57 protein-coding genes, 3 tRNA genes and 1 pseudogene are annotated in these 53,968 nt (G+C 67.5%); 29 read left to right on the forward strand and 32 right to left on the reverse strand.

The genetic code is table 11. The annotated features are described in order from the left end of the window. Nucleotides 1–489: 489 nt before the first annotated feature. From ACFQEY_RS15160 to ACFQEY_RS15170, 3 genes are all read right to left on the reverse strand, one after another. Nucleotides 490–1,155: a thymidine kinase gene (locus ACFQEY_RS15160; RefSeq protein WP_379770149.1), complete on the reverse strand. Its 666-nt coding sequence runs from the start codon at nt 1,153–1,155 to the stop codon at nt 490–492. A gap of 122 nt (nt 1,156–1,277) precedes the next feature. Beyond that, nucleotides 1,278–2,348, reverse strand: a complete 1,071-nt coding sequence (locus ACFQEY_RS15165; RefSeq protein WP_379770151.1) for an amidohydrolase family protein — start codon at nt 2,346–2,348, stop codon at nt 1,278–1,280. 186 nt (nt 2,349–2,534) lie between these two features. Then, entirely contained in the window at nt 2,535–3,797 is a 1,263-nt protein-coding gene (locus ACFQEY_RS15170) for an HD domain-containing protein (protein ID WP_379770153.1), read from the reverse strand. A 181-nt stretch (nt 3,798–3,978) separates the two neighbouring features. Between ACFQEY_RS15170 and ACFQEY_RS15175 the strand changes: the two genes are divergently transcribed. Then, nucleotides 3,979–4,383 (forward strand): universal stress protein, encoded by a 405-nt coding sequence (locus ACFQEY_RS15175; protein WP_379770155.1) that lies wholly within the window; start codon nt 3,979–3,981, stop codon nt 4,381–4,383. Nucleotides 4,384–4,450: 67 nt separating this feature from the next. Here ACFQEY_RS15175 and ACFQEY_RS15180 read toward each other — a convergent pair whose 3' ends face one another. The 3 genes from ACFQEY_RS15180 to ACFQEY_RS15190 form a co-directional block, all read right to left on the reverse strand. Further along, entirely contained in the window at nt 4,451–5,707 is a 1,257-nt protein-coding gene (locus tag ACFQEY_RS15180; RefSeq protein ID WP_379770157.1) for an HD domain-containing protein, read from the reverse strand. A 110-nt stretch (nt 5,708–5,817) separates the two neighbouring features. Continuing rightward, on the reverse strand, nt 5,818–6,387 hold the full coding sequence (locus ACFQEY_RS15185; protein WP_379770159.1) for a helix-turn-helix domain-containing protein: 570 nt from the start codon (nt 6,385–6,387) through the stop codon (nt 5,818–5,820). A 163-nt stretch (nt 6,388–6,550) separates the two neighbouring features. Further along, nucleotides 6,551–7,870, reverse strand: a complete 1,320-nt coding sequence (locus ACFQEY_RS15190) for a phosphoribosylamine--glycine ligase (protein WP_379770162.1) — start codon at nt 7,868–7,870, stop codon at nt 6,551–6,553. A 146-nt stretch (nt 7,871–8,016) separates the two neighbouring features. Between ACFQEY_RS15190 and ACFQEY_RS15195 the strand changes: the two genes are divergently transcribed. From ACFQEY_RS15195 to katG, 3 genes are all read left to right on the forward strand, one after another. Then, on the forward strand, nt 8,017–8,277 hold the full coding sequence (locus ACFQEY_RS15195) for a DUF2249 domain-containing protein (RefSeq protein ID WP_379770164.1): 261 nt from the start codon (nt 8,017–8,019) through the stop codon (nt 8,275–8,277). A 373-nt stretch (nt 8,278–8,650) separates the two neighbouring features. Beyond that, nucleotides 8,651–8,794, forward strand: coding sequence for a hypothetical protein (locus tag ACFQEY_RS15200; protein WP_379770166.1), 144 nt, complete (start codon nt 8,651–8,653; stop codon nt 8,792–8,794). Continuing rightward, nucleotides 8,794–10,935, forward strand: coding sequence for a catalase/peroxidase HPI (gene katG, locus ACFQEY_RS15205; RefSeq protein WP_379770169.1), 2,142 nt, complete (start codon nt 8,794–8,796; stop codon nt 10,933–10,935). The genes ACFQEY_RS15200 and katG overlap by 1 nt, the downstream gene beginning before the upstream one ends. 351 nt (nt 10,936–11,286) lie before the next feature. Here the strand turns inward: katG and ACFQEY_RS15210 are convergent, their stop codons facing one another. The 3 genes from ACFQEY_RS15210 to ACFQEY_RS15220 all read right to left on the reverse strand — a co-directional run bounded on the left by ACFQEY_RS15210 (nt 11,287) and on the right by ACFQEY_RS15220 (nt 13,762). Then, nucleotides 11,287–12,234, reverse strand: a complete 948-nt coding sequence (locus ACFQEY_RS15210) for a D-2-hydroxyacid dehydrogenase (protein ID WP_379770171.1) — start codon at nt 12,232–12,234, stop codon at nt 11,287–11,289. A gap of 95 nt (nt 12,235–12,329) precedes the next feature. Next, nucleotides 12,330–13,559, reverse strand: a complete 1,230-nt coding sequence (locus ACFQEY_RS15215) for a cystathionine gamma-synthase (protein WP_379770174.1) — start codon at nt 13,557–13,559, stop codon at nt 12,330–12,332. A gap of 92 nt (nt 13,560–13,651) precedes the next feature. Next, nucleotides 13,652–13,762, reverse strand: a tRNA-Glu gene (locus ACFQEY_RS15220). 326 nt (nt 13,763–14,088) lie between these two features. On the opposite strand from ACFQEY_RS15220, the gene ACFQEY_RS15225 reads away from it, so the two are divergent. From ACFQEY_RS15225 to ACFQEY_RS15250, 6 genes are all read left to right on the forward strand, one after another. Beyond that, nucleotides 14,089–15,087 carry a PhoU domain-containing protein gene (locus tag ACFQEY_RS15225; protein ID WP_379770176.1) on the forward strand — a complete coding sequence of 333 codons (999 nt, stop codon included), beginning with the start codon at nt 14,089–14,091 and terminating at the stop codon, nt 15,085–15,087. Nucleotides 15,088–15,126: 39 nt separating this feature from the next. Continuing rightward, nucleotides 15,127–15,510, forward strand: a complete 384-nt coding sequence (locus ACFQEY_RS15230) for a hypothetical protein (RefSeq protein ID WP_379770178.1) — start codon at nt 15,127–15,129, stop codon at nt 15,508–15,510. Between the two features lie 50 nt (nt 15,511–15,560). Continuing rightward, nucleotides 15,561–15,842, forward strand: coding sequence for a ubiquitin-like small modifier protein 1 (locus tag ACFQEY_RS15235; protein ID WP_379770180.1), 282 nt, complete (start codon nt 15,561–15,563; stop codon nt 15,840–15,842). Next, complete coding sequence (locus ACFQEY_RS15240) at nt 15,839–16,147, forward strand: MoaD-like domain-containing protein (protein ID WP_379770183.1); 309 nt, start codon at nt 15,839–15,841, stop codon at nt 16,145–16,147. Before ACFQEY_RS15235 ends, ACFQEY_RS15240 begins: the two co-directional genes overlap by 4 nt. After that, nucleotides 16,147–16,578, forward strand: a complete 432-nt coding sequence (locus ACFQEY_RS15245; protein WP_379770185.1) for a DUF8048 family protein — start codon at nt 16,147–16,149, stop codon at nt 16,576–16,578. The genes ACFQEY_RS15240 and ACFQEY_RS15245 overlap by 1 nt, the downstream gene beginning before the upstream one ends. A 119-nt stretch (nt 16,579–16,697) precedes the next feature. Further along, nucleotides 16,698–17,414, forward strand: a complete 717-nt coding sequence (locus tag ACFQEY_RS15250; RefSeq protein ID WP_379770188.1) for a fumarylacetoacetate hydrolase family protein — start codon at nt 16,698–16,700, stop codon at nt 17,412–17,414. Between the two features lie 42 nt (nt 17,415–17,456). Here the strand turns inward: ACFQEY_RS15250 and ACFQEY_RS15255 are convergent, their stop codons facing one another. Then, nucleotides 17,457–18,350: a tetrahydrofolate dehydrogenase/cyclohydrolase catalytic domain-containing protein gene (locus tag ACFQEY_RS15255; protein WP_379770190.1), complete on the reverse strand. Its 894-nt coding sequence runs from the start codon at nt 18,348–18,350 to the stop codon at nt 17,457–17,459. A gap of 358 nt (nt 18,351–18,708) precedes the next feature. Between ACFQEY_RS15255 and ACFQEY_RS15260 the strand changes: the two genes are divergently transcribed. Next, nucleotides 18,709–19,305 carry a hypothetical protein gene (locus ACFQEY_RS15260; RefSeq protein WP_379770193.1) on the forward strand — a complete coding sequence of 199 codons (597 nt, stop codon included), beginning with the start codon at nt 18,709–18,711 and terminating at the stop codon, nt 19,303–19,305. Nucleotide 19,306: 1 nt separating this feature from the next. Here ACFQEY_RS15260 and ACFQEY_RS15265 read toward each other — a convergent pair whose 3' ends face one another. Both ACFQEY_RS15265 and ACFQEY_RS15270 read right to left on the reverse strand, forming a co-directional pair. After that, nucleotides 19,307–20,053, reverse strand: a complete 747-nt coding sequence (locus ACFQEY_RS15265; protein WP_379770195.1) for a hypothetical protein — start codon at nt 20,051–20,053, stop codon at nt 19,307–19,309. A 99-nt stretch (nt 20,054–20,152) separates the two neighbouring features. Further along, nucleotides 20,153–20,824: an HAD family hydrolase gene (locus tag ACFQEY_RS15270; protein ID WP_379770197.1), complete on the reverse strand. Its 672-nt coding sequence runs from the start codon at nt 20,822–20,824 to the stop codon at nt 20,153–20,155. Nucleotides 20,825–20,961: 137 nt separating this feature from the next. On the opposite strand from ACFQEY_RS15270, the gene ACFQEY_RS15275 reads away from it, so the two are divergent. Then, nucleotides 20,962–22,101, forward strand: coding sequence for a CBS domain-containing protein (locus ACFQEY_RS15275; protein WP_379770199.1), 1,140 nt, complete (start codon nt 20,962–20,964; stop codon nt 22,099–22,101). Nucleotides 22,102–22,225: 124 nt separating this feature from the next. Here the strand turns inward: ACFQEY_RS15275 and radB are convergent, their stop codons facing one another. Together radB and ACFQEY_RS15285 are read right to left on the reverse strand one after the other, a co-directional pair. Continuing rightward, nucleotides 22,226–22,933: a DNA repair and recombination protein RadB gene (gene radB, locus ACFQEY_RS15280; protein WP_379770201.1), complete on the reverse strand. Its 708-nt coding sequence runs from the start codon at nt 22,931–22,933 to the stop codon at nt 22,226–22,228. A 230-nt stretch (nt 22,934–23,163) separates the two neighbouring features. Beyond that, nucleotides 23,164–23,370, reverse strand: coding sequence for a cold-shock protein (locus ACFQEY_RS15285; RefSeq protein ID WP_008000225.1), 207 nt, complete (start codon nt 23,368–23,370; stop codon nt 23,164–23,166). A gap of 273 nt (nt 23,371–23,643) precedes the next feature. On the opposite strand from ACFQEY_RS15285, the gene ACFQEY_RS15290 reads away from it, so the two are divergent. The 5 genes from ACFQEY_RS15290 (at nt 23,644) to ACFQEY_RS15310 (ending at nt 27,299) form a co-directional block, all read left to right on the forward strand. After that, nucleotides 23,644–24,339: an SCO family protein gene (locus ACFQEY_RS15290; RefSeq protein ID WP_379770203.1), complete on the forward strand. Its 696-nt coding sequence runs from the start codon at nt 23,644–23,646 to the stop codon at nt 24,337–24,339. Then, on the forward strand, nt 24,336–24,917 hold the full coding sequence (locus ACFQEY_RS15295; RefSeq protein WP_379770205.1) for a TlpA family protein disulfide reductase: 582 nt from the start codon (nt 24,336–24,338) through the stop codon (nt 24,915–24,917). Before ACFQEY_RS15290 ends, ACFQEY_RS15295 begins: the two co-directional genes overlap by 4 nt. Before the next feature lie 36 nt (nt 24,918–24,953). Further along, a complete protein-coding gene (locus ACFQEY_RS15300; RefSeq protein WP_379770207.1) occupies nt 24,954–25,619 on the forward strand; it encodes a cytochrome c biogenesis CcdA family protein in 666 nt (221 codons plus the stop codon). A gap of 762 nt (nt 25,620–26,381) precedes the next feature. After that, complete coding sequence (locus ACFQEY_RS15305) at nt 26,382–26,732, forward strand: 4a-hydroxytetrahydrobiopterin dehydratase (protein WP_379770210.1); 351 nt, start codon at nt 26,382–26,384, stop codon at nt 26,730–26,732. A gap of 84 nt (nt 26,733–26,816) precedes the next feature. Continuing rightward, nucleotides 26,817–27,299: a hypothetical protein gene (locus tag ACFQEY_RS15310; protein ID WP_379770213.1), complete on the forward strand. Its 483-nt coding sequence runs from the start codon at nt 26,817–26,819 to the stop codon at nt 27,297–27,299. Between the two features lie 36 nt (nt 27,300–27,335). Here ACFQEY_RS15310 and ACFQEY_RS15315 read toward each other — a convergent pair whose 3' ends face one another. The 6 genes from ACFQEY_RS15315 to ACFQEY_RS15340 all read right to left on the reverse strand — a co-directional run bounded on the left by ACFQEY_RS15315 (nt 27,336) and on the right by ACFQEY_RS15340 (nt 31,794). Beyond that, complete coding sequence (locus ACFQEY_RS15315; protein WP_379770216.1) at nt 27,336–28,229, reverse strand: ATPase; 894 nt, start codon at nt 28,227–28,229, stop codon at nt 27,336–27,338. Next, nucleotides 28,226–28,531, reverse strand: coding sequence for a DUF5827 family protein (locus ACFQEY_RS15320; RefSeq protein WP_379770218.1), 306 nt, complete (start codon nt 28,529–28,531; stop codon nt 28,226–28,228). Before ACFQEY_RS15320 ends, ACFQEY_RS15315 begins: the two co-directional genes overlap by 4 nt. A 167-nt stretch (nt 28,532–28,698) precedes the next feature. Further along, a complete protein-coding gene (gene sod / locus ACFQEY_RS15325; RefSeq protein ID WP_379770221.1) occupies nt 28,699–29,298 on the reverse strand; it encodes a superoxide dismutase in 600 nt (199 codons plus the stop codon). An 862-nt stretch (nt 29,299–30,160) separates the two neighbouring features. Continuing rightward, nucleotides 30,161–30,234: transfer RNA gene (locus ACFQEY_RS15330), tRNA-Thr, on the reverse strand. Between the two features lie 129 nt (nt 30,235–30,363). Then, entirely contained in the window at nt 30,364–30,972 is a 609-nt protein-coding gene (locus ACFQEY_RS15335) for a GNAT family N-acetyltransferase (protein ID WP_379770223.1), read from the reverse strand. Between the two features lie 171 nt (nt 30,973–31,143). Then, nucleotides 31,144–31,794, reverse strand: coding sequence for a CBS domain-containing protein (locus ACFQEY_RS15340; protein WP_379770225.1), 651 nt, complete (start codon nt 31,792–31,794; stop codon nt 31,144–31,146). Nucleotides 31,795–32,046: 252 nt separating this feature from the next. On the opposite strand from ACFQEY_RS15340, the gene udk reads away from it, so the two are divergent. Then, entirely contained in the window at nt 32,047–32,745 is a 699-nt protein-coding gene (gene udk, locus ACFQEY_RS15345) for a uridine kinase (RefSeq protein ID WP_379770228.1), read from the forward strand. Between the two features lie 597 nt (nt 32,746–33,342). Here the strand turns inward: udk and ACFQEY_RS15350 are convergent. Next, nucleotides 33,343–34,761, reverse strand: a complete 1,419-nt coding sequence (locus ACFQEY_RS15350; protein WP_379770231.1) for a DEAD/DEAH box helicase — start codon at nt 34,759–34,761, stop codon at nt 33,343–33,345. 156 nt (nt 34,762–34,917) lie between these two features. On the opposite strand from ACFQEY_RS15350, the gene ACFQEY_RS15355 reads away from it, so the two are divergent. Then, a complete protein-coding gene (locus ACFQEY_RS15355; RefSeq protein ID WP_379770941.1) occupies nt 34,918–35,289 on the forward strand; it encodes a hypothetical protein in 372 nt (123 codons plus the stop codon). Between the two features lie 44 nt (nt 35,290–35,333). Here the strand turns inward: ACFQEY_RS15355 and ACFQEY_RS15360 are convergent, their stop codons facing one another. Next, nucleotides 35,334–35,783 carry a universal stress protein gene (locus tag ACFQEY_RS15360; RefSeq protein ID WP_379770233.1) on the reverse strand — a complete coding sequence of 150 codons (450 nt, stop codon included), beginning with the start codon at nt 35,781–35,783 and terminating at the stop codon, nt 35,334–35,336. A 106-nt stretch (nt 35,784–35,889) separates the two neighbouring features. On the opposite strand from ACFQEY_RS15360, the gene ACFQEY_RS15365 reads away from it, so the two are divergent. Beyond that, nucleotides 35,890–37,461 carry an amidohydrolase gene (locus tag ACFQEY_RS15365; RefSeq protein WP_379770236.1) on the forward strand — a complete coding sequence of 524 codons (1,572 nt, stop codon included), beginning with the start codon at nt 35,890–35,892 and terminating at the stop codon, nt 37,459–37,461. A gap of 119 nt (nt 37,462–37,580) precedes the next feature. Beyond that, the gene (locus tag ACFQEY_RS15370; protein WP_379770238.1) at nt 37,581–37,832 is read left to right on the forward strand and encodes a SelT/SelW/SelH family protein; all 252 of its coding nucleotides are present in this window, start codon (nt 37,581–37,583) and stop codon (nt 37,830–37,832) included. Nucleotides 37,833–37,834: 2 nt separating this feature from the next. Here the strand turns inward: ACFQEY_RS15370 and speB are convergent, their stop codons facing one another. The 4 genes from speB to ACFQEY_RS15390 all read right to left on the reverse strand — a co-directional run bounded on the left by speB (nt 37,835) and on the right by ACFQEY_RS15390 (nt 40,683). After that, nucleotides 37,835–38,707 (reverse strand): agmatinase, encoded by an 873-nt coding sequence (speB, locus tag ACFQEY_RS15375; protein WP_379770241.1) that lies wholly within the window; start codon nt 38,705–38,707, stop codon nt 37,835–37,837. A gap of 7 nt (nt 38,708–38,714) precedes the next feature. Next, a complete protein-coding gene (locus tag ACFQEY_RS15380; RefSeq protein WP_379770243.1) occupies nt 38,715–39,092 on the reverse strand; it encodes a translation initiation factor IF-5A in 378 nt (125 codons plus the stop codon). 156 nt (nt 39,093–39,248) lie between these two features. Further along, entirely contained in the window at nt 39,249–39,533 is a 285-nt protein-coding gene (locus tag ACFQEY_RS15385; RefSeq protein WP_379770245.1) for a hypothetical protein, read from the reverse strand. A gap of 1 nt (nt 39,534) precedes the next feature. Beyond that, nucleotides 39,535–40,683 carry an aminotransferase class I/II-fold pyridoxal phosphate-dependent enzyme gene (locus ACFQEY_RS15390; RefSeq protein ID WP_379770247.1) on the reverse strand — a complete coding sequence of 383 codons (1,149 nt, stop codon included), beginning with the start codon at nt 40,681–40,683 and terminating at the stop codon, nt 39,535–39,537. A 207-nt stretch (nt 40,684–40,890) separates the two neighbouring features. Between ACFQEY_RS15390 and pyrF the strand changes: the two genes are divergently transcribed. Beyond that, nucleotides 40,891–41,721: an orotidine-5'-phosphate decarboxylase gene (gene pyrF, locus ACFQEY_RS15395; protein WP_379770249.1), complete on the forward strand. Its 831-nt coding sequence runs from the start codon at nt 40,891–40,893 to the stop codon at nt 41,719–41,721. 70 nt (nt 41,722–41,791) lie between these two features. On the opposite strand, the gene ACFQEY_RS15400 is transcribed toward pyrF, so the two are convergent. After that, nucleotides 41,792–41,935 (reverse strand): hypothetical protein, encoded by a 144-nt coding sequence (locus ACFQEY_RS15400; RefSeq protein WP_379770251.1) that lies wholly within the window; start codon nt 41,933–41,935, stop codon nt 41,792–41,794. Between the two features lie 50 nt (nt 41,936–41,985). Between ACFQEY_RS15400 and trmY the strand changes: the two genes are divergently transcribed. The 5 genes and pseudogenes from trmY to ACFQEY_RS15420 all read left to right on the forward strand — a co-directional run bounded on the left by trmY (nt 41,986) and on the right by ACFQEY_RS15420 (nt 45,552). Next, a complete protein-coding gene (gene trmY, locus ACFQEY_RS15405; protein WP_379770253.1) occupies nt 41,986–42,600 on the forward strand; it encodes a tRNA (pseudouridine(54)-N(1))-methyltransferase TrmY in 615 nt (204 codons plus the stop codon). A gap of 29 nt (nt 42,601–42,629) precedes the next feature. Further along, nucleotides 42,630–42,800, forward strand: a pseudogene (locus tag ACFQEY_RS18815) (CHY zinc finger protein); the annotation flags it as partial. A 670-nt stretch (nt 42,801–43,470) separates the two neighbouring features. After that, nucleotides 43,471–43,543 (forward strand) — tRNA-Pro (locus tag ACFQEY_RS15410). Nucleotides 43,544–43,762: 219 nt separating this feature from the next. Then, complete coding sequence (locus ACFQEY_RS15415; RefSeq protein WP_379770255.1) at nt 43,763–45,259, forward strand: lamin tail domain-containing protein; 1,497 nt, start codon at nt 43,763–43,765, stop codon at nt 45,257–45,259. Beyond that, entirely contained in the window at nt 45,256–45,552 is a 297-nt protein-coding gene (locus ACFQEY_RS15420; RefSeq protein WP_379770257.1) for a DUF3006 family protein, read from the forward strand. The genes ACFQEY_RS15415 and ACFQEY_RS15420 overlap by 4 nt, the downstream gene beginning before the upstream one ends. Before the next feature lie 136 nt (nt 45,553–45,688). Here ACFQEY_RS15420 and ACFQEY_RS15425 read toward each other — a convergent pair whose 3' ends face one another. Next, entirely contained in the window at nt 45,689–45,922 is a 234-nt protein-coding gene (locus ACFQEY_RS15425) for a DUF1328 domain-containing protein (protein ID WP_379770258.1), read from the reverse strand. 137 nt (nt 45,923–46,059) lie between these two features. On the opposite strand from ACFQEY_RS15425, the gene ACFQEY_RS15430 reads away from it, so the two are divergent. Beyond that, the gene (locus ACFQEY_RS15430) at nt 46,060–46,764 is read left to right on the forward strand and encodes a TVP38/TMEM64 family protein (RefSeq protein ID WP_379770260.1); all 705 of its coding nucleotides are present in this window, start codon (nt 46,060–46,062) and stop codon (nt 46,762–46,764) included. A gap of 73 nt (nt 46,765–46,837) precedes the next feature. Here the strand turns inward: ACFQEY_RS15430 and ACFQEY_RS15435 are convergent, their stop codons facing one another. Beyond that, a complete protein-coding gene (locus ACFQEY_RS15435; RefSeq protein ID WP_379770262.1) occupies nt 46,838–47,260 on the reverse strand; it encodes a GtrA family protein in 423 nt (140 codons plus the stop codon). Then, nucleotides 47,260–48,876: a sulfatase-like hydrolase/transferase gene (locus ACFQEY_RS15440; protein WP_379770265.1), complete on the reverse strand. Its 1,617-nt coding sequence runs from the start codon at nt 48,874–48,876 to the stop codon at nt 47,260–47,262. The genes ACFQEY_RS15435 and ACFQEY_RS15440 overlap by 1 nt, the downstream gene beginning before the upstream one ends. A 251-nt stretch (nt 48,877–49,127) precedes the next feature. On the opposite strand from ACFQEY_RS15440, the gene ACFQEY_RS15445 reads away from it, so the two are divergent. After that, a complete protein-coding gene (locus tag ACFQEY_RS15445; RefSeq protein WP_379770268.1) occupies nt 49,128–50,174 on the forward strand; it encodes an alpha/beta fold hydrolase in 1,047 nt (348 codons plus the stop codon). Nucleotides 50,175–50,300: 126 nt separating this feature from the next. On the opposite strand, the gene ACFQEY_RS15450 is transcribed toward ACFQEY_RS15445, so the two are convergent. Then, complete coding sequence (locus ACFQEY_RS15450) at nt 50,301–52,511, reverse strand: hypothetical protein (RefSeq protein ID WP_379770271.1); 2,211 nt, start codon at nt 52,509–52,511, stop codon at nt 50,301–50,303. 119 nt (nt 52,512–52,630) lie between these two features. Continuing rightward, nucleotides 52,631–53,533 (reverse strand): Vms1/Ankzf1 family peptidyl-tRNA hydrolase, encoded by a 903-nt coding sequence (locus tag ACFQEY_RS15455; protein ID WP_379770274.1) that lies wholly within the window; start codon nt 53,531–53,533, stop codon nt 52,631–52,633. Nucleotides 53,534–53,968: the final 435 nt, after the last annotated feature.

A 53,968-nucleotide genomic window follows, 5' to 3' on the forward strand; every position in this document is an offset into this window, starting at 1 on the left:
GGCGAGGCTGGGGAGGCGTGAGGTGCGGTTGCGGTACTGTGCAGGATGGGACTCAAAGGGGCAGCCGCGAGGCGGGCGCAGGCGACGTAAGCACCGTAACGAGGGAGCGCGAGCGACCGAGTGAGGAGCGCAACGAGCGTGCGCCCGCCTCGCGGCTGGGGCTTTGGAAGTGTTCATCGCACCGTCACCGATCACTTATAAATACTCAACGCCAGAAACACAGCAATTCACCGCGTCAGCAACGATATATAAACAGCCGACAGCAACACCACTCATTCACGTATAAACGATCACCCCAACACACTGCGATCCTTACTCCCGGTGGCGTTCACCACTGTTCCTGTACTAAGCGAAATCGGGTCCAGAAATGTCTCTCGATGAGGATTTCAACGGAGCCCAGTAATTGGATTTCACCGCACCAGCGACGGTTTATAATCGATCAACGCCGGATCAAAGCCGACCGATCTCGCACCTCGGACGTGACCTCTCTCAGTCGTCCTCTGCGTCGATCGCCTCCGCACGGCCCTCGTCCGCGTCGCCCCGGTTCGGTCGACCGCCGTCGGATCGCTCGTCGGTTCGGAGCACGTGGCAGTCGCGGCACCGGGCCTCGTAGGACTCCTCGGCACCGACGAGGATCGTCGGATCGTCGACGTGGGCCGGCTCGCCCTCGATGAGCCGTTGGTTCCGGGAGGCGGGCTCACCGCAGACGGAACAGATAGCCTGCAGTTTGTCGACGTACTCGGCGGTCGCCATGAGTTGCGGAAGCGGTTCGAACGGCTCGCCGCGGAACGTCTGATCGGTTCCGGAGGCGATCACACGGGAGCCGCGGTCCGCCAAGGCCTCGCACACCTCGACGAGCGCGACGGAGAAGAAATTCGCCTCGTCGATAGCGACGACTTCCGGAAAGGGTTCGTCGTCGAGGATGTCGAAGGGACCGTCGCCCTCGTTGGCGACGACGGTGGCGTCCCACTGGCGGCCGGTGTGAGACCCGATCGTCGTCTCGCCGTACCGGTCGTCGACGGCCGGCTTGTAGACCGCAACGGACTGTCCGGCGATCTCGGATCGCCGGAGCCGCCTGAGTAGTTCCTCCGTTTTCCCGGAAAACATCGAACCGGAGATGACCTCGATCCATCCGGATCGAGTGATAGCGTGCATGTACTGAGGGGAACGAGCCAGCGACTAAATCGTTTCTCTCCGACGGCGATGCTGCCGGCGGTCGGCCGAACCGGGGCGACACGGACGGTATCCCGACCGGGTCACCGCCGATCGCGACACGACTACGTCACCGCCGATCGCGACACGACTACGTCACCGCCGATCACGACTCGCGAAACGTCGGCCGCGCCAGCGCGCCGCACGATCGCCCGCACGAGGTCCCGAGCGCCCGCAAGGTTGTCCGAGTCACCGTCGAGAACGAGGAGATCAGCGTCCCGTCCTTCCGCCACAACCCCCCGGTTCAGTCCCGCGATGCGCGCGCCGTTGACGGTCGCCATCCGCAGCACCTCGCGGGCGGGGAGGTCGGAGAGCTTCGCTGCGAACTCCATCTCGCGGAACATCGACGGTGAGTCGAGCATGACGTTGTCGGTGCCGAGCGCGACCGTCGTCCGCTCTGCCAGTTCGCGAATCGGCGGCACGCCGACGTTCGTCACGAGGTTCGAACGGGGGCAGACGACGACGGGGGTGCCGCGGTCCGCCAGCCGTTCGAGGTGGATCTCAGCCGCGTGGACCATGTGGACGAGGAAATCCGGGTCGAGGTCCATCGCGGGGTTGATGTCGTCGGCGTCGCGCTCGCCGGCGTGGATCCCGAACAGCTTCCCGGCCGCCCTCGTCTCGGCGCGCACGGCGTCGAAGTCCGCGTCGCGAGCCCCCGAGGCACCGTACCCGTCCGCGACCGAGAGCACGTCGGGGTCGTCGCGACCGAACACGACCGAGTCGATCGCGCGCTCGCCGGCGTCGACACCCTCGCCCGTGATCGCATCTCGCAGCGCGGCGACCCCCTCGACGCCGCCCTCGCGGAACTCGAGGAACGTCCCGGTTCCGGTCGACTCCATGTACCGGAGGCTGCGAGCCATCGCGGCGACCTTCTCCTCGCGGCTCGTCGACCGGAGGAGCCGGTGTTTGAGCCCGTCCGGCGGGGCGACGAGCTCGTCGAGCGAAAGCCCCTCTCCCGCCTCCTTGGCGATGGAGTCGCCGATGTGCGTGTGCGCGTTGACGAACGCGGGGAGGATCACGGCGTCCCCGTCGACTTCGCGCTCTTCGATCCGAACGATCTCGCCGTCGGCGACGACGATCCGTCCCTCGACGGGCTCGAAGTCGTCGCCGCGGAGGATCGTCCCTTCGAGGTGCATACGTGGCCGTCGCCGGGACGGGATTAAAACGTCACGGGAGCGGGCGAGGCGCGAGCGAGGCCGACCGTGGAGGCCGACCATGGTGGTCGTCCGGGTGACTGTCCGGGGCGATGGTCCGGAATGGTCGTCCGGAATGGTCGTCCGGAGTGGTCGTCCGGAGAGATCGTCCGAGACGCACACCTCCCGTCAGAACTCGTCGAGCGTCGTCGGCAGCGCGGCGCGGGCCTCGGTCACGAGCCCGTCGGGGTCGAGCCCGAGCACGTCGGCCGCGGCGCGCCCGACACGATCGGTCGCCGGTTCGGGGGCGTACACGCCGAGTCGCCACTGGTTGCGCTGGGCGGTTCGGAGCGCCGAGACGAGCGGAGACTGTCGTTCCAGCCGGCGGACCTCGCCGTTGACGGTGACGCGCGCGGTCGACTCGCGCATCGACGGCTCCGGCGGCACGTCGAGCACGACGTGCTCGCGATCGACGCCCGCCTCCTCGGCGATCTCGCGTTCGAGCGCCACCTCGGTCGGACGGTCCGCCTCGTGGATTCGGTCGGGAACGTCTCCGTACTCCGCCCACACCGCCAGTTTGTAGAGATCGCGCTCGTCGTACCGCCGGGAGAGTTCTGCGGTCTCCCGGCAGTCGCGGATCGCGGCGAGGAAGTCGTGGTCGTCCATCCGACGGAGATCGGTCGCGGTCGTCGCCGTCGCGTCGAGCAGGTCGCTCGCGGCCCGCCGAAGCATCGCCTTGGAGATGCGCGCGACGTGGTGGGTGTAGACGACCGGGTTCATCAGCGCACGCGCCAGCAGCAGGCTCTCCGCGGTCTGGACGTTCCCCTCGTCCAGGACGAGTGTCGGGCCCTCGCGCCCTTCCTCCTCAGTATCCGCGTCCTCGCCGCCGGCGTCGACGAACGTCAGTTCTCGGACGAAGCGCTCGGTGTCGATGGTGCCGTACGGGACGCCGGTGTGGTAGGCGTCTCGCACGAGGTAGTCCATGCGGTCGACGTCGAGCTCCCCCGAGACGAGCTGGCCGTACGTTCCCTCGCCGGCGACGAGTCCAGCGATGCGTTCTGGGTCGAGATCGTGACCGCGAAGGACCTCACCGACCGCGCCGGCCGCGAGCAACTCCTCCACGTCGTCGTGGTACTTCCCGGTCCGTCTGTGCGTGAGCGATTCGAGGTTGTGGCTGAACGGTCCGTGCCCCACGTCGTGGAGCATCGCCGCGGCCTCGATCCGGTCCGCGCGCCGCCCCTCGATCCCGAGGTGATCGAGCGCCCGGCTGGCGAGGTGGTAGACGCCGAGGCTGTGCTCGAATCGGGTGTGGTTCGCCGAGGGGTAGACCAACTGAACCGTTCCGAGCTGTTTGACGTGTCTGAGCCGCTGGACGGCGGGCGTGTCGAGGAGGTCCGCGGCGACACCGTCGATTTCGATGTGGTCGTGAACGGTGTCCTTGACCGTGATCATGCGTCGGCGTTCGGTGGCATGGAATAAAAGAGCGTGCGTGTTCCGGACGAAACGCTCGCGCGTCGCCCACTTCGCACCGGCGAGCACGGGTCGCCGGACGCCGAGCAGCGCTGGTCGCGGCACACTACACGTGACGCGTGTTGTGGTACACTTTATCAGTCTCGTGTGTGAACACGCGGACATGTACGATGTGCTCATCGGAATCGACAACGCGGAGGACGGGCGTGCTCTCGCGCAGGCCGAGGCGATAGCCGACCTACCGATCGAACCGGGGCAGGTCACCGCGCACCTGTGTCACGTCTTTCGGGAGAACCCCGAAGGGGCCTCCGTCCATCAGTTGGCGTCGGTCCGACGGGCGCGAAAGACGTTGGAGGAGGCGGGCGTGAACTGCGTCCACTACGAGGCGAGCGGTCGACCGGCCGACGAGCTGCTCTCAGCCGCGAAAGAGGTCGGAGCCGAGGCGATCTGCGTCTCCGGACGGAAGCGGCGTCCGACCGGGAAGGCCGTCTTCGGAAGCGTGACGCAGGACGTGATCCTCGGGGCGGACGTGCCGGTGCTCGCGGTTCCGGCCCCGTCTGCCGACTGAGACGAGGCGCGCGTGGCCGACTGGCCGGTCAGGCTGTCCGGTCAGGCCGTCCGATATGGTCGTCCGATCAGGCCGTTCGGCCGTCGATGCGAAGGCCCAGAACGTCTCTCGCGGCCCGGTGGACGTCGTCGACGCGGTCCGCCGGGCAGTAGACGCCGAGCTGCCAGCGACGGCGCTCCGCGCTCCGCAGCCCGGAGACCAGTTCCGAGGCGTCCTCCAGCCGTTGTGGAACGCCGTCGACGACGACGGTGGAGCCGGCCTCTTTGAGCCCCGGCCGCGACGGCACGTCGACGACCACCTCCTCCCCGTCGAGCCCGGTCGCGTCGGCGATCTCGCGCTCCGCCGCTCGCTCCTCCTCGTGACCGGCGTCGACGGTACCGGCCGGAACAGCATCGAGTCCGACCCACACCGCCCGCTTGTACAGGTCTCGGCGCTCGATGCGCCGCCCGAGCGCCGGAACCGTCTTTCGGAGCTCGACGAGGAGGTCGTGGTCGGCCATCCGCCGGAACGCCGCGGCGTCGGTCCCGGTCCGATCGAGGTACCGCTCGCAGGCGCGTTCAAGCATCGCGCCGGCGACCCGCGAGACGTGGTGTCGGTAGACGACCGCGTTCATCAGGGACCGGGCGACGAGTAGGCTCTCTGCGGTCGGGACGTTCCCCTCGGCGAGCACCAGTTCCGCGTCTCCGGGGTCCACCGGAGGGGCTCCGCTCGTCCCGTTCGTTCCACTCATTCCGCCCGCCCCGCTCGCCCCTCCGCCCCCGGCGAGACGGAGCTCGTTGACGAGCCGACCGGTGTCGACCGTGCCGTACGGGACGCCGGTGTGGTGTGCGTCGCGGACGAGGTAGTCCATGCGGTCGACGTCGAGCTCTCCCGAGACGAGGGCTCCGAGTCCCCCCTCGCCCGCGATCAGCGAGGCGACGCGTTCGGGGTCCAGCCCGTTGCGTTCGAGGACCTGACAGACCTCGCGGTTCGCGTCGGTGAGCAGCCACGCGATGTCGTCGTGGTCGCGGCCCGTCGCGCGCCGGATAATCCCCTCCGTCTGGTGGCCGTAGGGGCCGTGACCGACGTCGTGGAGCATCGCCGCGGCGCGCGCGTGCGAGGCGGTGTCCTCGTCGAGCCCGAGCCCCTCGATCGCTCCGCGCGCGAGGTGGTAGACGCCGAGGCTGTGCTCGAAGCGTGTGTGGTTCGCCGACGGGTACACCAACCGCACGGTGGACAGCTGTTTGATGTGACGCAACCGCTGAAAGGCGGGCGTGTCGACCAGCTCAGTCGCGACGTCTCCGAGCCGAACGTGGCCGTGAACGCTGTCCTTGATCGCCTTCATCGTCGGACCGACGGCCGCCGTTGAATTGGTCGTTTCGGCTTACCGGCGACACCCCCGATCGTCTCGGCACGTCACCTCCATCGTCCCCGCCATCGTCCCTGCCCCACCAGCTACTCGTCGACGATCTCGACGCCGAGGCGCTCTTCGACCGCGCGGACGACGGAGCCGCCGACGCCGGCCGTCGCGGCCCGGCCGTCCTCGATCGCGAACAGGTCGTCCTCGTCGACGTCGAGCTCCTCGGCCAGCTCCTCGACCGTGAGCCCGGCATCCCGGCGCGCGGCGGCTACGTCGTCGCCGTAGCCCGAGACGAGGTACGGGAGCCGATCGGACTCGTAGTTGGCCCCGCCCTCTTCCCAGTGTTTAGAATCGCCGGTCGCGGAGTCGTACATCTTCGCCTGCTTCCGGGCGATCTCCTTTTTCCGACTTTCCGTCGCCGTCGACTCGGAGCTGACCCCGCCCGAACTTCCTCCCGAACTCCCGCCGCTGCTGCCGCCGGAGCCCGAACCGCCGCGTCCGCTCGGGGCGTTCCCGGCGTCGTCGTGCGGACGACAGTTCGAACACACCAGCAGCTTCGCGCCGGCGACGGTCGCCCGCTTCAAGTTCGTGGTCTCGCGCCCGCAGAGCTCGCAGGCGTCGCCGTCGTCACCGCCGCCGCCACCGCCCGTCGAGTACTTCGCCATACCGCGAGTAGTGGGCCCGGACCGTTAAAAAGTCGTGGAGGCGCGGTCGTCGATTCGTCGCGGGAGCGCGGTACGTCACGCAAGGGAGTGCGGTACGTCACGCAAGGGAGTGCGGTACGTCACGCAAGAGAGCGCGTTTCGTCGCCGGCGGGACCGAACGCCGTCACTCGCCGTGCGGTCCCAGGTACCCCCACGCCTGCAAGCGGTCGCCGTCGCCGTCGATCCACCGCTCGCCGATGTCGTCGCGGTAGTACATGTTCGGCATCACGATGTCGTCGATTCGGTCATACGCCTGCTCGCGTGCGGCCTGCATCGTGTCGCCCTTGCCGGTCACGACGATCGGCATCCCGTTGTCGCCGGCGACGCGCCACTGGCCGTCGACCTTCTTCGCGTCTTCGAGGTGGATCCCGTCGCGGCTATCCGTCTCGAAGACGACGGCGGCGTTCCGGGAGTTCTCGTCGTACGTCTTCTCGTCGTCGAACGGGAACGGCGGAAGGACGATTCGAACGCCGATCTGGTAGCCGTTGTGAACCTCCGGTTGGGGGTCGTTGCCGTGGGCGAGATCGTAGAAGAACTCGCCGGTGGACGACTCGATCGACTCCTCCTGCAGCGCGATCGTCGGATAGCCGAACCGCGGCGTGAACTCCAGCGGATAGATGCCGGTCTCGTTCACGATGCAGTTGAGGTCGATGCTTCCGACGTAGCCTTCCTCTGCGAGCCAGTCTTCGAGCTTGCCGAACGTCTCTTCGAACAGTCTGTTCTGACCCGCCCAGAACATCGACGTCCCCATCTCGCCGGTCGAGGGGCCGATGTTCCCCGGGAATAATTTCTTGTGTTCGAAATTGAAATTGACCTGATCAATGAACTCGTTGCCGTTGAAAAAGCCGCAGATGGCGACTTCGACGCCCTCGACCTTCCGCTGGAGCTGGAAGCCCTTCATCCGGTGCCCCCACGCCTTCTTGTACGCCTTCAGGACGTCAACGACGTCGCTTCCGTCGTCCTCGTTTCCGACGTACAGGAGTCGCTTGACGTTCTGGACCTCGCCGAGCGGTTTGATGACGTACGGGGCGGGGTTCTCTTTGACGTGGCGGATCCCCTCGTCGAAGTCGTTGAAGATGTGGTGTTCGACGGTGTTCACGCCCTGTTCTTCGAGAATCTCCATCGCGTAACCACGATCCTCTTCGAGGTGATCGGTGTTCGGCGTCCCGCCCACGACGGCGTTGCCTCGCTCCCGAAGGTCCGCCGCGAGCTGTCCCGTGCCGATATCGGCACCGACCCAGATGTCGTCGAAGACGATCACGTCAGCCCAGTCGACCTCCGCCTCCCAGTCGTCGGTCTTCGGGACGAATCCGTCGCCGATCTCTCGATCTCTCTCGGCCTCGATGTGGTACTTCACGTCATGGCCCTCCCGGTGGACCTGCCACGCGAGGTCGGTGATCAACGCCGCGTCCGCAGAGACGAACAGGAACCGTTTGGACTCCATATTGATGCGTCGGCGGCCGGGGACTTGAGTATGCGTGGCGGTTGCGGCCGTCGATTGCGGCCGTCGTTGCGGTCGGGTTGTTGGCGGGTACCGACGGCGAACACGTTCGGGGGAACAGCCACCCGCGCGTCGCTCGTTCGGTCGGTATGAACGCCGACCGACCAGACGCAGAGCGACAGTTGGACGTCCGGGAGATCGACGGTGAGCCGTTCGGAGACATCATGGATGCGATCGCCGATCTCCCGGCAGATGAGTCGCTCTTGCTTATAAATAGCTTCGAGCCTGAGCCGCTGTACGGAGTCCTCGAAGCACGGGGGTTCCGGTACGAAACGACCGCGGGCGACAGGGACGGTGCGGACCGCTCGAACGACCCGGGCGTTTGGTACGTCGAGATACGCCGGAAGTGAGTCGACCGCGTTCGGTATCCTCCCCCTCGACGTTGCCGTCTCCGACGGTACGCCACAATTTCGACAACCGATGTCGGGCGATCGTCGACGACGACCGCAACTGCCACGGCGATTTCGCTATCGCGGTGACCGCACCGCAACAAGCACTGTGACCGCACCGCCGCGGCGACCGCAACCGCCACTGTGACCGTACCGCCACGGCGACCGCAACCACATACCCGCGGCGAGAGCGGTCACGTCGTCTCACCAGTCCGGTTTCTATTCCTCCGAACGAATCTTTATAAATAATAAATCGTGGTTGCCGTTGTCGAATACTGAGGGCGGAAAGTGGTCAGCTTTTTATTCGAGTGACTAAAAAGAATCGGCGAAGCGAATGTCACACGACACCAACGACGAGACGGGAGTTGCCGGCTTCGACGGGTCGGATATCCCCGCTCCGACGACGGATTCCGGCACTTTCGTCCTCGACCACGAGATCAGCGCGACGACAGACGCGACATCGGAGGCTGCCCGATAATGCCGGGGTCCAACAAGGATTGGTGGCCGAACCAGTTGAACCTTGATATCCTCGACGAACACGCCCGAAACGCCGGGCCGATGGACGAGGAGTTCGATTACGCAGCGGCGTTCGAAGAGCTCGACCTCGACGCCGTGAAAGCTGACATCGAGGACGTAATGACGACATCACGGGACTGGTGGCCGGCCGACTACGGCCACTACGGGCCGCTCTTTATCCGGATGGCGTGGCACAGCGCCGGCACGTACCGGACGCACGACGGTCGCGGCGGCGCGGCGGGCGGGCGACAGCGACTTCCGCCCCTCAACAGCTGGCCGGACAACGTCAACCTCGATAAGGCGCGGCGGCTGCTCTGGCCGGTCAAACAGAAGTACGGTCGCAAGCTCTCGTGGGCGGACCTGATCGTCCTCACGGGGAACGTCGCCCTCGAGTCGATGGGCTTCGAGACGTTCGGCTTCGCCGGCGGTCGCGAGGACGACTTCAAGCCCGACGACGCCGTCGACTGGGGTCCCGAAGAGGACTGGGAGATGACCTCGGCGGAGCGCTTCGACGAGGAGGGAAGCCTCGATGAGGCACTCGGGAACACCGTCATGGGCCTCATCTACGTGAATCCGGAGGGCCCGAACGGCGAGCCGGATCTGGACGGATCCGCGGCGAACATCCGCGACACGTTCAGCCACATGGCGATGGACGACAAGGAGACGGTCGCGCTCATCGCCGGCGGTCACACCTTCGGAAAGGTCCACGGTGCCGACTCTGGCGACAACCTCGGACCGGAGCCCGAGGACGCCCCCATCGACCTCCAGGGCCTCGGCTGGGACAACGAGCACGGCGAGGGCAAGGGCCCCGACGCGATCACCAGCGGAATCGAAGGGCCGTGGAACGCCACGCCGACCTCCTGGGACCTGAGCTACGTCAACAACCTGCTCAGCTACGAGTGGGAGCCGGAGAGAGGTCCCGGCGGTGCGTGGCAGTGGACCACGAAGAACGACGAACTCGACGACGCCGCACCCGGCGTGCAGGACCCCTCGGACAAGGAGGACGTGATGATGCTCACGACGGACGTCGCGCTGAAACACGACCCGGACTTCCGGGCGGTCTTAGAGGAGTTCCGCGACGATCCCGACGAGTTCCAGCAGTCGTTCGCGAAGGCGTGGTACAAGCTCATCCACCGCGACATGGGCCCGCCGGAGCGGTTCCTCGGTCCCGAGGTCCCCGAGGAGACGATGATCTGGCAGGACCCGCTTCCGGAGGCCGACTACGACGTCGTCGGCGAGGCGGAGATCGCCGACCTGGAGGAGCTGATCGGGGAGTCCGACCTCTCGATCGCCGAGCGGGTCAGGACCGCGTGGGCGTCCGCGTCGACGTTCCGCCACAGCGACAAGCGCGGGGGCGCGAACGGCGCGCGGGTCCGACTCGAACCCCAGCGGAGCTGGGAGGTCAACAACCCCGATCAGCTGGAGTCCGTACTGGAGACCTACGAGGAGATTCAGGCCGAGTTCAACGACTCGCGCGCTGACGACACCCGGGTGTCGCTCGCCGACCTCATCGTTCTCGGCGGCATCCTCGCCGTCGAGCGGGCCGCCGCGGACGCCGGCCACGACGTCGACGTCCCGTTCGAGCCGGGACGCGTCGACGCCACGCAGGAACAGACCGACGAGGAGTCCTTCGAGGTGCTCGAACCGGATGCGGACGGCTTCCGCAACTACCTCGGTGAGGGCCTCCCGCACGAGCCGGAGCGAGAGATGGTCGACAAGGCAGAGCTGCTTCGGCTGAGCGTCCCCGAGATGGCGGTGCTCGTCGGCGGAATGCGCGTCCTCGACGCGAACTACGACGACTCCGATCACGGCGTGTTCACCGATGAGCCTGAGACGCTGACGAACGACTTCTTCGTCAACCTGCTCGACTTCGACCGCGACTGGGAGCCCGTCGACGAAGACGAGGAGCTCTTCGAACTCCGCGACCGCGAGACCGGTGAGGTCGACTGGACGGCGACCCGGTTCGACCTGATCTTCGGCTCGAACTCCCGACTCCGCGCCGTCTCCGAGGTCTATGGCGCTGCCGACGGCGAGGAGAAGTTCGTTCGGGACTTCGCCGACGCGTGGAGCAAGGTCATGTCGCTCGACCGCTTCGACCTCTAGTCGGCCTGTTAGTCGGTCGATCGCATCTTTTTCGCGGGTCCGGTTTATAAGTGGTTGACGACGGATCGACGGTGAACACTTCCAAAGCCCCAGTCGCCGGCGGCTTCAAGAGGGACGAAGGGTCCTCCCTGCTTGCGTCGGCGGAGTTCGTCCTCGCGCCTGCCCCTTTGAGTCCCACCCGACCGCACCGCCCAGCACCTCACGCCTCCCCAGCCTCGGCGGACGGCCCAACGCGGGCAAAGCCGCGCCGGACCGCCACCTCCCTCGCGGACTCCTCGCGCCCTAATGGGCGCTCGGAGGCGCGCCACCGCACCGTCAGTTGCTTATATATGAACCCTCCCGGCTGTCCGCTCACACGACTCGGTTTTTGAGGTCGTCGCCGGCGTCGAGCCGGTCCATGTTCTCCGCGAGGATGTCGGCGACGCGCTCGTAGTAGTACGGGGTGTGACCGGCGTTGTGCGGGGTGATCGTGACGTTGCTGAGCCCCCACAGCGGGTGGTCCTCTGGCAGCGGTTCCGGGTCGGTCACGTCGAGCGCCGCGCCGCGGATTCGGCTGTTCCGGAGGTCCGAGACGAGCGCATCGGTGTCGACGACCGGGCCGCGAGCAATGTTGACGAGGACGGCGTCCGAGCGCATGGTCCGAAGCGCCTCGGCGTCGACGAGCCCGCGCGTCGTCTCGGTGAGGGGGCACGCAAGCACGACGTACTCGGCGTCGGCGATCGCCTCGTGAAAGTCGTCGAAGCCGTACACATCGTCGGTGGGACCGCCCTTCTCCGGGGAGTAGCGGACGCCGACCGTGTCGACGTCGAACGGCTCCAACCGGTCGACGATCGTCTCCCCTATCGCACCGAGGCCGACGATCGCCACCGTCGAGCCGTACACCTCGGTCGTCTCGTAGTTCCGCCACTCGCGGCGTGCCTGCTGGCGGTGGGCGCGGTCCCACTGCCGGGCGTGGGTGATCATCGCGCCGAGGACGTACTCAGAGATGTTCGGCCCGTGGACGCCCGAGGCGTTCGTCACGGCGACACCCCTGTCTGCGAGGGCCTCACCCGGGAGGTGGCCCGTCCCCGCGAACACGCACGCGAACAGTTCGAGGTTCTCGGCGGCCGCCAACTGCTCTTCGTCGATGTCGAGCCCGACGGCGACGCGGGCCGTCTCGAGTAGCTTGCGCTCCTCCTCGGGCGTCTGCGCCCGAGCTACCTCGGCGTCGGGGAGCCGTTCGCGAACCGCAGCGGCGAGGTCTCGACCGTCCGAACCGTGGATCGTCTGGCGCAACACGACGACGTCTGGATCGCTCATGGCGATGGACTCGCCGCGACACATAAAAAGAGTGCCCGTTCGGCGAAGGGTGCCGACTTCCGGAGCCGAGCGCGCCAGCCGGCGGCGCGGTCCGGCTACTCTGTCGACGCCGCCTCGAACGCCCGTCGGAGGTCCGCCTTCATGTCGTCGACGTGTTCGATTCCGACGGACACTCGAATGAGGCCGTCGGTGAGCCCGGCATCGAGCCGCTCCTCGCGGGGGATCGCCGCGTGGGTCATCGCGGCGGGCTGCTCGATGAGGCTCTCGACGCCGCCGAGCGACTCCGCGAGCGTGAACACCTCGGTCTCGGTGACGACGGTCGACGCCTGATCGAGCGTGCCGTCGAATTCGAACGAGAGCATCCCGCCGAACGCGTCCATCTGCTCCGCCGCGAGATCGTGGTCCGGGTGCGACTCCAAGCCGGGATAGTACACCCGGCTCACGTCGTCGCGGCCCTCCAGCCACTCGGCCAGTTCCATCGCGTTCTCGCAGTGGCGGTCCATCCGCACGGGGAGCGTCTTGGTCCCGCGGAGGACGAGAAAGTCGTCGAAGGGTCCCGGCGTCGCGCCGACCGAGTTCTGGTAGAACCCGAGCCGTTCGTCGAGGTCCGCGTCGTCGACGACGAGCGCCCCGCCGATCGTGTCCGAGTGACCGCCGAGGTACTTCGTGAGCGACTGGCAAACGATGTCAGCGCCGCGTTCGAGCGGACGCTGGAGGTACGGCGTCGCGAACGTGTTGTCGACCGCACACAGCGCGTCGTTGTCGTGAGCGATCTCGGCGAGCGCGCCGATGTCGTTGACGTTCATCAAGGGGTTCGTCGGCGTTTCGACCCACACCAGTTCGGTCGCGGGACGCATCGCGTCTCGGACCGCGTCGTGATCGGTCGTGTCGACGAACGTCGTCTCGAGGTCGTACTGCTCGTACACCTGCGTCAGGATCCGGTGGGTTCCCCCGTACACGTCGTTTCCGGCGACGACGTGGTCGCCCGCCTCCAGCAGGTTGAGAACGGTGTTGATAGCCCCCATACCCGAGGAGAAGCAGCGCGCGTGGTTTCCCGACTCCAGCGAGGCCAAGTTGGCTTCGAGGTCGCTCCGAGTCGGATTCCCGGTCCGGCTGTACTCGTAGCCGCGGTGCTCGCCCGGTCCGTCCTGTTCGTACGTGGAGTTCGCGTGAATCGGCGTCATCAGCGCGCCGGTCACGGGGTCCGGGTCTTGTCCCGCGCGAATCGCGCGAGTCTCGAACCGGTGGTCGTCGCCACCCCCGTGGTTTCTCCCGTTGTCGCTGGTTCCTCCGCTCTCATCGGTCCCGTCGGATCGGTTGCTCATGGGTCACTCTCGTCGCCGAGAGTCGTGATACTTCCCCTTTCGAACGAAGTGAAAAGCGAGCGCAGCTGCTCACGGTTCGGGTCTGTGAGAAGTGCTCGGTCAGGGATTTGAACCCTGGTCGTCGGCTGTCTTCCAAACCGGCGCACCGTCGCGCCGCGTCTGCCGAAAGGCCAACATGATTGGCCGGACTACACCAACCGAGCGCAATTTCGGCTTGTGTCGCATCCGATTTAACTCTTCTCAACTCCCCGCCCTGTGGGAATCGTCGTCAGGGTGACCTGCGAGCGGAACCGTCGTCGGATCGGAGACGAAGCGACCTCCGGAGACGTTGACTGGTGACGACTGCCAAGGGTCTGACCCAATTAATATATATCAGTATATAGATCTGGTACTGAAAGCAACCACACTCACGACTGGATCTCCATTCGCGGTTATTTTCGTCAAAAACCCGCCCGTTCGCTCTTATCCGCCGTATAGTTGAATATATATTTTGAACAGATTTATAGTACGTACGGTGGTTACGGGAGATATGGAGACGAGGAAGGTGCAAGTCACCGGCGGTTCGACGTACACGGTCTCGATTCCGAAGACGTGGGCCACTGAAAACGACGTCGAGGCCGGAACGGAGATCCAGTTCCACCCCGACGGCGACTCGCTGTTCCTCACGCCCCGATCGGAGGAGGAGCGAACTCGCGGGACGCTCGACATCACCGACCTGACGGGGCAGGCGCTCACTCGTGCGGTGACGACGATGTACGTCAGCGGGTTCGACACCATCGAGCTGGCGGCCTCGGACATCACCACCGAGCAGCGGTCGATGGTCCGCGAGGCGGTCCAGAGCCTCGTCGGGCTGGAGGTGTTAGAGGAGACTCGCGACCGAATCGTCGTCCAGGACCTGCTCGACTCCTCGGAGCTGTCCATCCACAACGCGGTCACCCGAATGCGGCTGATCTCGCTGTCGATGCTGGAGGACGCGATCGCCGCGCTCTCGGAGCGGAACCACGAACTCGCGCGCGACGTGATCGGCCGCGACGACGACCTCGACCGGCTGTGGCTCGTCGTCTCACGGATCTTCCGAGCGACGTTGCGGACCCCCAAGGCGGCCGAGGAGCTCGGTCTCCCCCGCGAGGAGTGTTTCGACTATCACTCCAGCGCCAGACAGCTGGAGCGGATCGGCGACCACGCGACGAAGATCGCCCACCTGACGCTCAGCATCGAAGATCCGCTCCCCGACGACGTCGTCGAGGCGGTCCAGGAACTCCACGCCGACGCCGTCGAGGTGATCGATACCGCGATGGACGCGCTGTTCGACGACGACACCGACGAAGCGACGCGGCTCGCGAACGAGGCGCGAACCGGCGTCAGAGCGATCGACGAGCGCGTCCGCGCCATCGACGAGCTCCTCCGCGACCTCGATCCGGCCCGCGCACAGCTGCTCGGACTCGTCGTCGACTCCGTACTCCGGTCGGCCGACTACGGCGGCAACGTGGCCGAGACCGCGCTCCAGAAGGCGGCACCGACGCCGTGAGTCGGGTGGTTTTTCAGCGTCCCGACCCGACTCCGAGGTATGCCACAGATCGAACTCGGCGTGCCGAAGGGCGTCGTCGAGTCGCTGCCGGAGAACGACGAAACCGCGGAACGCGACATGCGCCGAGCGATTGCCGGGATCCAGTCGCGATTGAACGAGGCGATAGACGGTACCGATCCCGCGGAGGCGGCCGAGGTCGTCGCCGACGCGGTCGAGCGCATGGAAGAGCAGGCGAGCACGTACCACGAGTTCGTTCCCGAACTACGCGCGTGGGGACAGTCGCCGATCTACGCGATCGCGTGGCGGAACCTCTACGTTGAGCTGATCGGCCAGCTGTACGAACACGAGTGGCTCGGCGAGGATCTGGACCGCGAGCGGAACTTCCGGCTCGTCGAGGACGGGATTCGCCTCTCGGATCTGTAGCGCTCTCCGCCGTCGCCCGTTTTTAAGCCGCCGGGGGTCGATGGACGGATATGGAACTGGAACTTCGGTTCTTCGCGACGTTTCGCGAGGCCGCCGGCGGGAAGACCGTCGAAGCGGAGTTCGACGACGGCTCGACCGTCGGCGACGTCCTGCGGGACCTGGAGGCCGAGTACGAGGGGATGACCGGCCGCCTCATCGTCGACGGCGGGCTCGCTCCGCAGATCAACGTCTTGAAGAACGGCCGCGAGGTGCTCCACCTCGACGGGCTCGACACGACCCTCGCGGACGGCGATCGCCTTTCGGTGTTTCCGCCGGTTGCGGGTGGTTCATGAGCGACGACCTCACGCCCGCCGAAGAGGGATGGGTGCGCGAGGAGGTCGCCTACCGAGGGATTTCCCGCCGGCTCGCCGCCCACTACCTCGTCAACCTCGGCGGCGAACTCGTCGGGACGGATGACCCCGCGGAAGCGACTCGCGTGAACGGGGACGGGTGGCGCGCCACGCTCAGCGCGGAGACGGTGACGGCCGCGGCCGCGATCACGCTCACCGAGGTGACGGCGTCGTTTACGGGCGACCCGGAGGTGCTGGCGGAACTGCTCCCGAAGTACCGACAGAAGGCGATGCGCGCCGGCGGCTGATGCCCGGCGACGAGGGAGCGGAAGGGCCGAAGGAGGTGGAGGAGTCGGCCGGGAGTTATCCGATCGAGGGAACCGCGCTCGTGAAGACGGCCGCCCTGGCGAGCGTCCCGGCCGAACGCCTTCCGACGCTGTTGGCTCGGGTGCAGGCCGATCTCGGTCCTCGAATCGACGAGTACCACCGCAGATACGAGCGGATCGCGGCCGATTCCGGGCGCGAGACGTTCCTCGTCGAGCCGGACCACTGGGAAGGCGTCGGCAATCGCCTCGGGCTCTCCGATCGCGAGCGGGACGCGGTCACGCGCGCCCACGAGACCGCGGTCGAGCGCGTCGGCGCGGACGAGGGACGGCGCGAGGAGTTCGAAGCCGCCCTGGAGATCCGGTCTGGAGTCGTCGTCGGGACAGCGGAACGAAAGGGAGACGGGGACAACTGAGCGGCCGGCTCGAATCCGCTGGCGAGCAGACCTCGACCGCACCGACTTCGACCGAACCGCACCGACTTCGACTGACCCGCACCGACGCCTTTTCGGCCCCGCACGTGGACGTGCAGACAATGCGACTCGCTCGCCTGCTCACTCCCGACGGACCGGTTTCTGGACGCTACGAGGACGGGACAATCGTCGCCGAGGACGGCCGCTACGAGGTCGGCCGGGACGGACGCCTGCTCCCCCCGTGTGAGCCCAGCGCGCTGTACTGCGTCGGTCGCAATTACGTCGAGACGCTCGACCAGATGGAGTACGAGCGCCCCGAGGAGCCGGACTTCTTCATCAAGCCCCCCGCGAGCCTGCTCGCGCACGGCGAAGAGATCCGGTATCCGGAGTGGACCGACGAGCTGACCTACGCCGGCGAGCTCGTCGCAGTGATCGACGAGCGCTGTCGGGACCTCGAACCCGCGGACGTGCCGGACGTCGTTCGCGGCTACTCGATCTTGAACGACGTCGACGCTCTCGACCAGCAGGGCCGGACCGCGCGCAAGGCCTTCGACGGCTCCGCGCCGCTCGGGCCGTGGATCGAGACCGACGTGGACCCGACGAATCTCGACATCTCTACGACCGTCGGCGGGGAACAGCGCCAGGACGCGAACACCGAGCTGATGCTGTTCGGGCCCCGCGAGATCGTCTCGTACCTCTCGAAGCGGTTCACCTTCGAGCCGGGCGACGTCGTCGCGTTCGGGAGCCCGGCGAATCCGGGGCTCGTGGAACCCGGGGAGTCCGTCGAGATCACCTACGAGGGCGTCGGCACGCTATCGAATCGGGTCGTCCAGAACTAGAGGCAGGAGCGGAACGCGACCGTACTATCCTCCGCCGACCCTTCAGTCGAGGTCGACCTCGACGTCGTGGCGGATCCCGGCCGCCTTCACCGTATTGTAAAGGAGCATCGCGCGCGTCATCGGCCCGACGCCCCCGGGGACCGGCGTGATCGCGCCGGCGGTCTCGCTGGCGGAGTCGTAATCGACGTCCCCCACGAGCGCGTACCCCTTCTCCGTGTCCGCGTCGACGCGATTGATCCCCACGTCGATCACGGTCGCGCCCGGTTTGAGCATCGATCCGTCGATGAATTCGGGGATCCCGGCGGCAGCGACGACGAGGTCGGCGTCGGCGAGCTTTCCGTCCAGATCTTCCGTCCGCGAGTGACAGACGGTGGTGGTCGCGTTGCCGACCGGTCCCTTCTGGATCAGGAGGTTCGCCATCGGTTTCCCGACGATGTCCGACCGGCCGATGACGACCGCGTCGGCACCCTCGGTCTCCACGTCGTAGGCTTCGAGGAGCTTCTGGACGCCGTGGGGCGTACAGGGTTTAAATCGGGCATCGCCCGCGACGAGCCGGCCGACGTTTTCGGGGTGGAACCCGTCGACGTCCTTTTCCGGATCGATCTGCCGGAGGACGCTCCGTTTGTCGACGTGATCGGGGACGGGGAGCTGCACGAGGATACCGTGGACGTCGTCGCGCTCGTTGAGGTCGTCTATCGTCTCGTACAGCTCTTCTGCGGGCGCGTCGGCGTCGATCTCGACGTGGATCCCCTCAATACCGACCTCCTCGCAGTCGCGCTGTTTCATCGAGACGTACGTCTCGCTCGCGGGATCGTCGCTCATCAACACGGTGGCGAGCCCGGGCGTCACGCCGGCGGATTCGAGCGTCTCGACGCGCTCGGCGACCTCAGCGCGCACGTCGGCGGCGACGGCGCTCCCGTCGATGATCTCGGTCATACCCGACCGAGGGCGAGCCGATATAAAAGTGACGCGGGATCATGCGTATGTGGACAGAACGAACTTGCGATGTATGCGCGAGTGTGGATCGAATCCGCCGCGTCGGAAGTGGATCAATGGCACGCTCGACGACCGAATCAACGACCGCGTCAGCGGCTCGGTGGGATAAAAGCGCGCGGCTTCGGGGGTAGGGACCGATCGTATCACAAATTTAAATAGTCCGCCTCGCGCGGATCCGGTATCCCTCCATGGAGCTCGCCTCACCGCTTCTCGCCCCATCGCTTTTCGCCCCACTCGCCTCATCGCTTCCCCCGTCACCCACACCCTTCGTCCCCCCGCGGACAGCCGAACTCTCGCGATGAGGCGGGTCGGTGCGTGGTCGTTCACGACGGTCCGCGGGCGGGTTCACGTCGCCCCCGACGAGCTTCGGGTCCATCGAAAGGTGACTCGCGTCGCCCGCAGCGTTCCGCGGGCGCTCGCGGCGGGACGGTTTCCGCGGGTGGTCCGGAGCGTCGGCTGGACCGGGATCCTCGCCGTCATGACGCTCGCCAGCGCCGCCCCGGGACTGATCTTCGACGACGTGGGCACCGGATCCCTGTTTCTGCCGGCACTCAGCGTGCTCACGGCGATCGGCGGCGTCGCCGTCGCCGTCGCCAGAAACCGCCGCACGGCGATCCCGCTCGACGACGTCGACCACGTGGCGTTCGAGGACGGGGCGCTGGTTATCGTACACGCTGACGGCGACGATGGGGACGGCGACGAAGGGGAGAAAGGAGAGAAAACCGGCGACGGCGGCGGTCGGGACCGAACGCGCGTCCGTCCGCTCGACGACGATGAGCGCGCCGACGCAGCGCTCGCCCTCCGGCTGCGCGGTGTCGATCTCCGCGGCGTCGAGGACGACGACGCCGTCTCCCGAACCGTCGTGGACGTGCCGAAGACGGAACTCGTCGCGTGACTCAGCGGACGTGGGCGCTCTCGCGGGCGACGACCTCGTACCCCTGCGCCGCGAGCGCGTCGGCGTAGTAGCGCTCGGCGACCAACCCCTGCGGGATTCGCCGGAGATCGAACCGCCGGGTCGGTTCGAGTTCGACATCGACGACCGTGCCGCCCGGTCGGACCGCTGAGTGCCGGTCGGAGTTTCCTTCCACCCGGTCCGCGTCCGCCGCCGCCGCGTCGCGGATCGTCACCGTGTACGCGCCCCAGGGCCGACCCTCCGCAGAGGCTTCCAGTTCGATGACGGCGAACGGATCGTCGTCGACGGCCTGATCGCCGTTCTCGGCCGTCCCCTCGACGACGTCGACGTCGAGATCGATCGCGGTCGATCGGAGCCCGAATAGGTACGAGAACTCGTAGGTCGCGCCGTCCCCGTCGTCGGGACGGATCTCGTCAGCGACGCCCCACTGGAAGGCGAGGATCGGCGGCGTCGCGCTCACGAAGGCCGAAACCACGTCCTCGGGTGACAACTCGGTGCGGAGCCGCGTCGTTCCGCGTCGGCGAAACAGCGGGATCCGGGCCACGATGACGAGCGCGACCCCGAGCGCCGGCCACAGCGAGAGCGCGGCGTAAGCGACGAGAAACGCACCCGCGGCGGCGAGGGCGATGAGCCACGCAGCCCTGCGCTCGATGCGATGGTACCGGCGCACGAGGGGAGCCACGCTCGTTCGGCGATCCGGTTGATCGGCGTCCGTGGAGGGCGAGGACATGCACGGCGCGTCGCCCGCGCGAGAAATGACCGTTGCGGTCGACGGTCGAACCGAGGACAGTTGCGGTCGAACCGAGGACAGTTGCGGTCGGCAGGAGATTCAGTCATCGACGGACGTCCGCCCGCAGATGCTCACGAGGTCGTGAAGGTCGTCGATCTCGTATGTGGGCTGACAGGAGAGATCGACGGAGCGACGGTGCGGTCGCCGAACGAACGCGGAGTCGATGCCGGCGTTGTCGGCGGCGCGGACGTCCGACTCGTTGTCGCCGACGAAAACGGCCGTGCCGGCGTCGAGGTCTTCGAGGGCGCGTTCGATGTAGTACGGAGAGGGCTTCTTCCGGGAAAGGCTGGCAATCGACGGCTCCCGTCCGTACGCGACCTCGAACTGTCCGGCGAGCCCGAAGTGGTCGAGGACGGCGTCGACGGTGGCCTGCTGGTTCGATGAGACGACGCCGAGGGAGGCGTCGAGGTACCGGAGCGCGTCCACGTCGTCGTAGGGGGTCTTCTGCCCCTTCCGCGCGGCGTCGACCTGCGCCGCCGAGGCGGTCTCGTCGCGGACTCGCCAGAACTCGGTCGGGTCGATCCCGTACCGGTCGCAGATGTCGGTCAGTGTCGCTGGATCGACACCCACGGCGACGTCGTCCACGTGCGCGAGGTCAGGATCTTCGACGCCGAGGCTCACGAACGCGTCCCAGGCGGCCTCCCGAAGCGTGTCGAACGCGGTCCGCCCGACGAGAACCCCGTCCTTATCGAAGACGACGGCGTCGTACACGGCACCACTTCCGTCGGTGACCGGCAAAAAGGTTTCACCGGGACAGCGCTCGGTTCGTCGAGCCGGATCGGACTCCCGCCGACAACGAGGCCTCCCGCACTTTCAATACCCGGCCCGTCGAACGTTCAGAGTGGACCATGAACATCGTTGATATCGCAGTGCCGGAATACGTCGAGGTGAACGCCGACGAGCGGCTCGCCAAGGTCCGTTCTATCTTCGAGCGGGAGAACCCAAAGGGGATCGTCGTCGTGGACGACGGCGAGTACGCCGGCGTGGTCGGGGAAAAACAGCTCATGCGCTCGCGCATGGAGGACGACACCAAGGTCACGGCCGTGATGAAGCCGGCACCGTCAGTGGACCGCCACGAGGACGTCCGCGAGACGGCACGGCTCCTCGTCGAGGGAGACGTCAAGATCGCGCCGGTCTACGAGGGCGAGAAGCTCTACGGTATCGTCACGGTCGACCAGATCCTCGAGGCCGTCATCGACAGTCTCGACGCGATCACCGTCGCCCAGATCGCGACGGAGGACGTGATCGGGATCAGTCAGAAGGACAGCGTCGGCCGCGCGATCAACCGCCTCCGCGAGAACGGGATCTCTCGGTTGCCAGCCCTCGACGAGGACGGTCAGCTCGTCGGCGTCGTCACCACCAACGACATCGTCGAGTTCGTCGTCCGCGACCAGGAGCGACAGGGCAGCGGCGACCGGGCCGGCGACATCGACCGGATGCTCGACATCCCCGTCTACGACATCATGTCGAGCCCCGTGGTCACCGCGACTGCCGACGAGACGGTTCAGGCCGTCGTCGAGCGGATGTTCGACAACGACGTCTCCGGTCTGGTCGTCACGCCGGGCGACACCGACACCGTCGCCGGAATGGTGACGAAGACCGACGTGTTGCGGGCGCTCACGTTCACCGAGGAGGACTCGATGGACGTGCAGATCACCAACGTCGACCTCCTGGACACGACCAACCGCGAGCACATCGTCGAGTCCATCGAGCAGGTCGTCGACAAGTACGCCGACATGCAGGTCATCCACGCGCACGTCCGATTCCACGCGCACAAGGAGAAGCTCCGCGGTACGCCCCTTATCCAGTGTCAGATCCGTCTCCGGACCAACGAGGGACAGGTCGGCGGCTCCGGCGAGGGCTACGGAGCCGAGCACGCGTTCCACGTCGCACTCGACAAGCTGGAGCGCAACGTCCTGGAGATCAAGGGCGTCAACGCGGACGAGGAGTACCGCGGCCAGCTCCTCCGCAAGCTCGGCGAACTGTGAGCCGATAGGCGGACCGCCGCGGAGCCGCTCGCCGCCGGCCGTCCACGATCGCTCGATGATCGAGGCAGTTCGCCTCGATTTCTCTGTTTCTCCGCGCGCTACGTCCGCATCGAATCGGTTTCGGCTACCCGTCCGCGCCTTCGGCGAGCCCGTCGGCGACGATCCGGAAGGCGGCCGTGTCGCCCGCGGGGGCCGAGCGGTGCTTCTCCAGCGTCGCCCGTCGGTTCCCGCCCCGGTAGCGGTCGACGCGAACGATCGCGCCGGTCCAGTGGTTGAGGGTGTTGCCGCCCAGCGCGCGGTCGCGATCGCCGTCCGGATCGGTGAACACCTGATTCGTGATCACGACGGCGAGGTCGTGACGGCGGGCCAGGGAGAGGAGGTGCGTCACTTGCGTTGCGACCTTCCGAAGGGACTCTCCGCCCTCCGTGTCGCCGGCGCGTTCGAGCCGGTAGAACCCGGTCGCGGAGTCCACCACGATCAACTCGACCTCCTCGGCGAGTTCCTCAGCGTCGCGGACCGCCTCCCGCTGGTCGTCGAAGTCGTACGCCTCCGTGATCACCAGCCGCGAGGCGATCTCCTCGACCGTCTCGTCGACGTCGGGTCGGTCGACCCGTCCCGCGGCCATCTGCTCGAATCGATCGATAGAGAGCCCTTCCGTGTCGATGTAGAGGGCGCGGTCGCCGGCGGCGGCGACTTCGACCGCCGCCGCCAGCGCGAGATTCGTCTTCCCGGCGGCTGGCGGGCCGTACACCTGGGAGACCACGCCGCGCTCGAACCCGCCGCCCAACAGCTCGTCGACCGGGCCGCAGCCGGTCGGGATCGGATCGGTCACGCTCGAACGTTCGCTCGGGTTCGTATTTAAACGGTCGATCGGTGCGGTCGCACGTGTTCTCCGACAGCGTCGCTGACGGGTGTCAGGTACGCACGTCGCGAAGTTGCGTGCGGATTCGCGTCGCGATCCGGGTCACGGATTGACGTCGCTGACGCACCGCTCGTCGGTGTTGAGAGTGTGAAAGAACGGATCAGTCGTCGATCACGCGGAGCGACGGCCGAGATCCGGAATTAGTTGCGAGTGAGGTTCGTTGCGCGCGGGCCCTTGGGAGACGACTCGATGTCGAACTCCACTTCTTGCCCCTCTTCGAGGTCCGGACCGCCGACGTCTTCCATGTGGAAGAACACGTCTTCGTCGTCGTCCACGCCGTCGTCGTCAGTCGAAATGAAACCGTAGCCGCCAGTGTCGTTGAAGAAGTCAACCTTACCGTTTGCCATTACAAACAGACATACACCCCGTTCGGGGATAACGCTTGCGAGGGTCTTGGTACCACGACGGTTCCGAACGCTCGACGTTCCCGCCGCGTCGCGGTCCGTCGAGGCTCGTCAAGGCTCGTCAAGGCCCGTCGAGGCTCGTCAAGGCCCGTCGAGGCTCGTCAAGGCCCGTCGAAGCCCGCATAGATTCCGATCGGCCGCGACTCGGCTGTGTTCACCGCGTGCAACCAGCCGCGAGGTTCATTTACGAGCGTCCACGTAGCTAGGCGTAACCACATGGATCGCCGCACCTACCTTCGGTCGTTCACCGCCGCCACCGGTGTCACCGCCGCCACCGCAGCCGCGGGCTGTCTCGGCGCACTCGGGGAGTCCGGTGCCGAGGGGACGATACTCGATCCGCCCGAACGGGATCTGAGCGAGGCGTCCCACCCGAGTTACGGCGACGAGATGCCCGCGTTCACCGCCCCCGACCCGATCGCGGGCGAGGAGGTGTCGGTCGCCGACTTCGAGGGCGAGCGGGCGGTGCTGTGGACTTCCTTCTACACGAACTGTCCCGACGGCGTCTGTCCCGCGCTCATCCTCCGACTCCGCCGGGCGCAGGCGGCCGCCGCGGAGCAAGGATACGGCGACGAGTCCGCGTTCCTCTCGCTCACGTTCGATCCCGAGCGCGACACCGAGGCGGTGCTCCGGGAGTACGCCGGCCAGCAGGGCGTCGATCTCGACGCCGGTAACTGGCACTTCCTCCGCCCGGAGAGCTACGAGGCGGGACAGGACCTCTTGGACGAGCACTTCGGGCTCGTGATCGAAAAGCAGCCCGCGGACGACTACGAGAACCTGGAGTACCAGTTCCCGCACTACGGCCTCATTTTGCTCGTCAACAAACAGGGGATCGTCGAGCGTGCGTACCCGAGGGGGCCGCAGACGGACGTCGAGGCGCTCGTGAGCGACTTCGAGCGGGTGGTCACCGCGTGAGGCGTCGTCACCTCCTCGCCGGAATCGCGAGCCTCGGAACCCTCGGCGGTGCCGGAGCCGTCGCGACCGGGAACGCTCCCGACGCACTCGGACTCGGCGGCGAGGGTGCGCGAGGAGGGAACGGTGAAGACGGTGACGACGAGGGGACGATCGAGCCGACGACGATCCCCACTATCGAGGCTCCCGGCAGTAGGGACGATGAGGTCGCTATCCCGGCCGAAGGACAGGCCACGTTCGTCGATTTCTTCGGGACGTGGTGTCCGCCCTGCGAGGAGCAGATGCCGGCGCTCGGGGAGGCCGCGGACCGGATCGGCGACGAGGTCAGGTTCGTGTCGGTCACGACGGAGGACGTGGGGGGATCCGTGACGGAGGAGGCGGTTGTCGACTGGTGGCGATCGAACGACGGCGACTGGCTCGTGGCCGCGGACACCACCGCCGAACTCGCGGCGAAGCTCGGCGTGAACGGCTATCCCTACGCAGTCGCGCTCGACGCGACCGGACGTATCGCGTGGTCCGGCTCCGGGACGCACACCGCCGACGAGATCGTCGCCGGCATCGAGAATGCACTCGACCGATGAGAGAGTACTTCGACCGATGAGGAGGCACCTCGAACGATGACCGGTGCGTCGCTCGCGACCAACGTTCCGTTTGCACTCACCGCGGGCGTGGCGACGTTCTTCTCGCCGTGCGCGTACCCGCTGTTACCGGGGTACGTCGGCTTTTACGTGAACTCTGTCGACGCCGAGAGCGCGTCGGTGTCGGGGGCGGGAGTTCGCGGCGTCGCCGCCGGGATCGGCGTGCTCGCGACGTTCGCCCTCCTCGCCGGTGCGACCGTGCGAATCGGCCACTCCACGCTCTCGAACATCACCGTCTTCGAGACGCTGGTCGGCGGGCTGCTCGTTGCCTTCGGCCTGCTCGTGGTCTTCGGGCGGGCTCCGTCGCTGTCGGTGTCGCTCCCGAAGCGCCGGTCGAGCGTGCTCGGATTCGGACTCTTCGGCGCGGGGTACGCGCTGGCGGGCGCGGGCTGTGTCGCACCAATCTTCCTCGCAGTTATCGCCCGAGCCATCGCGCTGCCGACCGAGACTGCGACGCTCGTGCTCGCCGTCTACGCCGGGGTCGTCGCCGTGCTGATGGCGGCCACGACGGTCGCCACCGGCGTCGGGCTGATCAGCAACGCGAACCGCGTGATGGCACACGCCGGAACAGTAAAGCGGGTCGCCGGCGCGGTGATGGTGATCGCCGGGATCGGCCAACTCTACCTCTCGCTGGTCGTCTACTGACCGTCCGAGTCCACACCGTCGGCTCTGTTGAAATCCTCCGCCAGTGACATATTCTGTCCTGATTACGGTCAATACAGGAACAGCGGCGAGCGATTTCGGGAGTGGGTGTTGCAGACCGCCGCCGGCGACGCGGTAGATAAAAGAGAACACGCGGCAGCGACGGCTGCTTATAACTGATCGAGGCAGTGGCGCGCCTCCGAGCGGCCGACTGGCCGCGAGTAGGGAGGGACCGAAGGTCCCTCTGACAGCCGGCGCACAGCGCCGGCGAGAGCCCGCGAGGGACGCGGTGAGCGCTCGGAGAGCGCGAACCGCGAGGCTGGGGAGGCGTGAGGTGCGGAGCGGTTGCGGTGCGGGGCGGGGTTCAAAGGGGCAGTCGCCGGCGCTACCCGCCGGCGAAAGCGAGGCGCGAAGCGCCTCTGGCAGCGAGGGACACAGTCCCTCGGGCAACCGGGCTTCGCCCGGTGACAGCCGGACGTAGTCCGGCGACACCGCAGCGAAGGAGCGCAGCGGGTGACGAGGAGCACAGCGAGCGTGCGCCCGCCTCGCGGCTGCCCCTTTGAAGGTGTTCACCGCGCTGTCAACAACAACCACTTATAATCAATCACCGAGGGAAACACAGCAGTTCACTGCGCCAGCAACACCACTCGATCACTTATAAACGGCCTCTCAACCGCACTGAGATCCCCACTTCCGACATCGATCAGTGAGCTTGTCTCGATATTCCGCGGAAGGTACAAACCGTTCGTCGTTCAACTGTGATGTATGTCATCGTCGCTCGCGGACAAATCGGTCGAACCGTCGGAGGAGGAGGACGAGCCGCTGACCGGAGACGAGTACGCCACGTACCTCGACGAACTCGGGGACGCGTGGGAGGTCGTCGACGACCACCACCTCGAAGCGACCTACGAGTTCGACGACTTCGCGGACGCGCTGGCGTTCACGAACGAAGTCGGCGAGCTCGCCGAGGCGGAGTGGCACCACCCGGATCTGCACCTCTCGTGGGGCGAAGTCGGCGTCGAGATGTGGAGCCACGACATCGGCGGACTCCACGAGTCTGACTTCGTGATGGCGGCGCGGATGGACCGGATATACGGAGGGTACACGGGCGAGTGAGACGGGTGAGTCACCCGTCGACGCCCGACCGTCGCGGGCTCACCAACGAACGGGTTTAAAACCCTCCCGGCGAAAGTGAGGGCAATGAGCGCGAACGTCTTCCTGGTCCCGATCGACCCGGAGAACTTCGATCGAACGGTCCGGTCCGCGGTCGACCTCACCGAGTACGACGACCGCCCGGACGCCCTCGCCGATGTCGACGAGGCCCGCCTCTGGGCCGTCGATGACGACAGCGGCAACGGCTCCACGTTCGAGCGGATGGCGGAGGGCGATCTCCTGTTGTTCTACCACGACGACGAGTACCTCGCGACCGGTCGCGTCGGAACGACCTTCGAGGACGACGACCGCTGGGTCAGCGGCACGTTCTGGACCGCCTTCCCGACGACCCGCGTGTACACCGTCACCGATTTCGCCGCCGTCTCCGCTCCGAAGCGCGCCGTCAACACGATCTTCGATTACTCCGAATCGTACACGCCCGGATTCATGCGCGTCGCCGACGGCCGCGTCAACGCCGAGCTCTCCTCGATCGAATCGGCGCTCGACCACTACACGAAGCGGAACGCCTGAGTCCGCCGTCGCCCGTTATTCTCGGCCCGTCCAGCGTCAGACTGCCTCGAACAGCGCCTCGTAGGCGGGAGCGTAGCGCTCCGCCACCCGTCCAGGGTCGCTCCGCTCGTCGCCCCCGAGCGCCGGTAGCCCGACGGTCGCGACCGGCTCTATCATCTCGGTCACCGCGTCCGTGTGCTCCTCCATCGTCCCCTCACGGGGGCTCCCGGACGCGACGGCGCGAGCCTTCGCGTATCGGTCGCCGGCGTAGATCCGCGCCCGACCGGGATCGACGACGGCGACCGCATCGGGCTCGGCCGGGCCGTCGCGCGGAAGCGGCGCGGCGACGTCGGCGTACGACTCGACGACGACGGGGACAGGCGAGTCGGCGACCTGCTCCGCCACCCGATCGAACGCGGGGAGGTACTCGTCGGCCATCACGTCGTTGAGCGCGGCGACGTCGTCGACACGAGCCGCCTCCGTGAGCGGGAGCCGATCGGTGAGCGAGTCGGGGAGGAGTCCCGCCTCCTCGGCCGCACCGTTGACGACGAACCGAGTGTCATTCGCGGTCGTGACGCGGTCACAGAGGAACGTCCGATCAGGGTCGCCCAACATGCCGGTCCGGCCCGGCGTCGGCCGCCAGAGCCGGTGAACGGGGTTGAGAGATTCCGGTGTAATCGCCTCGTGGTCCGCCGCGAGCGGTCGAGTGCTCGCGGCCGCGAGCTTTCGCGCGTCCTTCCCGTAGAGCCGACCCGAGTCGGTCGCGATCCGGCAGTCGTCGTGGTCGAACCAGAAGTCGTTGCCGGCACGGGGTTTGACGCCGATAGCATCGCCGGCGCGGGCCGCGAGGCTCGCGACTAATCCGGCCGCGAACGTCGTCTTACCGGCATCGACGCGGGTGCTGCCGGCGACGAGCAGAACCGGCGGGGTTTCGGTTCGGACCCCAGTCACGCGTTCTCGCCGCTACCGTCGGCGTCGTCGAGTGCGTGCTCAGCGACTCCGTAGTAGCCCGGGCCGTCGTCTTCGAGGGGTTCGGCGATCACCATGTCTTCGGCGTGGGTCATCACCCACGGGATCGCCCAGTCGATCAGGACGGCCTCGGTGTCCGGGCCGACCTCGGCGTCCGGTTCCAGCCCCTGGAGGAGCCGGGCTATCTCCGGGACGGTGTACATGAGATCCGGCTCGAACAGTTCCGTCGGCTCGTAGAAGTCACACGGGTACGTCGCGTCGAACGTCGACTTCGGTTCGGGCATGCCCGGCGGTAGGCAGGCCGCTCCGTAAACGCTGCCGATACGCATGAGATCGTTGCGGTGGTTACGGTCGTTGCGGTCGTTGCGGTCGTTGCGGTCGTCACTCTCGGGGGCTTCGTCGTCGAAAAAATTCGGGATTCGACGCGCGGGTCGCAGCGCGTCCGTCGGGGTTACTCGAACAGCTCGACGGCCTGCTCGTAGCGATCGGCGGGCTCGTTCCAGTCGACGACCTCAAAGAAGTTGTCGACGAACTCGCCGCGGGCCGGGCCGTAGTCGTGGTAGTAGGAGTGCTCCCAGACGTCCAGCGCGAGGATCGGGTGGCCGCCCCAGATAGCGCCCTGGTCGTGCTTGTCGACCACGACGTTGCGAAGCTGGTTCGAGAACGTGTCGTACACCAGAAGCGCCCAGCCGCCGGCCGCGGAGGCCGCCGCCTCGAACTCGCCCTTCCAAGCGTCGTACGAGCCGAAGTCCTCTGCGATGCGGTCAGCGAGCGCCCCCTCGGGCTCGTCGCCGCCCTCGGGCGACATGTTCTGCCAGAACAGGTCGTGGAGGATGTGCCCCGAGGAGTTGTGGGTCACGTTTCGGATGGCACCGCCAGACGAGGAGAAGTCGCCGGCTTCGCGATTGGCTTCGAGCGTTTCCTCGGCGGAATTCCAGCCATTCACGTAGCCCTGGTGGTGGGTGTCGTGATGCCATTCGAGAACCTGCTCGGAGATGTGCGGTTCCAGCGCGTCGTAGTCGTACGGAAGCGGATCGAGTTCGTAGCTCATTTGTATCTCACCTGTCTCGATCATGTTCCGGAAACCTGTTAAAGATAATGCGTGTCGTGATACCATACACCACCGAACGTGAGTGTTACCGCGGTCCACCGCCCGCGAGCGATAGCTTTGCGGTTCGGGTCGGATCACAACCGGCCGCGCAGCCGCCTTCGCTGCGGCTCGCGAAGTAGGGAGTAATCGAAATGGGTTGCTCCGGCTCGGCTGAGATCCTATTCTTCGATATCTGTTTGTTCGAACCAGTTGGACGCTGAACGGTGGCCCTAGATTGAGTGCGAGAATGAATGTCTCAATTCGGTGGAGTGGTCGTTTATAAGTGAATGAGTGGTGTTGTTGGCGGCTGTTTATATATTGTTGACTGCGCGGTGAATCGCCCAATGTCTGGCGTTGATTGCTTATAAATGGTTGTCGACAGCGCGGTGAACACGTCCAAAGCCCCAGCCGTGAGGCGGTCCCTTTGAGTCCTACCCAAACAGCGCCGCACCTCACACCTCCCCAGCCTCGTCGCCGGCGCTGTGCGCCGGCTGCCAGAGGCGCTCCGCGCCTCGCTGCCGCGGCCGCTTATAAGCGGCCGCGGGCTTTCTCGCGGGCTCCTCGCGGCCGACTGGCCGCTCGGAGGCGCGCCACTGCCTCGATCAGTTATAAGCAGCCGTCGCTGGCGCGCTTATCGCTTTTATCTACCGCGTTGCTATCGGCTGTCTGCAACACCCACTCCCGTAGTCCATCGATCGAGAGCCGATCGTCAACGAACAGCCGTCTAGAGCATCGGATTCCAGCGGATCTTTTACTGTCGATTGGTTTGTCTTCGGCGGAGTTGATCCCCGGACGAGGGTTCAGAATCGAACGAATCGTCCCAAGCCAGGGCAGGGATTTGAACCCCGGAAGTCTCGATTACAAGTCGAGTGCATGAACCGCCCATGCTCCCCTGGCGCAGGCGGGCGTACTCGGTCCGGGTATGAGTGCGTGTCGTTTTCGGCGAACGCCTCGCCCCGTGCGGTCACCCCGGCTACTCGCCATGCCTCCGGTCCACCAGCTTTCGACCACCAGCTTCCGACCACCTCACACCTCTCTCTCGTCTCCCGCTTCCGGACCGGCCGTCTCGGCCCCCAGCGACTTCGTCATCTCGACGCGGTGAGTCTCGTATCCCCGGTCGGCGTAGAACCCGCGGGCCCGGCCGTTGGCCGCGAGCGCCTCCAGCGCGACGGTCTCGGCACCAGCCTCTCGGAGGGCGTCCTCGGCCGCGCACAACAGTTCGGCTCCGATCCCCTCGCCGCGCCGATCGGGAACCACGAACAGGTTGCTCACCGTGCCGCGCGTCCGATCGCGGTCGTACCCGCCGCGGTCCAGCGAGAACCCGACGAATCCGACCGGTTCGCCGTGGCCGTCATCCGAGCGACCCCCGTCGGGGTCGCTATCATCCCCGGCGTAGCCGTCTGCACTTCTCCCGTCGTCGATATCGGCGGCGGATCCTTCCTCGCGAGCAACGAGCAGCTCACCGGTGACGACGGAGCGCGCGACCCACTCCCGCACAGCGTTTCGATTCTCCTCGGCGAGCAGCGTGGACCCGTGACGCCGCTGGCCCGCGGCGAGCGCGATCCAGAGGTCGGTGACGCGGTCCACGTCGGCCGCGGTCGCGGTCGTGACGCGCACTCGATCGCTGTCGGCCATTCGGTGTCCGTTCGTCTCGGCGGGTGTTGAGTCTACTGGCGGCGGGCTGCTACGCCCGCGCCGACCAATCCGGTTCGCGGTGGTGGCGGTGGCACGAGTCGTGACGGTTGCACGCGGCGTCGCGCTGATGCGAGTCGTGGCGGTGTCCCGAACCACCGCAACCGTCCGGAGTCACACGTCACGGCAGTCCGGACAGACGGCCTGTCCGTTGGCGGTCACGAGATCGGGCGCGAGCGCGCCGCAGTTTTCACACACCCCCTGTGTCGCCGACCCGGAGGCGTCCGTCGAGGACGCTCCCACGGTGGGATCCGCGCCGCCGTCGATCCCCATCACTGGTCCGTCTGACCGTCGGGACTCTGCGACTCGCGCCTCGTCGGCAATGGACTCGCGGGCCCCGTCCCCCGTCCGTGGTGCGCCCGCGGCCAGCGCGTCGCTCGCGGTGACGACCCCGACCGCTTGGCCGTCGTCGACCGCCACGACCCGATCGACGCCTTCGGCGACGAGCCGCTCCTCGACCACCGCGAGCGCGTCGTCGGGCGTGACCGTCGGGAGCGGTGGCCCCATGACCGATCCGACCGTTGGTCCGCCTTCGTCTTTTGGCCCGTCTCCCGCCCCCTCCGTGGCGACGACGCCGACATCGAGGAGCGCCCCGAGGGCGTCCCGACAGCCGAGTCGCCCGACGGACTCGCCGCCGCGGAGGACGATCAGGCAGTCGGTCCCCTCCTCGACCAGCAGCTCCGCCGCATCCGCCAGCGGATCCGACTCGCTCACGCCGAGGAACTCGCGATGCATCACGTCCCGAACCGTGGTGTCTGTTCGCATACGACGTGGATCCGGCCCGAACGGCTAAAAGCTGCCCCCGACACGGTTTTACCGAATCCCACCGTAGACGAGTGATCGGCAGGGAAACGGCGCGGTGGCGGTGCGGAGGCAGTACGGAAATGGTGCGGTGGTGGCGGTGCGGAAACGGTGCGGAAACGGTGCGGTGCGGAAACGGTGCGGTGGTGGCGCTCGATTGTCGCGGGTCCCGTCGAGAAGAGGAGGCTTCAAACCCTCCGACGCCCGAGCGGTGACATGGCGATTCCCTCGTTCGTGATCGGGATCGCGGGGGGGACCGGCGCGGGAAAGACGACCGTCTCCCGGCTCGTCACCCGCGATCTCGGCGACAGCGTCACCCGCATCCCGCTGGACAACTACTACGAGGACCTCTCGCACCTCGATTTCGAAGAGCGGGAGTCCGTCAACTACGACCACCCGGCGGCGTTCGAGTGGGCGCTGCTCCGCGAGCACCTCGAGTCCCTGCTGCAGGGCCAGGCCGTCGAGATGCCGCAGTACGACTTCGAGATCCACAACCGGAAGAACGACCGGATTACGGTGGAACCGACCGACGTCATCGTGCTCGAAGGCATCCTCGCGCTGTACGACGAGGCCATAAACGAGATGATGGATCTCCGGCTGTTCGTCGAGACCGACGCCGACGTCCGCATCCTCCGCCGGATACGCCGGGACGTCATCGAGCGCGGCCGCGACCTGGAGGGCGTCATCGACCAGTACCTCTCGACGGTGAAGCCCATGCACGAGCAGTTCATCGAGCCGTCGAAAAAGCACGCCGACGTCATCATCCCCGAGGGGGCCAACAGCGTCGCGGTGAACCTCCTCGAAGAGAAGCTCCGGGCCGAGGTCGAGGGCGACGCCGTCCGGAGTTGGGAGCGCGGAAGTTTGGAGGAGGAGCTCGGCGAGAAGCGCTCGCTCGACATCGACGGCGACGACTGAACCGGATCGGCTTCATCGAGGGATTTGACGGCTCCCGTATTCCGACTCGTTCTTGGCTCACGCAGGAATAGCGGCGGTCTATTCCGGGAGTAGGTATTGCACGCGGTTGATGTGGTCATTTATAAGTGAGAGAGTGGTGTTGCCGGCGGCTGTGTATATATCGTTGTTGACGCGGTGAATCGCTGTGTTTCTGGCGTTGATCGCTTATATCTCGTCGACGGCGCGGTGAACTCCTCCAAAGCCCCAGCCGCGAGGCGGTCCCTTTGAGTCCCTCCCCGCACCGCGCCGCCCCGCACCTCACACCTCCCCAGCCTCGTCGCCGGCGGCTCCGCCGCCGGCTGCCAGAGGCGCTCCGCGCCTCGCTGCCGCGGCCGCTTATAAGCGGCCGCGGGCTCCCTCGCGGGCTCCTCACGGGCCGATGGCCCGCTCGGAGGCGCGCCACCGCCTCGGTGATTTATAAGCAATCGTCGCTGTCGTGCTCGTCATTTTAAATACCGCGTTGCTATTGGCGGTCTGCAATACCCACTCCCGTAATCGATCTGGCGCTGCTCGTCGACGAACAGCCGCGGGTTCGGCATTGACACTTGGGGGTACCGCTTATCGCCGCCGGCTCGCCACCCGTTCCTCTGCGGTCTCCGCGCTGACGACCTCGTAGAGAATCGCCCGCCCGTCGTCCTCCTTGGGGCGGAGCACCCGTCCGAGCCGCTGGGTGAACTCCCGTTCGCTGCCCGACCCGGAGAGCACGACGGCGACGTTTGCGTCGGGCACGTCGACACCCTCATCGAGCACGTTGGCGGCGACGACTCGGCCGTAGGTTCCCTCGCGGAAGCGTTTCAGGATCTCTCGGCGCTCTTTTGCACCCGTCTCGGCCGTGATCGCGGGCAGGAGGAACCGCTCGGAGAGGCGGTAGACGAGGTCGGTGTGGGCGGTGAAGACGATCACGCGGTCGTCGCGGTGCCGGTCGAAGATCGCTTCGAGGCGGTCGACCTTGCGGCTCGCGTTCATCATGATCTCTCGCGCCTCCTGTTTCGCCAACAGGGCCTCACGCGCGGCCGGGTCATTGCCGGAACGCTTGACGAGTTCCTGATAGTCGCTCCCGCTCGTGAACGTGATCCCGGCGTCGCGGACGTACTCCACGAAGGTCCCCTGCTTCTCGTCGTAGCGCTCGCGCTCCTCGGCCGTCAGTTCGACCTCGATCCGACGGATGTCGTAGGGGGCGAGGTGATCCCCGGCGAGGTCGTCGACGTCGAGGGCGTACACGCGGTCGCCGATCAGCTCCGCGACCGCCTCGTGGGCACCGTCCGGACGCTCGAACGTCGCGGTGAGGCCGAGACGGGCTGGTGCCGCGAGCAGCCGCGCCACGTCCCGGAACCCCTCGCCGCCGAGGTGGTGGACCTCGTCGAAGACGACGAGCTCGAAGGCGTCGCCGACGTCCTCGGCCTTCAGGTACGCGGAGTCGTACGTCGACACCGTGATCGCTTCGCGCCGCTGTTCGCCGCCCCCGAACCGACCGATCGGCACGTCGAACTCCGCCGCCAGCTCCCGCTGCCACTGATCGAGGAGGTCGACCGTCGGCACGACGACGAGCGTCGGTACGCCGAGCTCGACGATCGCGCGGATCGCGATCACGGTCTTGCCGGCACCGGTCGGCAGTTCCAGGACGCCGCGGTCGCCGGCGTCCCGCCACGCCGCAAGGGCCTCACGTTGGTACTCGCGGAGGTCGTAGTCGGTCGAGAGCCCGGACGCGAGCGACGACTCCGCGGCCGCGCGGTCGCTCGCGTCGAGGACGCGATCGTCGACGCTCGCGCCGGCGACGGCGAGCGCGCGCCGGATCGCGGCGTAGCGGTACGCCGGCGCGCGGGCGGTCCCGGAGCGAGGATCGGCCTCGACGCCCGGCAGCGGCGGGAGCGACTCGAGAGCGTCGCCGTCGGCGTCGAGGACGTCGCTGTCGGTGGAGGACTTCTCGCCGGCGTCGACCCGAATCGTCCCGTTCTCGTAGGTCAGCCGGACGTTCATCGACGGAGGTTGCCCCCCGACTCACAAATGGGCACCGGCTCAGTCCGCCGCCGCAGTCGAGTCGCTTCCGGTGTGGGTCGCGGCGATCCCGTGCGACGGCCTGAGGGGATCCTCGCCGGCGACGCCCCCAAGTGCTTCGCCGCCGAACGGCGGGACATGAGCCTCGTTGGATCCCTCGTCACGTTCGTCGTCGGTCTGCTCGTCGGCGGGCTGGCGATCTACGTCGCCGCCGCCGTCGTCACCGACACGCGAAGCTACGGGCGTGCCGTGTTCACGGCGCTGTTCGGCGCTATCGTCTGGGGGCTCGCCGCCTTCTTCCTCTCGTGGATCCCGCTCGTCGGCGAATTCGCTCCGCTCGTCGTGTGGATCTGGCTGATCCGTCGGCGGTACGACACCTCGTGGCCCCAGGCCGGGATCGTCGGGTTCATCGCGTGGGCGGCGGCGGTCCTCGCGCTGGCCGTGCTCCCGTTCGCGGGCGTCACCGACGCGGTCGGCGTCCCGTTCGTCCGGTCGGTCGGGATCGTCTGAGGCCGTCGTTCATCCGGTGGTTGGCATGTGCTCCGACACGTCGTTCACCCGGAGACGGTCGTCTTCACGATGCTCACCGGCGCGTTCGACCGGCGGGAGACGCGCTCGGTAACGGACCCGAGCATCCGTCGATAATCACCGGAACGGGTCTTCGAGCCCATCACCGTGAGATCGATGTCCTCGTCGTCGATGTACCGGAGGATCTCCTCGTGAGGCGTCCCGTACACCAAGTCGGTGACGGCGTCGACGCCGGCGTCGGCGGCGTGGGAGGCCACCGCGTCGAGCGCGTCTCGGCCGCGCTCCGCGAGCGTCTCCTCGGCACCCTCGGCACCGTCGACGAACTCGTCGCCGGAGTACGCGTTGACGACGTCGCTGTCGACGACGTACAGCACGTGCAGCGTCGCGCCGTAGCGGTCGGCGGCGTCGATCGCGTGATCGATCGCGCGGTCGACCCCCGGGCTGCCGTCCGTGGGTAACAGTATCCGATCGTACATACGGGACAGTTGAACCGGTCGCCGAATAAATCGATCGCCGGTTCGCAGTCCGACGCATCGCGGCCGCGTCCCGAACGGTTAACACGCTGCCACCCGCCGACCCTGCATGACCGACGCCGCGGACCGGCTGTTCGTGAACGGGGAGATACACACCCTCGCCGACCCCGACGAGACCGTCGAGGCCCTCGCCGTGCGAGACGGCGCGATCGTCCGGCTCGGTCGCACCTACGACGTGCGGTTCCTGAAGGGGGTCGACACCGACGTGGTCGACCTCGACGGGCGCGTCCTCCTCCCCGGATTCGTCGACGCGCACACCCACCTGACGACCGTCGGTCGGTCCCTCGTTCACGCCGACCTCTCGACCGCACGATCGCCCGACGACGCCGTCGATCGCTTGGCCGATCGGGCGGGGGAGATCGAGGCTCGGAGTTCGGATCCAGCGGCCGACTGGGTGCTCGGCTACGGCTACGACGAATCGGCCTGGGGCGACGGTCGGTATCTGACCAGCGCGGATCTCGACCGCGTCTCGACCGACAGGCCGGTCGCCGCCTTCCGCGAGGACATGCACGTCGCCGCGGTCAACGGCGTCGTCCTCGACCGATTCGCGGACGCGTTCGACGCCGCCCCGGACGAAACGGTCCCGACGGACGACGCGGGGGAGCCGACAGGCGTCCTCTTCGAGAGCGCCATCGACCCGATCTACGAGGCTGTCGAGCCAGGACCGTCGGACACGCGAGAGGTGATCGAGGCCGCGCTCGCCCATTGCGCGGAAACGGGTATCACGGGGTTCCACGACATGGTTCGCAACTCGCATGCGCCCCGCGCGTACCGCGAACTCGACGCGGCCGGAGCGCTGACCGCGCGCGTCCGGATTAACTACTGGAGCGACCATCTCGACGCGCTTCGCGAGGTCGGCCTCGGCACGAGCGACGGGAGCGACACGGTCGAGGCCGGCGCGATCAAGTCGTACACGGACGGGAGCGTCGGCGGGCGCACCGCGAAGCTCTCCGTACCGTACGACGACGCGCCGGACCGGACGGGCCGGTGGGTCGTCGATCCCGAGGAACTCGCGGAGACGGTTGCGGACGCGACCGACGCCGGCTACCAGTTCGCCGCTCACGCGATCGGCGACGAGGCCGTCGACGCGGTGCTCGACGCCTACGCGGATCATTCCCACACGGATCCGGGTGCCGCCCGCCACCGGATCGAACACGTCGAGCTCGCGAGCGACGAGGCGATCGCGTGGCTCGCGCGGACCGGTGCCGTCGCCAGCGTCCAGCCGAACTTCCTCAAGTGGGCCGGCGAGGGCGGGCTCTACGACGCCCGACTTGGCGACCGCTGGACCGGGATGAACCGCTACCGAGACATGCTCGACGCGGGCGTTCACGTCGCGTTCGGCTCCGACGGAATGCCCATGGATCCCCTCCTCGGCGTCCACCACGCGGTCAACGCCCCCGCCGAGTCACAGCGGCTCACCGTGACGGAGGCGCTCCGCGCGTACACCCGTGGCGCGGCGTACGCGGGCTTCGACGAGGACCGGCTCGGTACGATCGAACCCGGTAAGCGGGCCGACCTCGTCGCTCTCGGTTCGTCACCGTGGGCGGAGCCGAGCGCAATCTGCGACGTCGACGTGGCGATGACCGTCGTCGACGGCGAGGTAGTGCACGACGGCCGGTGACCGCGGCAGCCGAATACGGAGACTGAACCCGGCAGCCGAATACCGAGACTAAACGCGAGCGCTTCGCAAGCGCTGCCAGAAAACACTAGTTATTAATCGTGTAGGTCGTAGCGTCGGGTATGGCAGAAATAGCCATCGAGTACGCCGCCGGCAGTCGCCTCCAACCGGAGGCGGAGACGGCCCGCCGCCTGATCGACGCCTACCTCGGCGATCGCCCCGACGTCGACGGAGTGACGCTGTCGCCCTCCAGCGACTCCGTGTTCTGCGTCAGCGTCGAAGGAGATCGCATCTGGTGTACGAACCCGCGCGAGTGGATCGACTCGATGGAGGCGGTGTCGGCGGCGCGGCGGCGTCTCTCGGAGCTTCCCTAACGCTACACGTCCTTACCGGCGTCACCCGCCCGCGCCGACGCGTGCGTCCGCACGAACTCCCGGAGGAGTTTGGCCGCGAGCGCCGCCGCCTGCCCGTCGTCGCGGTCGTTCACCTCGACGACGTCGAATCCGTCCGCGCGCGGCGCGACCGCGCGAACGAGGTCGCGAACCTCGCGCGGATCGATCCCGAAGGGCTCCGTCGTCCCGGTCCCCGGTGCGAAACCGGGATCGAGCGCGTCGATGTCGACGGAACAGTACACCGATTCGCCGGCGAAGGGACCGTCGGCGTCGCCGTCCGCGGAGTGGCCGGCGAGGTCGTCGAGCCACCCTCGCGTCTCCTCCGGCGCGACGACCTCCACGTCGCCTTCGGCGGCGCGCTCCCACTCCGCCTCGGAGCCGGTTCGCGCGCCGACGATCACGACGCGGTCGACGCCGAGGTCGTCGAGGGTCCGGCGGGTGACGCAGGCGTGGCTCCACGGGTTCCCGTCGTACGCGTCCCGGAGGTCGAGGTGCGCGTCGCAGACGACGAGCACGTCCGGATCGACGGCCTCGACGCCCGCGTACGTGACCGTGTGCTCGCCGCCGACGAGGAGGGGGACCGCGTCGTCGTAGGTGACGCTCCGCAGTTCGGCGGCGAGGTGATCGAGGTACTCTTCGACGTCGTCCCACGGAGGGACGTCGCCGGCGTCGTGGACGCCGAGCGCGGAGAAGTCGCTGTCCGTTCTGCGGTCGTAGTCGTCGTAGCTCCGGGAAAATTGCCGGATGCGGTCCGGTCCGAACCGGGTACCCGGCTGAAACGTGGTCGTGGCGTCGAGGGGAGCGCCGACGACCACGTAGGAAGCAGCCTCGCGGTCGGTCGTCGCTCCTGGGAACATACCTCGACTACCCGACGACCTTGCGCTGGCCCTCGTACTCGAGGTACTCGATGGTGTCGTCGGAGGTGAAGTCCTCGCCCTCGGGGATGCGCATCGTGAACGTCTCGTAGGTATCGAGGTCCATGACCTGGGCGTCGTTCCCGGAGACGGAGACGACCTGTCCCTGCTTCCGCTCGATAATCGGCACCCAAACCTTCGCGTCGACGGGCTGCGAGAGCGAGCGCTTCTTCTCGTCGAAGACGCCCTTGCCCTCGACGCGCGCCTTGGCGCTCCCGTGTTTGCCGGGCTTGGCTGTGCTGTAGTGATTGATCTTGCAGGGAGAGCTGTCCATCATGACGTAACTTCCCTCCTGGAGTTCGCGAACCTGCTTCTGCTCTCGCGGCATGGCCGCTACTTTTCAGGGCGCGGGTATAAACGGTTTGGAACGGCGGCGACGCCGGAGTGCGCGGATATGCGGGGACCGGCTGCGACGCCGAATTCAACGGCCCTGCGGGAGTGGAACGAATCGCGCAGCGACCGAACCGCTCAGCGACCGGATCGCTCACGGATCGAGTTCGTCCACGTACTCGTCCCGCTCGTCCTCGTCGTCCGCGTTGCCGTCCGGCGGGACGAATTTTCCGGTAATCAGGTAGCTGGCGACGAACAGCCCGAGGAAGCCGACGCCGACCGCGGCGGTCGTCCGCACGACGAGCGGGAAGTCGATCCACCAGAACGCGCGGTCGGCGATCATCATGACGACGACCGCGACGAACAGTGCCTTCTGCTCGTCGGTGGGGTCGCGAACGAAGCCGACGACGTCTGCTTTGATCTCCCCGAGGAGGCCCATCTCAGGTACCTCCTTCCGCGTCGCGGTCGGCGGCTCCCGGAGCGGTCGACTCGATGACGCGGCTCACGCGGTCGAGGCCCTCCTCCAACTCTTCGGTCGGAAGCCCGAACCCGATCCGGAACCGGTCGGGGAAGCCGAACAGCCCGCCCGGCGCGAGCACGACGCTCTCGGTCTCGACGACGGCCCGGCAGAACGACTCCGCGTCGTCGAACCCGTCCGGAACCGTCACGAAGCCGTTGACGCCGACCGGGTCGTACCAGTCGAGGCCGTGGCGGTCGATCCAGTCGGCGACGAGCGCGCGGTTCGTCGCGGCGTGCTCGCGGTTTTCCGCCAAGATCCGCGGCTCGCGACGGCCGAGCGCCTGCTCCGCGACGTGCTGACCGAACAACGAGGGGGAGATCGTGGTGTAATCCTTCCACCGCCACGCGCGGTCGACGACCGCCTCGGGACCGGCGATCCAGCCGAATCGGAGCCCGGCGAGTCCGTACGCCTTCGTGAGGCTCGTCGTCGAGATCCCGTGGCCGCCGAAGCTCGCGACCGGCGGCTGCGGTTCCTCGGCCAGCAGTCGGTACACCTCGTCGCAGAGCAGGTAGGCGTCGCGATCGACGGCGACGTCGTACACCGCTCGCATGACGTCCTCGTCGTAATACCGCCCGGTGGGGTTGTTCGGGTTGTTCACGACGATCACCGCGGTGTCGTCTCGGACCGCCTCGGCGATCGCGTTGGGGTCGAGCTCCCACGTCGGCGGCTCCAGCTCGACGCGCGTCACCTCGCCGAACGCCTCGGGGACCGCGTGGAGGGCCTGGTACGTCGGGGTGACGACGACGGCGTGCGTGCCGGTTCCGATCTCGTCGCCGTCGCGTTCGCCCACTCCTCCGTGGTCGCCGAGCAGCGAGAGGAACGCGAGGAAGTTCGCCTCCTGGGTTCCGCAGGTGAACAGCACCTCGTCGGCGCTCAGGCCGTATCGGTCGCCGACCGCCGCTCGGAGCTCCGGGTCGCCGTTGGTCGGGATGACGTAGCCGAGCCGACCGGGGTCGAGGTCGAAACGACTCGCGTCGAGCGAGCGGACGCCGCTCTCGGCCAACATGATGTCGGCCTCGTGTTCGTACTCCGCGAACCAGCGTTCGAGGCCGAACGGGTCGATGCGCATACGCAGACTCCGGGCGGAGCGAGGTTATGCGCTACGGTCTCCCGCGCCGATCGAGATGCGGACCCCGCCTTCGTGCCCCACGCCCCGCACCTCGTTCCCCACCCCCCGCACCCCGCCGAACCGGACGCGACACTCCGCCGAACCGGACGCGACACCTCGCCGAACCGGAACGCAACGTTTAGCGCACCGCCGAACGCACCACCGGGCATGAGCTTCTTCGAGACGCTCGCGGCCCGGATCGAGACCGCCGACAGCGTCGTCTCGGTCGGGCTCGATCCCGATCCGAGCCGCCTCCCCGAGTTCGTCGCCGACGCCGACCTGCCGCGGTGGGCGTTCAACCGCCGGATAATCGACGCGACCCACGAGCACGCCGCCTGCTACAAGCCGAACGCGGCGTTCTACGAGGACGCCGACGGGTGGCGTGCCCTGCGCGAGACGATCGCTTACGCGCACGGGAAGGGAGTTCCAGTCCTTCTCGACGCCAAGCGCGCCGACATCGGCAACACGACCCGACGGTACGCCGAGGCGCTCGACGACGCCGACGCGATCACGGTGAACCCGTACCTCGGGCGCGACTCGCTCCAGCCGTTCCTCGACCGCGCCGATAAGGGCGTGTTCGTCCTCTGCCGCACCTCGAATCCCGGGGGGAGCGACCTCCAGGACCTCGAACTCGCCTCCGGCGAGCCCCTCTACGAGCGCGTCGCGGCGCTCGGCGACGTGTGGAACGGAAACGACAACGTCGGGCTCGTCGTCGGCGCGACCGCGCCCGAGGAGTTGGCCGAAGTCCGCGAGATCGTCCCCGAGATTCCCTTCCTCGTGCCGGGCGTCGGCGCGCAGGGAGGCGACGCCGAGGCAGCGGTCGAACACGGGCTCGCCGACCGGCCGGACGCCGCGGTCGACGTGGGACTCGTTAACTCCTCGCGGGGGATCATCTTCGCCGGCGAGGAGTCGAGCCGACCGGAGGACGAGGCGACGTACATCGGGGCCGCGGGCGAGGCCGCGAAACGGCTCAAAAAGCGGCTAAATAGGCACCGGTAGCGGCCCAATCGCGTTTTTCGGCTTCGCAGCCCTTTCCGCCACGCTGCTGGTTTTCGCCCCGCTCACTCGCTCACTGCTGACGGCCCTGAACGCACGCCGTACAGGCACCGACACCGTCGTTCCAGTGGTCCTCGCAGACGGCTCGTCCGCACCGCTGGCAACCGTACGTCGCCGTCGCGTTCTCACAGACCTGACAGAGTCCGGTGACGCTCATACCGTCCCTTCGGTCGGATTCCTTATCAGTATCGGGGGCGACCCCCGCGTATGCGCCAGTTCGTCGTCATCGGTCACGACGTCCCGACGGACGCCGACGAGATCTCGCTGTCCGACATCCCCGGTGCGGGCCGGCTCGATCTGCTCTGTCGGTGCGTCGCGACCGGCGTGTTCCTCTCGCACGGGATCCGCGAGTCGGTCCGCGTTCACCTCGTCGTCGCCGATGAGTTCACGGTCACCTTCGACTCGGACCGACTCCGTCACCTCCACCCCGACGAGCGCAACGTCGCCGCCCGGATCCGCGACGCGCTCGACGCCGAAGCCGACGCCATCGGCCACATGCCTGCCAACGTCTCTCCCGGTGTGGAGCTCCGCCGGATGGGGCTTGCGGCGACGCTGGATCGGCTCCTCGGGGATGCGGGGGACACGGACGACTCCACTCTCGTTCAGCTCCATGAGGACGGCGAGCCGCTCGTCGACGCGGAGCCGCCCGACGACCCCGTATTCGTGCTCTCCGACCACAACGACTTCGTCGACGCGGAGGCCGAGTTGCTCGCGGACCGCGCGGAGCGCCGCGTCCGCGTCGGCCCCGAATTGCTTCACGCCGACCACACCGTCTCGGTCGTCCACAACTGGCTCGACACCGACGGGTACGTCTCCTACTGACGAGCCCCGCACGTCGATCCACGCTGACCCTCTCCGGGTCCCGTGCAGAGACGCTGTCGGCTCGCGAGTACCTCGCTGGCCACGACGTCTGCCCGCGCTGTGGGGCCGCGTTCAACCCCGGCTGCCGAGCGCACCGTGACCGCTACTTCGAGGTGGTTCCGTCGGACAGCGAGGAACGTGACGGCGACGAGGGTTTATAAGCAGATGCTGTGGCGTGCGCCTGCGAGCGGGCCGCAGGCCCGCGAGTAGCTCGCGCGAGGTCGCCGGCGGCTTTGCCGCCGGCTGCCAGAGGCGCTCCGCGCCTCGCTGCCGCGAGGACGACGGCGGCCGCAGTAAGCAGGGAGGGACCGGAGGTCCCTCTTGAAGCCGGCGCGGAGCGCCGGCGACAGCGAGGCGCGGAGCGCCTCTGGCAGCCGGACGTGGTCCGGCGACACCGCAGCGAGTGAGCGAAGTGAACGAGCGAGGAGCGTGGTTCGAGACGCCTTTGGCGTCTCGTCATCACGAAAGGCGCAAAGCGCCTTTCGAACGACAGCAAGGCCCCCGAGTCGTCGCGGCTGGGGCTTTAGAGGTGTTCACCGCGGCGATAATCACTTATAAGCGAGCGGCGAGGGCTTTGGAAGTTGTCACCGCGCCGTCAACGATTTATAAGCGAGCGACGAGGGCGTAGAAGCTGGTCACCGCGCCAGCAATCACATATAAATAGACGCCACCGATTCCGTCTCTGTTTGGTGCCAGAGAATGTTTTAAAAAAGATGCATCGTGACCACTCTCGTTAGCGTTGGTTCCACAACCATGTTTCCCCGCCCAGTCACCGGAGAACAGCTTGACATTCGGAAAGGTTAAAAGAACGAGTGGCATTCCTGTGAATGCGGGCCGGTGGGGTAGCTTGGTATCCTTCGGCCTTCGGGTGGCCGTAACCACGATTCAAATTCGTGCCGGCCCACTTCTCCCGCATTGCGTTCACCATTTCCTACGCGTAGCGACGCTCTCGCGTGGTCTCAGGTGGTTGGTCTCAGCAGCCTCGAGCGGCAGATCGACGTCGATCAGCGACGATCATCGATCGAGAACGCGCTGATCGGTGTGTCGCGCCGGGAGTTCGGGACTCGAATGCGGGGCGTTAACAGATGCACATCTCTTTGTCCGTGTGAGACAGTAATAGAATATGAAATTAGCAGGGGGCGATTTACAGATCCTTCTGACGGTGGGGATCGTCCTCCTCGCGGGGTGTGTGGGCGCAGTGCCCGGCGAGCAAAGCCCGACGGGATCGGAGACGAGCGACGAACCGGCGGTCGAAACGGCGAACGGCACCGTTGCGGTCCACTACATCAACGTCGGCCAATCAGTCAGTACGCTCATCGTCGGGCCGGGGGGAGAGACGATGCTCGTCGATACGGGGCACTACAACGACGACGGCGAGCACGTGTTACAGTATCTCCAGCGGCACGAAATCACTCGGATCGATCACCTCGTCACCTCGCACACCGACGCGGATCACATCGGAGGCAACGCGGCGGTCATCGAATACTACGAGACGGACGCGGACGGGATCGGTGCGATCTACGATCCGGGCATCGCCGCGAGCACGCGGACCTACGCCGAGTACCTCGACGCCGTCGAGGAACACGACGTGACGCTGTACGAGACGCGCGAGGGCGACGCGATCTCGTTCGGCGACGTCGACGTCGACGTGCTCGGACCGCCCGACCCGTACCTCGAAAACGACGCGCGCAACGAGAACAGCATCGTCCTCAAGCTCACGCACGGGGAGACGAGCTTCCTGCTCTCCGGCGACGCCGAGGACGATCAAGAGGAGTACTTGATCGACACGTACGGCACGGAGCTGCGGTCGACCGTGCTGAAGGCCGGCCACCACGGCTCGTCGAGCTCGTCGAGCGAGCCGTTCATCGACGCGGTGCGGCCGCAGGCGGCCGTCATTTCGAGCGCGTACGACTCGCAGTACGGACACCCGCACGACGAGGTTCTCCGGCGGCTTTCGGATCGGTCGATCCCGACGTACTGGACCGCGACGCACGGCGATATCGCGTTCGTGAGCGACGGGCGCGGCGTCTCCGTACAAACGCAACGCGACGCGCCCACCGAACCGCTCGCGATCCGCGACGGCGACCCGATCGCACCGGGCACGAGCGGCGATGTCGTCGAACGCGCTCGACTCGGCGGCGAGCCGGTTGCGGGCGATTCCGAGGCCAACACTGACGAGAGAGGGAATGACGGCGACGAGACTGAGGATGACGGCGGCGGGACGGACGACACCGGCGAGACGGACGACACCGACGAGGCGAACGAGACGACGTCGACCGAGTCGGGTGCGGCGCTGGAAGTCGCCGCGATCAACGCGGACGCTGCGGGCGACGACCGCGAGAACCTCACCGACGAGTACGTCGTCTTCGAGAACACGGGCGACGGACCGATCGATCTGTCCGGATGGACCGTCGAAGACGAGGCGGCCCGGAGCTACGCGTTCCCGTACGGGTTCGCGCTCGAAGCGGGCGCGACGGTGACGCTTCGGAGCGGGAGCGGCACGGACACCGACACCGAACTGTACTGGGGGTCGGGCTCGCCGATCTGGAACAACGACGGCGATACAGTGATAGTCTCGAACGGTGACGGAGCACACGTCCTTGAGGTGAGCTACGAATGACTGACATCGAACTCTCGGACGGCGAGTACACCGCGGTCGTCGACACCGTCGAAGACGGGCTCGCGACCGTGTTCTTCGAGCGCGACGGAGAGGAGGTCGGGAACGCGGTTCTCGAGGCCTCACGGCTCCCGTCGAACGCACAACACGCCGACGCCATTCTCTCGGTGACGCTCAGCGGCGGGCATCTCGAGTCCGCCTCGTACGAGCCCGAGCGAACGGCGACCCGAAGGGAGGCGTCACAGGATCGATTCGATCGGCTCTCAAAGCGACCGCCATCCGATGAGGACGCGTAGGTGAGCCGCGCACACCGTTTTCTCGGGGGCGCACGGACGGCGATGTCGACGCCATGTTCTCGCGGGCGTCGGCGACCTCTCGCTCGTAGCACTCAACGAGATCGGCCGCTATCCAGACCCGCCACCGGGCCCTCCCTCACAGCAGTAAGGAGACGATAGCCAAGAGGAGGAAGACGATCACGAACCACTTCGCCACGGTCATGGACACGCCGGCCACTCCGCGCGCGCCGACCACCGCGGCGATGATCGCGATGACGAAAAACACGACGGCCCACTGGAGGAACTCCCCCGAGAACTGTGCCGGGATCGCGTTCAGGATCGCCGTCGCTGGGACGGACTCGGCCGCCGCGGGAACTCCGAATGCGGACATACCACCTGTACCCGGGAGCCGCCGTTAGTTATGCGGGTTCAAACCGCTCGGAAGCGCGCGATCGGTCGATCTCGTGTGACCCCAAAAAGTTCGGATGTGATAAGCTTCAAGTCCACCGCTTGCCGGGTGTAACACAGATGAAACTCTTCGCCTCGGCCTCGGATCGGCGGCGGGGGATCCTCGCCGCGCTCGTCGTCGCGGTCGCGTTCGTCGGCCTCACCCTCCTCGTCCGCGAGTACGCGGGCTTCATCACCGACGCCGAGGCGCTCCGCGCGTGGCTCCGACAGTTCGGAGTGCTCGCCCCGCTCGTCTTCATTTTCATTCAGGCCCTCCAGGTGGTCGTCGCGCCCATCCCGGGGCAAGTCGTCGCGCTCGTCGCGGGGTACCTCTTCGGCCCGCTCGCGGGCACGGTGTACAGCCTCACGGGCGTCCTCATCGGCAGCGCGGTCGCGTTCTCCCTCGCGAAGCGGTACGGCCGCACCTTCGTCGAAGACGTGATCCACGAGGACGTTATCGACCGGTTCGACGGATTCGTGGACACGGTCGGCATCCCGGGCCTGTTCGCGTTCGTCGTTATCCCCGGGCTTCCGGACGACGCCATCTGCTTTCTGAGCGGACTCACGAAGTGGTCGCTGCCGACGTTCCTCGGCGTGATCACGGTCGGTCGACTCCCCGCGTACGTGTTCACCGTCTACGCCGGGGGCGAGCTCGCGAGCGGCCGGTTCCTCTCGGCGATCGTGCTCATCGGAGCCGTCGTCGTCGCGTCGGTGGTCGGATACTACAAGCAGGAGGCGGTCCGCGACATCGTCGCTCGCGTCGAACCGCGGCTCCCGTTTAAATAGCCGCCGAGCGCGTCGCTCCTGACAAATGCGTCGCTCCCACCGAACGCGTGGTGTCTCGTCGACGCTCGATAGATCACCCCCAGGTCCACTGGTAGTCGAGGACGAACCGGTAGAGCCCGCTGACGAAGATCGCGATCGCGTTGCCGACGAGGTACATGAGGTCGCCCCACTCCACGAGCACGAAGAGGACGCCGAGTTGGATCGGAATGGCGGTCCCACGAACGAGGTTCGTCTTGAGCAGCCCGGAGAGGTACTCGATTATCCCCGTGTTCTGATTCGCTTGAAACGTCCACGCGTTGTTGAAGACGTACGAAAGGATGATCGTGAACTCGATGGCGATCGTCGCGCCCACGAGGTAGTTTAGCCCGGCGGCGTCGACGAACAGCCAGAGCAGCCCCATCTGTACGCCGGCGGTGATCGCTCCGACGACGACGAAGCGACGGAGTTGGACGGCGATCGGTCCGCTCGCGAGGTCGCGAAGGATCGCCCGGATCATCACCGGTATCCGAGCGCTTCGAGCCGGGCTTCGAGGTCCTCGTCGACCTCGTCGTCGCCGGCGTCGCCGGCGGCGGCCGCGTCCGCAGCCGCCTCCGCCGCCTCCGCCTCCCGGTCACGGAGTTCCGCGACGTGCTCGGCCGCGACCGGCGCGAACCGATCGATCACCGCCCGCTCCTCGTCGGTCGGGTCGGTCGACCGGTCCTCCTGTTGGATCGGATCCGTCGGGCGGTGATACAGCTCCGTCGAGCCGTCTTCCGCGTTCTCGATGTACGTCCACTCGGCGTCCCGAACGCTCACGAGGAGGTCGCCGTCCGCCATCGACCGCGGGATCGGCTGTTCGGTCACCTCCTTGCCGCGGACGGTCACCGAGACGACGGGATCGTGGTCCGGCTCCTCGTCGCCGCGGATCGCCGGCGCGAGCGACTCCCCGCGCCAGTCCGACGGCGACTCGACGCCGAGCAGGTCGGCCACCGTCGGGGGGATCGCGTCGAGTCCGACGTGCTCGGAGACGCGACCGCCGTCCTCGCCGGGGACGTTCACGATGAGCGGGACCCGGATCAGCTCGTCGTACAGCTTCGGGTAGTGTGCGAGGTGCCCGTGTTCCTGGAATTCCTCGCCGTGGTCGCCGGCCACGACGATGGCCGTCTCGTCGGCGACGCCGGCTGCGTCGAGCGCGTCGAGCAGCCGCCCGACGCTGGCGTCGACTTGGCGGACCGTCGCCTGGTACAGGGTCCGGAGATCGCGAAGCGTCCGCTCGCCGACCTCCCAGCCCAGGCTCGTCCGCGTGTGGGCGTGGAGCATCCGGTGCGTGCCGACAAGCCCGTCGGACACCTCGCGGATGTACCGCGGGGCCGGGACGTACGGCGTGTGCGTGTCCATGTAGTGCGCCCACAGGAAGAAGGGCTCGTCCGCGTCGTCGATGAAGCCCGTCGCGGCGTCCTCGACGTCGAACATCCGCGACGCGTCGAGGAAGGGGCGCTCGTCGCTCTGGCCGCGGAGCTTCGATCCGAGCCGACGGATCGGGGACGTGGCGAGCTGTATCCACGCCTCGACCGTGGGATGGGCCGCGAGGTACCGGCTGTACACGCTGGATCCGACGCTCGTGACGAACGGTTCGAACTCGTCGAACCCCTCGGGATATCCCCAGTGAGACGTGAGAAAACCGTTCGCGGCGTTGAACCCCCCGGTCGCGATGCCGGCCTCTGAGAGCACTGACGCGAGCGTTCGCGACTCCGCGACGCCGATGTCGCCGTTCCGGGAGAACACCGGCTCCGACGCGAGGATCGACGGGAACGAGAACGGCGTCCAGTTCCCGGTGGCGAACGACCGGTCGAACACGGTTCCGCCGTCGGCGAGCTCCTGTATCACGGGCGAGTGGCGGTCGACGTCGTAGGGTGCGATGGCGTCAGCTCGAAGCGAGTCGATCGTGACCAGAACGACGTTCGAAATGTCGGTGTCGGACCCTTCGGTGTCCGCGACCGTCGAGTCCGAAGCCGACGCGCTCGACGCCTCCCCCTCCGAATCGGACGCTGACGCGCTCGATACTCCCCCCTCCGAATCGGACGCTGACGCGCTCGATACTCCCCCCTCCGATTGTGACGTGTCCGGTGCCATGTTATGCGATGGGTGTCTCCGACGTCGCCGAACAGCGAATCGGCCCGACCGGCGGCGTCGTGACCCCTCCGGGGACGGGACCCGCCGCAGTCGTCCATCGAGGAGTGAGGCCGGCGAGAGGCCCGCACCTCGTCGGACCGAGCGTCAGAATCACTAGTATAAGCCAACGCGGACTGCCAGCGGCTTGAGGATTTCGGTCGCGGGGACGGATGCGAACGTAGCTATTTGCCGCTGGCGGGTGATTCGCCGGTATGAGCGACCCCTCCAATGGGCCGATCGACGTCGGAGGATACGACGAGAACGGTAGTTCTCGCGACGGCGACGATCCCGACGAAGCCGACAGTTCTTGCGACGGCGACAACCGCCTCCGCGGCGGCGAGGCCTTTGCCGATCCGGTCCCGGCGGACGAGATTCCAGAGGAGGTATCGGCCGAATCGCGGGCGGTGGAGACGAACGGGACCCGGTTACACGTCGTCGAGGCGGGGCCGGAGGACGGGAAGCTGTTGGTCTTGCTCCACGGGTTTCCCGAGTTCTGGTACGGCTGGCACGAGACGATAACGCCGCTGGCCAACGCGGGGTACCGGGTCGTCGTCCCCGACCAGCGCGGGTACAACCTCTCCGCGAAACCGCCGGCCGTTCGCGACTACCGGATCGGCGAGTTGTCGCGAGACGTCGTCGGACTGATCGACGCGTACGGTCGCGAGACGGCCGCGATCGCCGGACACGACTGGGGTGCCGCCGTGGGATGGTGGCTCGCGCTCCACCACGCCGAGCGCGTCTCGGAGTTCGTCGCGGTCAACGTGCCGCACCCGACTGTCTTCGAACGAACCCTCCGCCGGTCGTGGGACCAACGGCTCAAGAGCTGGTACATCCTCGCGTTCCAGTTCCCGAAGCTCCCCGAGGCCGTCGCGAGCGCGGGGAATTGGCGGATCGCCGTACGAGGGCTTCGCGAATCGAGCAACCCGGGCACGTTCGACGAGGAGGACTTCCGGCGGTACCGTCGCGCGTGGAATCGCGAGGGCGCGTTCGAGGCGATGGTGAACTGGTACCGGGCAATCGTCCGCGACCGCTCGACGCCGGAAACGACGACCGTCGAGGTCCCGACGCTCGTGATCTGGGGCGCGAAGGACCGATTCCTCACCAAGCGAATGGCCGGCGAGAGCGTCGACCGCTGCGCCGACGGCAGACTGCTGACGCTCGATACGGCGTCCCATTGGGTCGTCCACGAGGAGCCCCACCGCGTCGCCGAGGCGATCGCCGATCACGCGGACCCCCTACCGCCGGGCGCGCGAGAGTAGTCGGGGCGACGGGACGAGGGTGTCGGGACGACGGGGCGGCGGGGCGGCGGGACGACGGGGCGGCGGGACGACGGGGCGGCGGGACGACGGGGCGGCGGGCGAATCGGAGGAGTGCCGCCGGGTGCGCTATCTCTCCGCTCGACCCGCGAGGAGCGCGGCGGCCGCACACAACGACGCGAGGGCGACGCCGGGGCCGAATCCAGGGACGCCTCCGTCGGTGACTCCGTCGTCGTCGCCGACGTCACCGAGGGGGCCGTCGCGCTCGACCGTTACCACCGTCTCCGCGGCGTCGGCGGGGCCGGCGACGCGTACGGTGACCTCCCCGGGACCGCCCGGAGCGTCCGAGCCGTCCGGAGCGTCCGAGTCCCCCAGCGTTACGGTCCGCTCGATCGTCTCCTCGGCGGCGGCGTCGAGCCGCACGGGAACGGTCTCGACCGTCTCCCCGTCAACGCTGATCTCCACGTCCGAGCCGGCCGGGATCGTCGCGTCGTTTCCGACGGTCGCCGTCACGCGCACTGACTCCCCCGCCGTCACGCGGTCCCGATCGGTCGACACGCCCCGCACGAGCACGGGTGCCGGTTCCGAAACGACGACCGTCAGCGTCTCGCCGCCGATCCGGACCGCGTACTCGCCGGGGTTCGTGAACGTCCGCTCGAACCGCTCTACCCGCTCGTCGCCGGCGTCGAGGGTCCCGTTCCGGGTTTCGACGACCTCGCCGTCGACGGTCAGCGACAGGTCGTACGTCCCGGCCACGCCGCCCGTGTTAGAGGCGATCACTGAGAGGGCGAGCGTCTCGCCCGCAACGAGTTCAACCGGGTCGCGGGCGACGGGGCGATCGCGGTACTCGCCGGTCGCCCGAACGCCGTCGTCGTCGAGGCCGTAGCCGACCCGCGACGGCGTCTCGCCGAACGCGTCCGCGTGGGCTTCGCGGTCCCACGTCTCGGCCCCTTCTCGGGTGGTCGTCAGCCGTTCGGCGTCCGCACGGATCTCGGCGGCGACCTCGTCGTCGCCGCCCTCCGCGGCCGCGGACTCGACGGCGTCGAGGATCCGCTCGTTCGTGATCCGCTCGTCGTCCTCGTTGAGGTCGCGGACGACGGTCGCGAGCGACGCCCCGCCGTCGGTCGCCAGCCGCAGGCGGCGGTCGATTTCGCCGGCGAGGAGCGCCCCCTTCGTGTAGTCGGCGTTGCCCTCCCACGTCCCGGGGTCCGCAAGCACGGCAGACGCGTCAGGCTCGCGTTCGCCCCTGGCCAGCGTCCGCTCGAACTCGTCGAACCCGGCCTCGCCGCGGTCGAGTGCGAACAGCGCGGCGTAATAGGTCGCGCTCGCCTCCGTGATCCACCGGCCACTCGTCTCGGTCCGGAACGCCTGCCGAGTGTGGACGTACTCGTGGGTCCAGACGTCGTCCGCGGTCCCGGCCGGCTCGACGTCGCGGACCCATAGGTCCGCGTTACCGGTCTGGAGCCCGCGCACGGCCCACGACACCTCGCCCGTCGGTGCGGCGACCGCGAACACCTCGTCGTCGAGCGCGCCGACCCGGAGCGCGGCTGACGCCGAGTCGAAGGCGTCGAACACCTCTGCCGGCGACGCGGCGGGGTCGGCGGCGTCGGGGACGATCAGCCGATACCGCTGGCCGTCCGCCTCGTGGACGTGCTCCTCGTGTTCGCCGAGGAAGGCCATCGACTGCGAGGCGGCACCCTCGCCCGCGACGACGTTCTCGCGGTCGAGTCGGACCTGCCCGTCGTACTCGCCGGTGTACGACCAAGAGGCACCGATCCGCGGCGCTTGCACGAGCGCCCAGTCGCCGGCGTCGACGAACCGGTAGGTGCCGCTCGCGGCGAGCGGGCCGTCCTCCTCGACCGTGTCGTTCGCGTCCATCGCGTAGGTGAGCGAGGGCGCGGCGGTCTCGCCGTCCCACGCCCAGACCGTCGCGCCGGAATCCGAGTCGGCGGCGCGCTCGAAGCCGTCCGCCGCTATCGGCTCGTCGTTCGCGCTCAGGACGGTCACCTCCAGCTCGGTGACGCGGTCGGGGACGCGCGCTCGGGTGGTCACGCCGACGGTCCCGGCCTCGTCGGTCAGGAACAGCTCGTTTCGCAGGCGGATGGCGTCTTCGTCGTCGGTCGCGGCGACGACGCCGGCGTCGCCGATCGGGGTGCCGGAAACGCTCGCCCCGGGCGCGCTGGTCGGGTCGTCCGAGCCGTCGAAAATGCCCGGGGCGGTCACGCCGCTCAGTTCTCCCGCGCCGCCGACGACCGGCGCGGTCCCCGCCGCGACCAGCGCGACGATCAGGAGCGCGGCGGAGACGAGTCGGACGCCGACCGCGAGATCCGAACGCTTCATACCCGTTTCGCCGCGCGTGTTCGGCTTAGACCTGTTCATGACGATCGGTGCCGGAACGGTCGACGGCGTCGCCCGCCGTCTCGCGGACCCGGTCGCCCGCCGTCTCGCGGACCCGGTCGTCAGATCGCACGGAACCTGACGGTCCAGAAGTCCCGGAATGCGTCGTCGAGCGCGGGCTTCGGCTTGCCCGTCGCGTCCGAGACGTCGGTCACGTCGACGTGGCTCCGAACCTCACCGAGGACGCTCCGCTCGCCGACGGCGATGGTTCGATCCGCGTCGCAGTCGAGGGCAGCCAGCGCGCTCGTCGCCTTCTTCAGGTGCTCGTCGATCTGTCCCTCGCGCCGTCGCTCGAAGCGCCCCTGCGAGAACCCGCCCTTCGAGTGCGACTCCTTCACCTCGGAGGTGAACCCCTCGAAGGAGACGCGCTCGTCGCCCTCGTACACGCCGAGCGCGAAGGTGTCCGACCGCACCAGCGCGAACGCGAACCGACCGGCCGGGCGGAACCACGAGGCCTCCAGCCGGAACGTGTCGCTCCACCGATCGAAGGGAACCGGTTCGATGGGCGGCGTGATCGCGGCGCTCACGGCACCGGTATCGTCGGCGAGGACCACCGCGGGCGCGGCGCGCCTGACGAGGGGGGTCCGGTCGCCGAACCAGTCTGACACGCTCTCCGGGACGGCGTCGCCGTCGGGAACGAACGCTGTGAGCAACCCCTCAGGGTCGTCGCTCTCGACCGCGCGCAGCCGATCGAGGGCGTCATCGAGGCGCGCTCCGCGACGGTCGCTCACCCGGCGGAACGCGACCGATTCCTCGTCGTCGTCCGCACGCTCCAGCCGCTCCTCCAGCGATTCGATCCGGTGTTCCAGCTCGTTGACCCGCCGCTCGGCGCGCTGCCGATCGGCGACGGCGTCGGATCGGCGCTCCTCCTCGGCCGCCGCCCGCCGTTCGAGGTGGCGCTTTTCCTCTTCCAGCTCGGCGATCCGATCTTTGAGCGCGGCGCGGCCGAGCAGCCTGTCGATCATACCGGATGCGCGACCCCCGGCGACCTAAAAGGTGCGTCTGGTCGGGACCGCTGCGGTGACGTGGTTTATAAGAGCCGGCGGCGGATCCTTGGAAACTGTCTCGGGATCGACGGACTACGGGAGAGGGTATTGCAGACCGCCGCCGGCGACGTGGTAGTTAAAAGCAATGAGCGTGGCAGCGACGACTCCTTATAAATGAACGTGCGGTACTGTGGCGCGCCTCCGAGCGCTCGCTTATAAGCGAGCGCGAGGAGCCCGCGAGGGAGTCAGTCGCCGCGAGGCGACTGACGAGGTTGGGGAGGCGTGAGGTGCGGGTGCGGTGCGGTGGGGTTGGTTGTCCCTTTGGAAGAGGTCACCGCCCCAGCACCCATTTATAAACACTCAACGTCAGAAACACAGCAGTTCACCGCGCCAGCAACGGTTTATAAACAGCCG

The sequence above is a fragment of the Halorubrum trueperi genome (assembly GCF_042662525.1).
In the GTDB taxonomy this organism is placed as follows: Archaea; Halobacteriota; Halobacteria; order Halobacteriales; family Haloferacaceae; genus Halorubrum; species Halorubrum trueperi.

Bases quoted from the DNA above. Each gene is read 5' to 3' on its own strand.
- ACFQEY_RS15160 (WP_379770149.1), bottom strand. From the start codon at position 1,155: ATGCACGCTATCACTCGATCCGGATGGATCGAGGTCATCTCCGGTTCG.
- ACFQEY_RS15165 (WP_379770151.1), bottom strand. From the start codon at position 2,348: ATGCACCTCGAAGGGACGATCCTCCGCGGCGACGACTTCGAGCCCGTC.
- ACFQEY_RS15170 (WP_379770153.1), bottom strand. From the start codon at position 3,797: ATGATCACGGTCAAGGACACCGTTCACGACCACATCGAAATCGACGGT.
- ACFQEY_RS15175 (WP_379770155.1), top strand. From the start codon at position 3,979: ATGTACGATGTGCTCATCGGAATCGACAACGCGGAGGACGGGCGTGCT.
- ACFQEY_RS15180 (WP_379770157.1), bottom strand. From the start codon at position 5,707: ATGAAGGCGATCAAGGACAGCGTTCACGGCCACGTTCGGCTCGGAGAC.
- ACFQEY_RS15185 (WP_379770159.1), bottom strand. From the start codon at position 6,387: ATGGCGAAGTACTCGACGGGCGGTGGCGGCGGCGGTGACGACGGCGAC.
- ACFQEY_RS15190 (WP_379770162.1), bottom strand. From the start codon at position 7,870: ATGGAGTCCAAACGGTTCCTGTTCGTCTCTGCGGACGCGGCGTTGATC.
- ACFQEY_RS15195 (WP_379770164.1), top strand. From the start codon at position 8,017: ATGAACGCCGACCGACCAGACGCAGAGCGACAGTTGGACGTCCGGGAG.
- ACFQEY_RS15200 (WP_379770166.1), top strand. From the start codon at position 8,651: ATGTCACACGACACCAACGACGAGACGGGAGTTGCCGGCTTCGACGGG.
- katG (WP_379770169.1), top strand. From the start codon at position 8,794: ATGCCGGGGTCCAACAAGGATTGGTGGCCGAACCAGTTGAACCTTGAT.
- ACFQEY_RS15210 (WP_379770171.1), bottom strand. From the start codon at position 12,234: ATGAGCGATCCAGACGTCGTCGTGTTGCGCCAGACGATCCACGGTTCG.
- ACFQEY_RS15215 (WP_379770174.1), bottom strand. From the start codon at position 13,559: ATGAGCAACCGATCCGACGGGACCGATGAGAGCGGAGGAACCAGCGAC.
- ACFQEY_RS15225 (WP_379770176.1), top strand. From the start codon at position 14,089: ATGGAGACGAGGAAGGTGCAAGTCACCGGCGGTTCGACGTACACGGTC.
- ACFQEY_RS15230 (WP_379770178.1), top strand. From the start codon at position 15,127: ATGCCACAGATCGAACTCGGCGTGCCGAAGGGCGTCGTCGAGTCGCTG.
- ACFQEY_RS15235 (WP_379770180.1), top strand. From the start codon at position 15,561: ATGGAACTGGAACTTCGGTTCTTCGCGACGTTTCGCGAGGCCGCCGGC.
- ACFQEY_RS15240 (WP_379770183.1), top strand. From the start codon at position 15,839: ATGAGCGACGACCTCACGCCCGCCGAAGAGGGATGGGTGCGCGAGGAG.
- ACFQEY_RS15245 (WP_379770185.1), top strand. From the start codon at position 16,147: ATGCCCGGCGACGAGGGAGCGGAAGGGCCGAAGGAGGTGGAGGAGTCG.
- ACFQEY_RS15250 (WP_379770188.1), top strand. From the start codon at position 16,698: ATGCGACTCGCTCGCCTGCTCACTCCCGACGGACCGGTTTCTGGACGC.
- ACFQEY_RS15255 (WP_379770190.1), bottom strand. From the start codon at position 18,350: ATGACCGAGATCATCGACGGGAGCGCCGTCGCCGCCGACGTGCGCGCT.
- ACFQEY_RS15260 (WP_379770193.1), top strand. From the start codon at position 18,709: ATGAGGCGGGTCGGTGCGTGGTCGTTCACGACGGTCCGCGGGCGGGTT.
- ACFQEY_RS15265 (WP_379770195.1), bottom strand. From the start codon at position 20,053: ATGTCCTCGCCCTCCACGGACGCCGATCAACCGGATCGCCGAACGAGC.
- ACFQEY_RS15275 (WP_379770199.1), top strand. From the start codon at position 20,962: ATGAACATCGTTGATATCGCAGTGCCGGAATACGTCGAGGTGAACGCC.
- ACFQEY_RS15285 (WP_008000225.1), bottom strand. From the start codon at position 23,370: ATGGCAAACGGTAAGGTTGACTTCTTCAACGACACTGGCGGCTACGGT.
- ACFQEY_RS15290 (WP_379770203.1), top strand. From the start codon at position 23,644: ATGGATCGCCGCACCTACCTTCGGTCGTTCACCGCCGCCACCGGTGTC.
- ACFQEY_RS15300 (WP_379770207.1), top strand. From the start codon at position 24,954: ATGACCGGTGCGTCGCTCGCGACCAACGTTCCGTTTGCACTCACCGCG.
- ACFQEY_RS15305 (WP_379770210.1), top strand. From the start codon at position 26,382: ATGTCATCGTCGCTCGCGGACAAATCGGTCGAACCGTCGGAGGAGGAG.
- ACFQEY_RS15310 (WP_379770213.1), top strand. From the start codon at position 26,817: ATGAGCGCGAACGTCTTCCTGGTCCCGATCGACCCGGAGAACTTCGAT.
- ACFQEY_RS15320 (WP_379770218.1), bottom strand. From the start codon at position 28,531: ATGCCCGAACCGAAGTCGACGTTCGACGCGACGTACCCGTGTGACTTC.
- sod (WP_379770221.1), bottom strand. From the start codon at position 29,298: ATGAGCTACGAACTCGATCCGCTTCCGTACGACTACGACGCGCTGGAA.
- ACFQEY_RS15335 (WP_379770223.1), bottom strand. From the start codon at position 30,972: ATGGCCGACAGCGATCGAGTGCGCGTCACGACCGCGACCGCGGCCGAC.
- ACFQEY_RS15340 (WP_379770225.1), bottom strand. From the start codon at position 31,794: ATGCGAACAGACACCACGGTTCGGGACGTGATGCATCGCGAGTTCCTC.
- udk (WP_379770228.1), top strand. From the start codon at position 32,047: ATGGCGATTCCCTCGTTCGTGATCGGGATCGCGGGGGGGACCGGCGCG.
- ACFQEY_RS15350 (WP_379770231.1), bottom strand. From the start codon at position 34,761: ATGAACGTCCGGCTGACCTACGAGAACGGGACGATTCGGGTCGACGCC.
- ACFQEY_RS15355 (WP_379770941.1), top strand. From the start codon at position 34,918: ATGAGCCTCGTTGGATCCCTCGTCACGTTCGTCGTCGGTCTGCTCGTC.
- ACFQEY_RS15360 (WP_379770233.1), bottom strand. From the start codon at position 35,783: ATGTACGATCGGATACTGTTACCCACGGACGGCAGCCCGGGGGTCGAC.
- ACFQEY_RS15365 (WP_379770236.1), top strand. From the start codon at position 35,890: ATGACCGACGCCGCGGACCGGCTGTTCGTGAACGGGGAGATACACACC.
- ACFQEY_RS15370 (WP_379770238.1), top strand. From the start codon at position 37,581: ATGGCAGAAATAGCCATCGAGTACGCCGCCGGCAGTCGCCTCCAACCG.
- speB (WP_379770241.1), bottom strand. From the start codon at position 38,707: ATGTTCCCAGGAGCGACGACCGACCGCGAGGCTGCTTCCTACGTGGTC.
- ACFQEY_RS15380 (WP_379770243.1), bottom strand. From the start codon at position 39,092: ATGCCGCGAGAGCAGAAGCAGGTTCGCGAACTCCAGGAGGGAAGTTAC.
- ACFQEY_RS15385 (WP_379770245.1), bottom strand. From the start codon at position 39,533: ATGGGCCTCCTCGGGGAGATCAAAGCAGACGTCGTCGGCTTCGTTCGC.
- ACFQEY_RS15390 (WP_379770247.1), bottom strand. From the start codon at position 40,683: ATGCGCATCGACCCGTTCGGCCTCGAACGCTGGTTCGCGGAGTACGAA.
- pyrF (WP_379770249.1), top strand. From the start codon at position 40,891: ATGAGCTTCTTCGAGACGCTCGCGGCCCGGATCGAGACCGCCGACAGC.
- ACFQEY_RS15400 (WP_379770251.1), bottom strand. From the start codon at position 41,935: ATGAGCGTCACCGGACTCTGTCAGGTCTGTGAGAACGCGACGGCGACG.
- trmY (WP_379770253.1), top strand. From the start codon at position 41,986: ATGCGCCAGTTCGTCGTCATCGGTCACGACGTCCCGACGGACGCCGAC.
- ACFQEY_RS15415 (WP_379770255.1), top strand. From the start codon at position 43,763: ATGAAATTAGCAGGGGGCGATTTACAGATCCTTCTGACGGTGGGGATC.
- ACFQEY_RS15420 (WP_379770257.1), top strand. From the start codon at position 45,256: ATGACTGACATCGAACTCTCGGACGGCGAGTACACCGCGGTCGTCGAC.
- ACFQEY_RS15425 (WP_379770258.1), bottom strand. From the start codon at position 45,922: ATGTCCGCATTCGGAGTTCCCGCGGCGGCCGAGTCCGTCCCAGCGACG.
- ACFQEY_RS15430 (WP_379770260.1), top strand. From the start codon at position 46,060: ATGAAACTCTTCGCCTCGGCCTCGGATCGGCGGCGGGGGATCCTCGCC.
- ACFQEY_RS15435 (WP_379770262.1), bottom strand. From the start codon at position 47,260: ATGATCCGGGCGATCCTTCGCGACCTCGCGAGCGGACCGATCGCCGTC.
- ACFQEY_RS15440 (WP_379770265.1), bottom strand. From the start codon at position 48,876: ATGGCACCGGACACGTCACAATCGGAGGGGGGAGTATCGAGCGCGTCA.
- ACFQEY_RS15445 (WP_379770268.1), top strand. From the start codon at position 49,128: ATGAGCGACCCCTCCAATGGGCCGATCGACGTCGGAGGATACGACGAG.
- ACFQEY_RS15450 (WP_379770271.1), bottom strand. From the start codon at position 52,511: ATGAAGCGTTCGGATCTCGCGGTCGGCGTCCGACTCGTCTCCGCCGCG.
- ACFQEY_RS15455 (WP_379770274.1), bottom strand. From the start codon at position 53,533: ATGATCGACAGGCTGCTCGGCCGCGCCGCGCTCAAAGATCGGATCGCC.